This is a genomic window from Algoriphagus ratkowskyi (assembly GCF_002150505.1).
Classification (GTDB): Bacteria; Bacteroidota; Bacteroidia; order Cytophagales; family Cyclobacteriaceae; genus Algoriphagus; species Algoriphagus ratkowskyi.
In genome coordinates, this window is sequence record NZ_MSSV01000007.1 from 1 (window position 1) to 57,671 (window position 57,671).

Genomic DNA, 57,671 nt, shown 5'->3' on the forward strand with positions numbered 1-57,671 from the left:
AAAAGCGGATTTACATTCTACATTAGAATTCTATGTATACTAAAACTTTAAGTTCCCTTTTCATTTTTGTAATATTCACATTCTCTTCAGGGAGGTTGCTTGCTAAAAATAAGCAATTTGCAGACAGTTGAGAGTATGTAGGCATAGCAGTAGAAGAACCTGGATTTACCATATGGGGTACATCTCCAGTGATGGATGACACCACTATATGGACCACTTGTAATTTTTTTTAGTTGTTAAGCCCTATTTTTTAGGAATTGATTAGTGCGCTTGCACTATTTTATATATTTTGGAGAGATTTAATTCATGAATGGACTTGTTTACTTACAGCCAGTAATTCAGCTTCTGATATGATCCCCCAACTTGAACCAGACTCGAGGTTGGGAATAAAATTAATTATAGGTATAGTAATTGGGTATAGAAATTAAAAAAGAGGGGTATTAACCCCTTTCTTATCGTTTCAGCTATATCTTGACGACAGATTCTTTTTTTCAATTCTATAAGTATAAAAAATGGAAAAAAATCCAAAAATTAAGACAAAGGAAAAAATCTTGTTAACTGCCATAGAGCAGTACAACAAAATTGGTGTACAGGGAATTACGAGTCGGCATATTGCCAGTGAAATAGGGATCAGCCATGGTAATCTCGACTATCATTATAAAACCAAGGAGGATATTATTTTGGCAATTTATGATAAGATGAGAGAGGAAATGTCTGACTATTTTGTCGCAAGAAAAGAAAACATATCCCCTATTGAGCATGTACACCTGTTATTGCTGCAATTGGAAGAATTTCAATATCGCTATCGTTTCATGAACTTGGACGTACTGGAAATCACCAGAGCATACCCTAAAATCTCAGCGCTTTTGCAGAAAACATCAGAATTTAGAAAGTTACAGATGGATTCTCTTTTTCAAGAGTTTCGCAAGGAAGGATATATGATACCTGTTGAACCTGAGATCCTTGAACAGACTCAGCATATCATACGCATTACGATCACTTTTTGGCTTTCTCAAAGAGAAGTCCTTGGTACTGAAAAATTTACAGAAAAAGGATCAATGGTTAGAAGTATATGGGCAGTTATTAGACCATATCTGACAGAAACAGGAAAGAAAGAACAAGGAAAAACTATAGCTAAATACGGATATATAAAACAAGAATCTACCAATGAATTATAAAATAAAATATTTTGGGCTTGGACTTATCCTACTATATGTCAGCACATTCCAACAAACTTTTGCACAAAACAAGCCTAGCAAGCCTAACGTCTTATTCATTTTTGCAGATGATCAGCGTGCGGATGCTTTGGGAGTTTCCGGCAATCCTTACATACAAACTCCGAACATTGACCAACTGGCAAGTGATGGAAGCCGCTTCGAAAACGCCTATGTAATGGGCGGAAATCATGGAGCAGTCTGCGCAGCAAGTCGCGCAATGTTGCTAAGTGGCAAAAGCTTATTTCATGTCTATGACAAACTGAAAGACGAGCGCACCATGCCAATGGACTTTGCACAGGCAGGTTATTCCACTTTTGGTACTGGCAAGTGGCATAATGAGAAAGAAGCTTTCGAAGCAAGTTTCCAGCAGGCTAAAAATGTCTACCTAGGTGGAATGGCAGATCACTACAGCGTGACGCTTCGTGATTATGACGAAAATGGAAAGCTCGGTGAGCCAAACAAAAAAGGTTACTCCACAGAAGTTTTCGCCGAAGGTGCGATTGAGTTTATAAAAAATCATGCAAAATCAGGAACTGACAAGCCTTTCTTCGCTTATGTAGCTTTCACGGCACCGCATGATCCATACTCTCCAGAGGCGAATTATATCAATCACTACCCAGATGGCTCTTTGCCTTTACCTGGGAATTACAAACCGGTTCATCCTTTTGCATTTGATGACTTGATGGTCCGCGATGAATTACTTACTGACTGGCCAAGAAAGCCAGAAGTAATCCAGATGATTCTTTCTGATTACTATGCGCTGGTGACTCACTTGGATACACAGATCGGTAAAATCATTCAGACACTTAAAGACAATGGTCAGTATGAAAATACGATTATCGTTTATGCTGCTGACAATGGCCTAGCAGCTGGAAGTCATGGCTTACTTGGAAAGCAAAGTCTTTACGAGCACAGCACCAATGTCCCTATGATCATCAAAGGCCCTGGAGTTCCGAAGAACGAGACTTTTGATGCGATGGTGTATCTCTATGATCTTTACCCAACCCTATCCGAATTGGCAGGTTTACCGAAGCCCACTCAGGTGGATGGAAAGAGCTTGGCTCCTATTCTTTCTGGAAAAAGCACTGATGTTAGAAGCAGCTTGTTTACTGCTTATCGCTATACTGTGCGGGCAGTAAGAACGCCGGAATGGAAGTTGATCAGATACCCAGAACGTGATTACACACAGTTGTTCAACTTGAAAAATGATCCATTGGAATTGAATAATCTTGCAGAAAACAAGACTTATTCCTCCACTAAAGATGATATGATGAAGATGTTACTAGACTGGCAAAAAGCCTCTGGTGACACTGCAGCTTTGACTACTAAGGTGATCAAACCACTTGAATATGATCCGGCAAAACTTACTAGAAAACCAGATCAATGGCAGCCAGAATATACATTGAAGCGGTATTTTGAAGGAATTGAGAAGTAGTATCATTTAATGAGAAAAACACACGGCAACAAAAAAGGGCTCCAAAATTTTGGAGCCCTTTTCTATTAATATTAATCTAAATCTTCTTAATATCCAGGATTTTGAGGAGTAAGGTTAGGATTATTCTGCATTTCAGGCAGAGGATACGGCATCAAATAATGCTTGGCCTGAAGTGTCTGATTTGAACTAGGATTAATATGCCCTACAAATTGATCAAATCCGTTAGTGGATTCATTATACACTTTGCGCAAGCGAAGCATATCAAACCAGATAATCTGCTCATAGCTGAGCTCATGCCATCTCTCTCTTAAGACTGCATCTCTAAATGAATTAGCATTAAACTCACCCATACTTAAAGTGGTTAATCCAGCGCGATTACGAATTCTTTTCAAACTTTCTACCGCCAGTGCATTTGGGCCGCCTACCTCATTCTGCGCTTCAGCATACATCAACAAAACTTCTGCAAATCTGATCAACGGCACATTCAAATTATTAGCCTTATTGCCTGGCTTATCTTTAGATCCTAGCGCAAGCTGATTGAAATGCTTGAAGATATATGGTGCTCCCAAATCAAACTTTGCACCACTACCATTTGTATAGTATGAAGTGTAGAAATATCCCACTTGATCAACAGCACGAAGATCTCCGGGCTCGTAAGATTTGTAAAATTCTTCCGTAGGAACAGTACTACCGGTTCCTGAAGGACCAGCAAATGTAACTGGCTTAAAGTTCGGGAACATATCGTTCATCGGATTACCCGCTACGATGACATTGTACTGAAGCATGAAAATATGCTCTAATTTGTTGTCATTAGTTTCGTCATGAATTGCTCCGTAGGTAGGAAATAAATTCAGCGTGAGTGGATTGCTGTTCCCATAATCAATAACTTCCTTCGATTTGTCAGCAGCCAATTGATAATGAGAAACTCCTTTGCTAAGTGGAAATCCCGCCATGGTCAAATACACCTTGGCAAGCATCGATTTTGTAGCAGCTAAAGACGCTCTTCCAGTAGTAGTCATCCAAGGTAACCCAGCAGTTTCTGCAGCTTTCAAATCTTCCAGAATCAATGCATATACCTCTTCTTGGGAGGCTGGAGAAGGTTTAAAGTTTTCCGAACCAGCAGTCTGAGGAAGTAAAATCAATGGCACATCTCCCCAAAGTCTCACTAGGTAGAAATAAGACCAAGCCCTTAGAAATCTAGCTTCTCCTAATACCCTAGTCTTTTGGGCTGCATCCATAGGAGAAATTGCTGGCACCTTATCTAACACCAAATTGGCTTGTGCAATTACTTTATACAAACCATTCCACCAATTGATCACATGCTGAGTACGTCCATCGTAGATAAGCCCGTACAAGTTATTCAGATCGGAATTTTGCGCAGTCTCTGTAGTAGAAGTTCCAGTAGGTGCTTCTAGCAGTTGCCATGTTGCCGAAAAGATACCTGCTCCTCCTCCAATAAATCTAGTATCTGCATAGACCGCCGCTAGTGCCGCTTCTGCGTGATCAGGAATGGTGTAAAAACTTTCAGGAGTTAAATTGGAAGGATCTTCCTCCTCCAAGAAGCTTGAACATCCCACAATTCCTGCCATCATTGCTCCAAATAGGAACAACATGCCTGCTTTGTTATATATGTTATTTTTCATTAGTTATATCGCTATAAGTTGACAAAGAATTAAAGTGTTACCTGAATACCAAACATGAAAATTGTCGGTCTAGGATAACTGTGCCAGTTCATACCTTGAGAGAATACATTGTCTCCATTGCCACCTCTTATAGGAGTGGTCTCTGGATCACCATTGACATCATCACCTACCAAAAGGAAGAAGTTTTGAGCAGAAGCATAAGCTCTCAATTTGCTCAATTTGATAGAGTTAGCCATAGTTGTAGGGAAATTATAACCTAGTAATAAGTTACGTCCACGCAAGAACGAACCATCTTTTACCCAGTGTGAATCCACATTAGTCACATATCCAGCACGTGTATCACGAATCTCTGCAATCATCGTGTTTTGATTAGTTGGAGTCCAAGCGTTCAGCACTGAAGTGTAGCTATTAGCCAAAGCTTGACGATCTTCACTTGGATGTAGCGTCATGTTTAGGATATCATTTCCAACACTATACTGAAGTTCGATTGTTAGATCAAAATTGTATAGTCTGAAGGAGTTGGAAATAGCTCCCCAGAAATCTGGACTACCATTACCTATGATCATTCTATCGGAATCATTGATCGCTTTGTCACCATTGACATCCAAATATTTGATGTCGCCAGGAAGAATAGTCAGTCCATTTCTATAACTCACAAATTCTGCAGCCTCAGCTCTCTCCGCTTCACTCCAAGTACCTAATCGAGTCAAACCCCAGAATGAACCAACGGGCTCTCCTACTCTGATAATGTTTGTTTGGTTAGTGAAGTTTGGCCCACCAACTCCGAATATATCCGCAGGAGTAGCTAGTGAAAGAACCTTGTTTCTGTTTAGTGAAAGGTTAAATGAAGAATTCCAGCTGAAATTCTCTTTTTCATAATTCACTGAGTTCAGTGTGAATTCAATTCCCTTGTTTTCCATCGATCCTACATTACTTCGAATAGTGGCATATCCACTTGTGCGCGGTACCGGTGAATCCAAAAGCATATCAGTAGTCTTTCTGTAATAAAGATCAACTTCTACATTCAATCGGTTATTGAACATACCCAACTCAAATCCAATGTCAGTCTGAGCAGTTTTCTCCCATTTCAAGTCAGGATTTGCAAGTCTATTCAAACCAGTTCCTCCAAATTGAGTTTCATTAAAAATTGCTGAATAATTAGAGCTCAAAAGAGAAAGTGAAGAATAAGGAGGAATCTCAGAGTTACCAGTCAAGCCGTAACTTGCTCTAACTTTAAGGTTTGAGATAGTTGAATTCCCTTTCAGGAACTCCTCCTCAGATACTCTCCATGCCAATGCTGCAGAAGGGAAAAATGCATACTTATTATTGTCACCGAATTTGGAAGATCCATCTGCTCGGCCAGTTGCCGTAAACAAATATTTATCATCCAAGATGTAGTTTAATCTGAAGAAGTAAGAATTCAACGCTTCACGAGAAGCACTTGAACCAACTCGTGGAAGTTGACTTCCCGCTCCAAGATTATTGTACAAGAAGTAATCGGTGGAGAAATTCTGGATACTTGCACTCATTCCCGTGAAATTGCTTTCTTGCCATGAAATTCCAAGAAGTCCAGTAAAAGCATGTCTTTCTGCAAATACTTTGTTATAGGTCAAGTAGTTTTCAAGAGACCAGAAAGTGTCTTTTCTCAAACTTTTAGATGCTGTTCCACTTTGTCCAATTGCCAAAGTTCTAGTCTCAGATTGATCATTTTCCTGTGTAAGAATATTTACACCAAGAGCTGTTCTCATCTGAAGATCATCAGAAAATTTGATGTTGCTATAAGCTGTACCTAAAGTTGTTTGAGTATTAAGGATATATTTTCTTCCAAATAATCTATGAGCAGAGCTCATAGTACCTTCTGCAAATGGATAATCCCGATTATTGGCAAATGTTCCATCTTCATACTTAACAGGCAAAAATGGGAAATCTTCTACCATCTGTCTAGCTACTGCATCACTTACATCGACTAGATTTTCAGTCTGGCTGTTATAACTCAGACTACCGCCTACTGTCAACCAACTTTTGATTTTATCCTCAAGAGTAAACCTGGTTGAATATCTTTTCTGATAGGAATATTTTACCAAGCCCTGATCATCTCTGTAACCTAACGATAGGGAATAAGTAGTACGCTCATTGCCACCTGAAAAACCCAATTGATGATTTTGAGACAACTTATTCTGGGTAGTTTCATCAAGCCAATTAGTATCAAAAAGCGGATTACCTTGACTATCAAAAATTCGAGGATCTGTTCTACGCAAAGCTGGATTTAGATAAGCCCATTTGCCATCTGCCCATCCTTGTGGATCATACTTTGCCATATTTGCCCATGCCAAATCTTCAGTAGCTAGGTATTGCTTAGCATTTAATACTTCTGGTCTATTTGGACCAATAACAGGTACACTTAAATCCACATTGTATGTAACTGTTCCTTCTCCCGATCTACCCTTTTTTGTAGTGACGAGGATAACTCCATTAGCACCCCTAGATCCGTAAATCGCAGTTGATGACGCATCCTTTAGTACTTCTACAGAAACAATATCGTTTGGATTGATGTAGTCAATAGCACTACTCTGTTGACTAAGTGTACCAACTGGCATCTGAACTCCATCAATTACATACAATGGATTATTTGAAGAGTTAATTGAGCTGAATCCTCTGATTCTCACTGTAGTTCTCCCTCCTGGACGTCCTGAGTTATTATTGACCTGAACTCCAGATACTCTACCTGCCAGAGCTTGGTTTAACGAAGATGCTGGACGCTCTCTCAGCGCTTCTGCACCTACCGAACCTACAGAGCCCGTCAAGTCGCTTCTTTTGGTTGTACCGTAACCGATTACTATTACTTCTTCAAGCGCTGTAGCATCAGGTCGCAGTGTGACATTAATTACAGTCTGGGTTCCTACAGCAATTCGCTGCGGCTCATATCCAATGTAAGAGAAGATCAAATCAGCAGTTTCAGAAACTGTAATAGAATAATTTCCATCTATATCTGTGACTGTTCCAGCGGTCGTTCCCGCTACAGATATTGTGGCGCCAGGTAGTGGTAATCCGGTTTCATCCAGAACTTTTCCTGTAACTGTCACATCTGCCTGAAGTGAGCTGATTAGAGGAGCTGAGGTAACACTTGCAAAAACGGAAGAGCTACACACCAACTGAAATATGAATCCATAAAGGATCATTTTTGACACTCGAAAGAGTCGTCTTTGTAAATATATTTTCATGTTATGAGAGGTTTATTGGTATTGAAAACTTTAAGAAATCCTGTAAAAAGTTCTCGTTTAACAGGTGTCAGGCATTATGCAGCGAGGAATCTCCTGAGATTTCAACTGCTCCTTACAAAGGTTTTTCTTTCATTATCATAGGCTATTGGATTAAAATAAAAATTACCACCTCTTTTAAACTAAAGAAATTTCACAATCATCACATTCTGTATAAACCATTTAAAATCAAAATTTAACCGAACAAGAATATCAATCTCTTTAAACTGAAAATCATTAATTTACACCTAAAACTCTTCAAAATATTTGGTAAAGCATAAACCTAAAAATCACCCTCTCCAAATAATTGTGCTATATAAACAAAAACATATTTTATATAAAATAATAAAGCTCAATCACACACAATTCAATAAGGAAAGCTCCCATTACTCTATATAAAAATTAAATGAAAATCAGTATTATCCCTAGTTAACCTTAAAAATCAGTTGAAGTAATAAGGCAAGACACCTTTTAAACGAACTAATTTCAAAATACAAATTTTTACTTTCTCACTCAACTACCCCAAATTAGTGATTTTATTGCGTTTTTAAGTTTAGTTATTTAAAAATAATACAAAACTTAATTTTGTGTTAATCATCAATTAGCTAATACAAACAAGCTTTTTCCACAAATAACTACCACAATTGTTGTTGGCATGGTTCTCTCAAATAGGCATTCTATTTTCGCTTCCAGCGAGCATGACTATGGTTGCTTAAGGCTAAAATATTACGGTGACTCACCATAAAATCGTCCGATTTACTAATCAGGCTGTTCGATTTTGAAACTAGAATACTTCGCCGAGGCTCCCAAAGCTACATTTAGAGACGATTTTGCGTATGGAATAAGAATTGAGAACACTTAAGAAAAATACTAACTATGATAAGTTTTCTGATTTGGTGTATTCTCTTTGTACTATGCTGGCCATTGGCAATTTTAGGATTACTTCTCTACCCAATCTTCTGGCTGGTTTTACTACCTTTTAGACTATTAGGCTTTGCGATTGATATTTCTTTCGATTTTATCCGCAACCTCTTCATGCTGCCATTCATCCTTGCCGGAAGAAGGTAAAACAGCCAAATTTAAAATTTATGTCTTCAAACATAATAGGTCTAAGCCAGGAGAATTAAAATAAATATTTGTGATTATCCGCAATGATGCCAGTTGCCTTAGATTCTTTGTTTATCTGGTCGGAAGACCGATGACCGAAGACCGAAGTGACCTCAATTATAAATTTGAACAAATTCTAGATTGCTTTTCCCTCTTTACTGGTAGAAAAGCGGATATACATATAAATATTTAATCAATTCTATGACTTAGACCAGACTACCAATTTTTCACATCTGTACTGAGTTTCTTCAAATGACATCGGTGCAATTATTGCTAAACGTAAAATATCTGACACTTATTTCTGATGAAATTCCATCACTAGTTTCATGATTTTATGATAAATTTCTGTGTTCTCATAAACACCTCTAAAATCTCCAGAATGCGCACCATAAGCGAATACTGGCACCATAATCCCCGTATGATCATCACTATGGTAAGCTAGTTCTACAGTGCTAGTAGCTATATCTCCCTGTGGAATAGATACTCCACCCGTCTCATGATCTGCAGTGATAATTAATAATGTATTCGGATTTACATCCACATATGCTATAATCTTCCCTATGACTTCGTCAAAATCCAACATCTCTGAAACTATTGTAGATGTACTATTGGAATGCCCGCCAGAATCAATATTTGCAGCTTCTATCATTAGGAAGAAAGGTGTTTTTTTCCTTTCAAAAAAGTCAAGCGCAAATGCTGAACTATTCAATAAATAAGCTCCTCTACCTTCCAATTTTTTAGGTAGAGATCCTTTTGCTGCAAAATAACCAAGTCTCTCAGCGTCAGTTTCGTCTAAGCTTTCTACCAATTTAAAACCTGCATTTTTAGATGGTCGTAATGGGAAGCAAAATTATCACCACCTCCACCGATAAATAAGTCCAACTTGCTTTTGGACAAATAGGCTGCTAGATCATCAGAATCATCACGCTCCGGATGATGTGCATAGAAAGATGCCGGCGTAGCTCCCGTGAGTTGGTCGGTAGTGATTATCCCAGTTGAGAAACCGTAATCTGCTAGTATTTCCGTCATATTAGCCAAGGATTTTCCATCAGGATCCTCACCTATCGCTCGATTATTAGCTTTCGCACCAGTAGCAAATGCAGTAGCCCCTGCAGCAGAGTCTGTAGTAAAATCATCTGCAGCCTGAGTTTTGATCAAGCCAATATTCCTCAATTGAGTAAGGTTGAGCTCATTTCCGTTTGAAAATAAACCTGCAGATATCTGAGCCAACCCATTCCCGTCGCCGATCATCAAAATCACATTTTGTACAGGAATATCTGCTCCATCCAATTCAAAATTTGGACGATAAATTTCATGCATGGAAGTATTCTCATAGATATTGTGATCTAACTTTTTGAGATAATCGGCAGCTTGTATGGGATGATCAGTGTTGATGTAGTCCTCACCCATTTCATAGAAAGCTTTCCAAGCAGATTTGCTATCTGGCGATCCCCAAAAACGAACGGGCTTTTCAAAACTATGAACTAGGTCAATGAAGTTTTGAACCTTTTCGCGCTGCTCTTCCACCATTCTGCCTTTCCCGTTCCAAATAGAAAATTGACGAAAGCTCAAGCTAACCATCCCTATTTTGTCCCAAGGTAAATCAGCCGTCAACTCTGTGCTCTGATAGTCAAATAACATCCATTCGGGATATTTTCTATAATCTTCTGGCTTAGGTCTATTGCCTGAAATAATCAATTTCAGCCCTTCTGGATTTTTCGCAGTATAAAGCAGGTGCTTGTAATTCTGCATACTCTCTTCCAGAACTTTCAGCGTTGCGTACGCTTCAGTCTTCAGATCTACCAACAAATGGAAATTAAACGAAGTAATCAATCCATTTCCAATTCCCTGAGCAATCGGTTCCATATACAAACTCTCAAAAGTACGGTCAGAGTTTATACTTGCAGCTTCATGAGCTGCCATCAATTTCCCATCTCTCAATATCACATCGACTTCAATAGATGATGCACCCGCAGAATATGCTGTCCAAAAAGGCACTGTTTGTAGGTAATCGTTGTGCGAATGAATTTGAAATTGTGCTGAATTCTGAGCCGAAACATGAATTACAACTAGAAGGCTAAAAGCCAAAAAGATAGATAGGATTTTATGCATTCCTAAAAATAGGATTTTCATCACTATTTAACTGTTTCTGTAAGCTCAAAAAACTACTACTTAACATTTTCTTAAAGCTATTTATTAACTTATCTAAAACTCAGTCTTGACTATCTCACATAGAAAACTGATTTCTAACGGATTAATGTGTATAAAACCTTACTGAGCTGTTATTAAATCATAACATAAAAATTCAAAACGTTTTGCTAAATTCCGCTCTAAAAAAATGAATATTGGTAGCAGTAATAAAAATTATGAAATACAACTCCAGCCTCCTGCTTATTGCATTCTGTTTAATTACCTCACTGACGGTTTCTGCACAGAATCTCAAGCTTAACCAGACTCAGGTCATAGGAAGCCATAATAGCTACAAAAGTCAAATCGCTCCAGAATTATTGGCATTCTTGACCAAAGTAAACCCTGCTGCTGCGCAAAGTTTAGAGTACTCCCACATTCCGCTGGAATCACAACTTGATCTAGGTTTAAGAAATCTTGAATTAGATGTATTCCATGATCCTGAAGGAGGTAGATACTCCGATCCAAAAGGTTTGCAAATCATCAAAAGTGCTGGAGGAAACATTCCTGATTATGATCCCAGCTCGGCACTGTCAAAGCCTGGGTTGAAACTTTTTCATGTACAGGATCTAGATTTTCAATCTCACTACCTACTTTTTGCTGATGCTTTGAAAGCGCTCAAAATTTGGAGTGAGAATCATCCTGACCATTCACCTGTTTTTATTTTGATCAATGCGAAAGATGGGAATGTACCAGGCACCAGACCAACTTTACCCTTCACAGCATCCGCTCTTGATAGTATTGACCTAGAAATCAGGACGTATTTGGGAATAGACCATTTGATTACCCCTGATTTGGTGAAGGGAAAATTTTCCAATCTGGAATCTGCTGTGCTAGCTGGAAATTGGCCAAAGCTGGATGATGTAAGAGGGAAATTCCTCTTTGTCTTGGATGAAAATGAAGAGAAAACTGACCTATACCTTTCTGCTAAGCCTGAACTCAAAAATGCCGTGCTCTTCGTCAATAAAAAAGAAGGCAATTCTACAGCTGGGTTTAGGATAATTAATAATCCAGCAAAGGATGAAGAATATATCAGAGAGCTGGTTAAAAAAGGATACATGATCCGGACACGGGCAGATTCTGACACCAAGGAAGCGAGGACGAACGATTACTCCACTTTCGAAAGTGCCAAGGCTTCAGGAGCCCAAGTGATTTCTACCGATTACTACCTTACATCTACCTTTTTCAAGTCGGATTACAAAGTAATTTTCGAAGGAAACCAGTACGAAAGACCCAACTTTGTTTTGGTTAAAAACTAAAAATTAAGAATTGATTTTGGATAGAAAGTGGAAAAAACTAATCTCTTTCAATCATTACCTTTTGTCGAATTTCACGATGGTAATTCTGATCAAATGAAATCACTCTTTGGATCAAAAAAATCGCAACTCGAACGAGTTCTTTCTGCAGAGACCAGCAGACTTTACTCTGAAGCAGGTTTTAAAATTCATTTCGCCGGAGATAAAAAAATTAAGCCGATGAGAAATTCTCATCGGCTTTATTTTTACTATTGATTTACTGGGTATTAATAGCCTTGATTTTGTACCAAAAACCCTGGTTCACTTGAGGATCCGTCAATTGCCTTTTGAGGAATCGGGAACAATCTCTTAAATACATCAGTGTCGGTTTTCTCTGTCCAGCTATCCTCATACTTACCAAATCGTATCTGATAATTTCTTCTGAAACCTTCCCAATACAATTCAAAGCCAGTTTCACGAAATAGGATATCCATATTGATTGCAGTCAAGGCTGCAGGTGTTTGGGCTGGACGTGCATTTCTGGAAGTTCTTAAGGCATTGATATCTGCCAAAGCCCCAGCATTATCTCCTTTTCTCAATTTAGCCTCAGCGCTCATTAAATAAATCTCACCTAGACGAACCAACACTATATCCACGCTGCTGTAGCTACAGCAGTTAGGAGCGGTATGGCTAAACTGATATTTTGAGAATCGGTATCCTGCATTATGTAAGCTTCCTTCATTTGTGAAATCCACTTTTAGCGTATGATCCACATAGCGAATATTTGCACCACTACTCCTTTTGTTGATTACAGGATATATCCTAACCTTCCCATCATCGCCAGTCAAAATCTTTCCACCGCCGTCTTTTCTAGGGCCCCAAATTATATTGCGAAGTATTCCTCGGTCTATTTCAAACTCAGTGGCGGCGACAGTGTAATAATGATTCGCATCATTGGTTGGGTTCACGCCAGTAAGGTTCTGAAGATTTGCAGGTATAATCGTATTTCTTTTAAAGAAACGGGCATCAGCTACAGCTGGATCTACACTCCCATAAGCATCCACCCAAGTCTTGAAGAAATCAGGTGTGACTGCCACTGCATCCGTACCACGGGTATTAGGGAATTCCGGTCTCGGGATTAAATCTCCAGATATCGGCCAGTAGGCCCATCTACTGTGTTCAGTCTCAAGAACCCCCCTTTGATCAAGTGAAAATATAACCTCAGGATTTGTGTGGTTATCATCACTGAACAAGTCAAAATACTCAGCCGATAGAGAAGATTTTCCACCAATAATTTCACTTGTATAACGTATTACTTTATCCATATCGGCTGTTGCGAAGTTAGGTGTTCCATATGGATCGCGATAAACTGCCGCATTTAGATATAATCGAGCCAACAAAGCTTTCACAGCATCTTTATTTAATCTACCTGGACCTTTGTTGTTGCTGATTAAATCTACAACTGACAAAAGTTCACTTTCAATATGAGAGATCGCTTCTTGGCCTCTAAGAATTACTGATAAATTGTCAGAACTTGTTTTTTTGAAAATTAGGCCCCAATTATCAAGAGCAATCATATTGAGGTATGCCTTCATCGCTACCATCTCATAAAGTGGATCCTGTGCGCTGACATTCCCATTATCAACTTCTAGACGCAAGCTTTCTTCAGCCAGTACGGCTCTTGACAAAGTCAGAGTAATAAATGTCCAGGTGTCACCTACCAAGCCATTGCTTGGCGTCATAAGATGCTGATGAACAGAAATAAACTTACCGCCATCAAACCAATCAGTTCCTCCACGATAAGGAAGAATACCTTCATCGGAGGCGACTTCTTGAAGTCCAAAATTAACGGTATGTAGCCAAACCTGGCGGAGCATGCCATAGACAGGAGCTAAGGATCCGCTCACAACTTCAGCTTGACCAGTTCCTGTCAGTGATTCATCCAGAATATCTTCATCTAGTGTGCTACAACCTAGAAATGCGAATAAGAACGCAACGACCGGGAGCAGTATGTGAAATCTTGTATTTTTCATTTTAGTATGAGTTCTATATGATTTAACAATCATTTATATCTTATTAGAATATTAGATTAAGGCTTAGAGAAAAGGTTCTAGCTCTTGGATAGGTAAAGCGATCAATGCCAAAAGTTTGAATTCCTGCTGAAGTAGATCCAGTATTGACTTCCGGATCAAATCCAGAATAATCTGTGATGACGAAAAGGTTTTGACCTGTCAATGCAAATCGAATATTCTGAAACACTTTACTCAATCCCACCATCTCAGTATTCAGATTATAAGCCAGCGTAGCATTATTTAATCTGAAGAAAGATCCATCTTCCAAGAAGCGAGTGGATACGGTATTGGAATTGTTAAATGACTCCTCAGGAAATTCAGCTGCAAATTCAGTTGTGTTATTTGATCTGGATAATTGCGCTTTGGTAAACAAAGACATTGCTGTATGATTGTAAATCATACTTCCAGAAGTACCATTGAAGTTCATCCCAAGATCAAAAGCTTTGTATCTAAAATTCATTTGAAAACCATAGATGAATTTAGGAATTGCACTACCTACCACACTACGGTCGTTGTCCAATACTGCTCCATCTCCATTAATGTCCTTAAATTTGTTCAGGCCATTTTCACCTATTCCATCAAACTGAAGCATGTAAAAAGCTCCGATAGGTTCATTATTGATATACCCATTTATAGTGGCACCAGTTTGACCAGCACCTTGAGCAGCTCCAGTAGTCAATACCGAGTAAGGTGAATCTTTCACTTCGTTCTTAATGAAAGTAATATTACCACCAAGGCTGTAAGAGAAGTCACGCTGCTCATCACTGGTATAATTCAATCCCAACTCTACACCAGAGTTATAGATTTTCATATCTGCAATATTGTTCCAGTAAGTAGATGTTGGTTGTACAGGATCGGCAGGTACTACTTCTAGCAAAATATTTGAAGACACTTTTTTGAAATAATCCAATGTACCTGTCAATCGATAATCTAAAATTGCGAAATCAATCCCCAAATCTATTTGAGTAGACACTTCCCATTGCAAATTTGGATTTGCTAAACGTGTGAAGACAATCCCATATGGGTAACCGTCCAATGAATTTGCATCCGTATTGATTGGATAGGTGTTAAGGCTACCAGATCCTGTAGCCAATCTATCCTCTGAATAACTCGCTTTGGTGATCTTGGAAGGAATCTCTTGGTTACCAGTCTTACCCCAACTTGCACGTAACTTTAGGTTATCAATACCTGAGTTAGCCATAAATTCCTCCTTACTAATATTCCAGCCTAAGGCAAAAGAGGGAAAGTATCCGTACTTGTTATTGTCTCCAAACTTGGAAGATCCATCCGCACGAAATGTAGCTGTGAACAGGTATTTATCATCGTAAACGTAATTCAATCGACCAAAGTAGGACTGTAACTCGTTCCTCACTGCAGATGAATTTACTGTACTTGGATATTCATTAGTACTATTATGATCTTGGTATCTAGGTTCGATGTTATTATCTGCAAATCCTCTGTATGAAGTGATTCTCGTCTCATCCAAAAATGTCTGATAAGAATGCCCACCTAATACTGTTACGTTATGCTTGTAATTATTCCAGTTGTATGAAAGTGTATTCTCTATCAATTTATTGGAATTTGAACTTATAGCGACGTCTAACGAACCATCAGAAATATTGGACTCATTGATCACCGCTGTGTAAGGCTTGTACTGCTGGTATCGATCAGTGCTGGAGTAATCCACACCTAGGTTAGCCTTATAGACAAGACCATCCACAATTTCAATAGAGGGTGATATGGTAGTTAAAATTCGATTATTGGCAGCATTGTCACTATATAAATCATAACGTGCAATAGGGTTCAATGCATTGGTATTTAAAGGTGTAGGCAATCCGTCTGTGTAGGGAGCCACTGTAGGATTCAAACTAAGCATATCACTGATAGTAGACGTGATGCTAGGTCGCAAATTTTCAGTGTGGGAGGCAGTCACATTATAATCCACATTTAACCTTCCGTTCCATGCTTTTTGATTCATATTCAGTTTCCCTGAATATCGCTTTAAGTTGCTATTCTTTAATATTCCTTCCTGATCCTGAAATCCCACAGATGCGAAATATGAAAAATTCTCCTTGTTTGCACCGCTCATTGAGAAGCTGAGATCATTAGATACACCAGTCTGAGATAATTCATCCTGCCAGTTCGTATTAGCACCAAAGTCATCCAAAGCCCCACCCGCAGCAACTACTTGTCTTCGAAACTCATCTGCACCAAATACATTTATTTTATTAGCCATAGATGATAAAGCAGTGGAAGCAGAAAAATTCATCTGAGATGCTCCTGCTTTTCCCTTTTTAGTGGTGATTACTACCACACCATTGGATGCTCTAGAACCATAAAGTGCTGTAGCACTCGCATCCTTTAGCACATCCATACTTTCTATATCATTGGGATTAAGAAAATTTAGCGGGTTAGAAGCAACACCTGTAGAGGAATTGTCTAGTAAAAACCCATCTACTACATAAAGAGGCTGAGTTCCAGATCGTAAACTACCAATACCCCTGATAATCACATTTTGGGTAGCACCAGGCTCACCACTGGTTGATGATATGTTTACGCCGGCCATTTTCCCTTGCAAAAGATCAACTGGATTGGTAATCACTCCCTGATTAAAATCCTTTCTTTTCACAGAACCAATAGCTCCGGTGACATCTGACCTCTTTTGAGTACCATAACCAACGACTACTAATTCATCCAACTGCGTAGCATCAGGCTCTAATCGCACAGCTATCTCTGATCTTCCGTTCAAAGAAATCTCTTGTAGCGTGTATCCCAAATAAGAAATTTGAAGAACAGCATCTTCTCCTACTTCTATAGTAAACTTTCCATCCAAATCTGTTACCGTACCTTCCGTGGTTCCTTTTATTCGAACAGTAGCACCAGGTAGCGGAGCACCTGTTTCATCCGTGATTCTTCCAGTGATCAGTTGTTCCGAAGATGATAGATCTGAAAATGGACGGTCCAACTTAAAAGCTGTCTCCCATTCTATTCCTTTAGCGATTAGATGGTGTGAGCTGGTACTGAGTCCAGCCCATGTAATCATACATGCAGACGCATAGATGATCTTGGATAACCGTAATTTTAAATGCATAAAATTTAGTGTTTTATTATTGAAAATTATTCGATAGCATAATTCAGAGAGTCTGTTGAAGTAGACATATTCTAATTTTGGCACAAATGTAAAATGAATAAAACCTACTGCTGTGACGCAATCTTTAGCATTACATTATCAATGTAAACACAAAACAATAAACTTCACCCTAATTGTCTTTTGTATTATAACAGTAGCTAAATCATTCGGCAAAAAGCACTCTTTAATTAAGCTATTAAAACTTACTCAATTATCATTCAGCTACTTGTAAAAAATAAATTTAGCATCTCTACCCAGATTTTTCTGCTAGAAATTCACGTTGGAAATTAATTCAACGAATATATTTCTTCTAAAGAATCACTTTAAAATTAATAAAACAGCAATAAAATAAAGCTTTTAATGGGCATTTGGTAACAATAAAATAAAAATCAATATAGATTGGTATATATTTTTCTTATAATATGATTTGTTTATATCCGCAATTCTACCAGTAAGCAGACTAAAGCAATACAAAATAAGCTCAACTCTAAATTTTAGGCCACTTCGGCCTGCCTACCGTAAGGGAGGTCACCTGTCTTCGGTCTTCCCTACCTACCGGCTAGGCAGGCAGCCGGATGAGCAAAGTATTAATGGCTGCTGGCAAGAATGCGGATAATCATAATATGATTTATTCGTTTGCAATAAAACCAGTACGCTCTTTTCCATTGCTAAACTGGCGAGAAGATCACCTAATAGCTGTTAACGGGTTACGAATTACTGGGAAATGCTAGTATATACCTTGCTTTAAGTGCATATCTTCCCTTTCTCTTAACGCATTTTAGACAGGTGGCTGATCTCGACAACCTAATGCCATTTAGCTAATGAGATGCTTTACTGGCAAAAAAAACACCTACTAATTTAGCACCATGATTATTGATAATGCTGCATAATTCTCCTAGTAATTATTGTGACGATTGGCTTATTTATAAAGTCTAGGTAACGTCTTGAATTTTTCTCTATTACTAAACTCCTCCCATTAAGATCTTTCTCTTACAACTACTAGCTTTGTAAGTCTAGCTGAAAAAATGCTTAGAATTTATTTCTTTCTATAAAAAATATATCAGAGATTTAAATTTCTTAGAATACTCCTCAACCTTGGTCCAGTCTTCATTCAGAGCACTTTTACTACTACTTATGCTCTTAGGTATAAGCGAGAATCTTTATGCCCAAAATGAAAATGATACCTCTAAAGTATCCATAACCAAAAAAGCGCTGGTTAAAGGAATGGATTTGATTACCAGAACTAATAGAGACACCGTTCTAGTAGAAAAAGCAGAAGAAAAGTTCCTGCCTTATGAAGGAATGATCATTCGAAATATCACAGTTGAAACTATTGGCTTCGAATTCTCCATTTATGGCAAACAGAAACCGATAGTTCAAAAGGTTGGGAAAATTGCTAATAAGCTTCATACCAATACGAGAGAAAAAACGATTCGGCAACATCTTTTTATCAAAGAAAACAAGCCTTTAAATCCCTATAAATTAGGTGACAATGAGCGATTTCTTAGAGATCAAGCTTTTATTTTGGAAAGCAGGATTTTAGCCACACAGGTAGAAGGCACGGATTCGGTAGATATTACGGTCATCACTCGTGATATTTTTAGTATAGGTGGATCTGTGGGAGGAAGCATCCCTACTGCGCCACTTTTCAAAGTTTATGATGCCAATGTAGATGGAAGGGCACAAGGTTTCGAATTTGACATTCTATATGACCTTGACCGAAACCCGAAGACAGGCGTAGGAATGGCTTATTCTAAAAGTAGTTTAATGGGAAGTTTAGCTGATTTTATGGTTTACTATACGCAGCTGAATTCAGGGGTAAGTCAAGGAGAGGAAATCGAGTATTCTACAGGAATCATGCTGGAAAGACCATTAGTCTCTCCCTATTCCAAAATGGCGGGTGGTGCCAGCTGGAGCCAGAATTGGTCAAGAAACGTAAGGTCAAAACCTGATTCCTCCTTTCTCGATTACAAATACAATATCATGGATGTTTGGACTGGCTACAATTTCGGTTCAGAGAAAACCTTCAAGGATAGGCGAAGAGAATTTCTTGCTGTGCGTCTCTTTGATGGAGATTTCGTGAATCAGCCCGAACAGGAGGAAGTGATGGATGAGCGTAAATATCATGACAGTAAGGGAATTTTAGCAGAGTTCAGCCTTTATCAACAAGACTTCTTTAAAACTCAATATGTCTATGGTTTTGGACGGACGGAGGACATACCTTTTGGTTACTATCTTTCCACTACTGTGGGATACATTAACACCATATCAATCTCAAGGCCTTACGCAGGAATTAATTTCAACTATAAAGGCGCTTCAAAAAGCGGAAGCTTCTACGAATTGACCCTGAATGCAGCTAGTTATTTCCGCAGTGGTAATTGGGAAGATGGCGTACTACAAGCAGGGGGCACATTCTATACTCAAGCGTTCTCAATAGGCAAATACAAGATCAGAAATTCCGCTTCTGCATTCTACACAAAATTGTTTGACAGAGTAGCCAATGACTGGTTGATAATCCGTGGCAATACTATTCCCGGATTGCGCGTAGAAGAAGTGGACGCTACCAAAAGATACTCTTTAGGATTTGAATCGAGCCTTTTTACTCCCTGGTCCTTGGCAGGATTTAGAGTAGCTCCGTTCACTTCCTTTTATTGGGCGAAATTAAAATGCCCTAGCTGCGAAAATCAATACCAAAACTTCACAGGTATCAGTCTTGGGATACGCGTTCGAAATGAAAACCTCATCTTCGGAACGATGGAAATAAAAGGAACTTATATCCCTACAGATGACGAAGGAAAGTCAAAATTCGCCTTTAGCTTCAGGAAAAATCTGATATTCAGAAAATCAGATATCTATGTATCTGCACCAGATTTGATCAATTACAATTGATTGCATCAACTCATTCATAGCTAACCCAGCATCTTGACGGCCTAACTATTTCTTCTATAGAAAAGAGCGTGAAAGGGCGTATATTCTAATTTCAGGAAATGTCGATTTATTAGAGAATACACCTTATACAAACTCATATAGTTTGGCAAACGGTAGTAATTCATTAGTTTTTAATAAATTACTCTTACTTATTCCAAATCCTTAGAATTCACATCATTTCCTAAACATGGCATTTAAAACCAATCTGATTCTTTTCATTTTATTAGTTAACTATTCATTTTCCATGGCTCAGCACAACGCTAATTACGACGAAAGCAAGGTTCCTGATATCACACTTCCAGATCCTTTTGTAAGTCTGAGGGGCAAGCTAATCATTACGCAACAGGATTGGGAGGAGATTCGAAGACCTGAGATTCTGGATCTTTTCAGAGAATATGTCTATGGTAATGTACCAACTGATTTTGATCAGATTTCATTTTCAGAAGTTCAGGAAAGCCAAAACCCCTACGATGATAAGGCCATATTAAAAGAGGTAAATATTTCTGTTTCGAGAAAAGGAAAATCGCACACGATGCGACTAAATGTATTTCTTCCCAAAGTAGGAAAAGGTCCATTCCCAATTTTCTTGCTTGTCAATCACCGAGCCGAAAATGAAGAGGTAGGCCTAGTAGAGGAAGGTTATTGGCCAGTTTCAGAGTTGATCGATCGTGGTTATGCTATTGCCTCCTTTCATGGTGAAACTGTTGCTCCAGATGATGCCGAAAGATTCTCAGAAGGAATTCTAACTTCAATTTATCCCGAAGAGCTAGGCATGGCAGATGGCATGAGGACTTTCGGAGCATGGGCTTGGGCAGCGATGAGAGCAATGGATTATTTTGAGCAAGACCCACTATATAACACCAGAAAATCCGCCCTAATCGGCCACTCTAGATCTGGGAAAACTGCCCTTTGGGCTGGCGCAAATGACCCACGCTGGTCTGTAGTTTATTCAAACGAATCAGGCTGTGGCGGCGCTGCCATCTCCAGAAGAAAATACGGAGAAACTGTAGCTGTAATCAACAGCAGTTTTCCTCATTGGTTTGCAGAAAATTTTAAAGCATACAACGGTCAAGAGGAAACTCTACCTGTCGACCAGCACATGCTAGCCGCACTTATTGCGCCACGTGCATTGTATATCGCAAGCGCTAGAGGAGATCAATGGGCAGACCCAAAAGGCGAGTATATATCCATGCAATTGGGATCTCGGGTATATTCTGAAATCTATCAGCAGGAAGTAACTTTCCCTCTAGCTTTCGAAGAAATCGCTTCCCCTGTAATTCAATCTTTTGCCGGCTATCATATTCGTGACGGCAAGCATAATTTAACCTGGGAGGATTGGAAAAATTTTATAGATTTTGCTGAAATTCAGTGGAATCAAATCAGGTAAGCACCAGATACCATCCCTTTTTCTAAATAGCAACTAATCAAATCAAACCCATAATTAGTCCATGCAAACCTTACTTTTCATCCTCTCTTTCTTCAGCTTTTTCTCAAATCCAGAAAAACCAAATGTGAAAATCTTAAGTTCAGGCTTCATCTATGAGAAACTACCCACCCCAGAATGTCATGCCTCTACGCTAGTGGAGACTGAAAATGGAATTTTGGCATCTTGGTTTGGTGGCACCTACGAAAGGCATCCCGATGTGAACATTTATACCGCAAGGCTCACCAATGGGAAGTGGTCAACGCCAGAAGTTGTTGCTGACGGAATTGAAAACAAGGACTTCAGAAATCCAACCTGGAACCCTGTTCTCTACCGCAATTCGGATGAGCTTCTTACACTTTACTACAAAGAAGGCCCTAACCCAAAAGAATGGTGGGGACTGTATAAAACCTCAGATGACGAGGGAAAAACATGGTCTAAAGCCATTCAAATCCCACCTGGAATGCTCGGTCCTGTGAAAAACAAAACGGTAAAATTATCAGACGGCACACTGCTGCATCCAAGTAGTTTTGAGACCAATGGAGTATGGAGCATGCACGTGGAAACTACCACTGCTGACAACCAAAAATGGCAAAAGATAGAAATCGACAACGGAGATTTTCATGCCATTCAGCCAACAGTATTATTCTATCCTAATGGAAAACTTCAGATGCTTGCCAGAACTCAAGAGGGAGTAATCGGCACCACTTGGTCCTTAGACAATGGAAAATCTTGGTCCACCGTGGAATCCACAGGATTGGTTCACAATAACTCGGGGATAGATGGGGTGACTTTAAAAAGTGGAATTCAGTTACTGCTTTGTAATCCGATCAAAAAAGGGAGAAACAAACTCTCCCTCATGATGTCTATGGACGGAGTAAACTGGGAAGAAATATACGTGCTGGAAGATCAGCCAAAAGGCGAATTCAGCTACCCGGCAATCATCCAGGCAAAGGATGGTACTGTACACCTGACTTACACTTACAATCGTGAGAAGGTGAAATACGTTTCGCTTGCTTTAGAATAAGCATTTATCAATCCATGCCTACACAAAAACGAGCGATTTGAATTTCAGATCGCTCGTTTTCTTTTTGTCTAATTGTCATTAACAATAGCAGGTTAGAGCAATTACATCGAGATAATCACAAGAGTATTCCTTAACACTAATTCGAAGGCCCTTAAGAATAAAGAAATACCTAGGTTCTTGACTCAACGATTGGAGTTCCCGAAACCTCGTGATTCATAAATCAAATATCCCACATCAACTCACATCTCCTTCATCTCACTCACCACCTTCGTGATAGTTTGCTTCGCATCTCCAAAAAGCATTAGGCAATTTGGATAGCCAAAGAGCTCATTCTCCACACCTGCATAACCTTTACCCATACTACGCTTGCAGACGATGACTGTTCTGGCTTTGTCAGCATTCAATATCGGCATTCCGTAGATCGGGCTTTGTGGATTATTTCTGGCTGCTGGGTTTACCACGTCATTTGCTCCTACGATCAGCACCAAGTCCGTACTTGGAAATTCATCGTTGATAGATTCCATTTCAATCAGTTTATCATAGGAGATATTGGCTTCCGCCAAAAGCACGTTCATGTGTCCTGGCATTCTACCAGCCACTGGGTGAATGGCAAATTTGAAGTCTATGTTTCGCTTTTCACATTGCTCCATCAGTTCACGAATCACGTGCTGTGCCTGCGCTACTGCCATGCCATATCCTGGAACTACGATCACCGAAGAAACTCCGTCAAACAGCATTGCTGTTTCCTCCACACCTATTTCTTTCACCGTGATAGTTGGCCCATCACCCTGAACCTCGTTAACCGTCTGACCAAAACCTCCTAGAAGTACATTGACCAAGGATCGGTTCATCGCCTTACACATGATCTGTGTGAGGATAATTCCAGATGCTCCTACCAGAGAACCAGCGACGATAAGCACATTATTATTAAGGATAAAACCCGTAGCGCAAGCCGCCATTCCTGAATAGGAATTCAATAAGGAAATCACAACGGGCATATCTGCTCCTCCTATTGGAATCACAGTCAACACACCCAAAACCAATGCAATTACAATAAGAATGACAATTAGCATGGGATCAGTCTGATCCATAACTGTAAAAACAGCTGCTGTCAAAAAGCCTATGAATAACATTAAATTGATCGGATGCTGACCTTTGAATGTGATAGGCGATCCTGAGATATTTCCATTCAATTTCAAATAGGCGACCAAAGATCCTGTGAACGTAAGTCCCCCAATAAATACAGATACAATTATACTAATAATGGTAACTAGCTCTATAGATTCCATATTAACATCGGTCCTCAGGAAATAATCAGAGAGTGCAACTGAAAAGGAAGCTAATCCTCCAAAACCATTGAAAATCGCTACCATCTCTGGCATCTTGGTCATCTCTACTTTATTGGCATAATAAAGACCAATCGCAGATCCCACAACCATGCAACCAATTATTTCTACAAAAGATATTGCTTCTATTTGTACCAAAGTGGCCACGATGGCGATTAACATCCCCAAAGCAGAAAGTTGGTTACCCTGCCGCGCTGACTTGGTTTTGTTCATCAACTTCATCCCCATCACAAACATGATGGAGGCGACTAAATAAGCTAATTCTATGGCTATACTCATTTCTTCTTAAACATTTTAAGCATACGATCTGTGACAGTGTAGCCACCGACTACGTTGATGGTGGCAAGCACCAAGGCAACCATTCCCAGCCATTTGCTGAGTGTAGTATAACCCATCTCGTTGCAGGCTAAAAGGGCGCCCACTATGGTAATTCCTGAGATCGCATTGGAACCAGACATCAACGGTGTATGCAAGGTTGGGGGAACTTTGGCGATTAGCTCAAATCCTAGGAAACTTGCCAGGACAAGTATATAAATCAGAATAATTAATGCTTCTGAGCTCATAATTTGATATAGTTAAATCCTACTTATTTAAAATTTTATTGGTGAATTCGTGAACCACTTGACCTTCGTAAGTGATCAAAACTCCTTTAGTAATCTCCTCCTCGCGGTCAAGATTGAAGCCGTCTTTGGTAGCCAAATGCATTAGCAATGTGCTGATATTGGTGGCATATAATTGACTGGCATTGGTTGAGAGCAATGAGGGCAAGTTGGACTCACCTATGATGGTCACGCCATACTTTTTTACAATTTTATCCTTCTCGGAGATCTCACAGTTTCCGCCGGACTCCACCGCCATATCTACGATTACAGAACCTTTCTTCATGGTTTTTACCATTTCTTCAGTCACAAGAATTGGAGATTTTTTACCCATCACAAGCGCCGTGGTAATTACCAGGTCTGCATCTTTGATCTTACTTTGAATGAGTTCTTTTTGCTTTTGCAAAAATTCCGCAGATACCTCAGCAGCATATCCACCCTCCACTTTCACTTCTTCGGCGCCTTCTACTGTCAAAAAACGTCCTCCCAAAGACTCGACTTGCTCTTTAGTTTCGGGACGAACATCAGATACTTCCACGACAGCACCCAATCTTTTGGCGGTAGCTACCGCTTGCAAACCAGCAACTCCAGCCCCGAAAATCAGAACTTTTGCCGGGGTGATTGTACCAGAAGCTGTCATCATCAGAGGAAAAATCTTCTCCAAATAATTTGAACCTAGAATTACCGATTTATAACCAGCGAGATTGGCCTGAGAACTCAAGCAATCCATCTTCTGAGCTCTGGAGATTCGCGGTACAGCATCCATGGAAAAGGATGTAATAGATTTCCTGTTCAGTTCGGCTAAGATTTCCGGGTAGTTGTATGCATACATTATAGACATGCATGCGCCCCCATCTTTCATCTGAGCTACCTCTTCTTTCGAAAAAAGATTGACTTTAAGCAAAACATCAGAAGTAAAAACCGCTTGTGCATTACTTACCGTTGCACCTGCTGCAGCATAATCTTCATCAGAAAAATTTGACCCTAGACCAGCATCTTGCTCCACTGTGACAGAAAACTCTTTCTTAATTAATTGTTTGATGACATCAGGACTGAGTGCTACTCGCTTTTCACCCGCCTTCGTCTCTTTTAAAACTCCTATTTTCATTTCAGGTTAGTTAGATTCGTTATTTCAAATCTTTTACGTTTCAATATATTCAAAGAAAGTAGGAAATTATTAAATGGGCCACCTGCTTTATCCTGATTTCTTACTATTTAATGATATTTTCTTTCGACAATAAACGTAATCTTAAAATAAAACTTAAACCAAAAAAACCACAATCCCTCGTTACATTTTTAATATTCACCCAGTTTCACACCTAGCTCCCCAAGCATTACTGAATTTTTTTCATCATAAGTCGGAAATCCCACCCTTCAATTATACAAACTCGATTTATAAGGAATTTTTCTGCCTTACCATTGATCCTATGATATCCGTGTTTTAAAAAGATTTAGGATTCTTCCAAAAAAATAATTCCCTATTTTAGAATACTTATTTGACCTAAAACTAATAACCTCATGCACAAACCCAAGAAAAATTCTGAAGGACAAACCCGTCGGGATTTCATTAAAAATGCTGCAATTGCCTCCTCTTTTATGATTGTTCCCCGCCATGTGCTGGGTGGAGTAGGATTTATTGCTCCAAGTGATCAATTGAATTTAGCGGCAATCGGAGCCGGCGGAAAAGGTGCCAGTGACATCAGAAATGCTTCTGTAAACGGAAGAGAGCGAGTAGCAGCACTATGTGATGTTGATTTTTCGGGATCTGCCAAAGCTTCGGTAGAGCGATTCCCTGATGCAAAGCGGTATGCTGATTTCCGTGAAATGCTGGATAAAGAAAAAGACATCGACGCGGTGACGATCTCTACTCCAGATCACGTACACGGCCCTGCAGCCAAATATGCAATGGAGCGTGGCAAGCATGTATATGTGCAAAAACCAATGACCCACAACATTAAGGAAGCTAGAATGCTGACTGAAATGGCAAGAAGTCAGAAGGTAGTAACCCAAATGGGTAATCAAGGCGGATCAAATGACCTATTGAAGCTCGTACAAAAATGGGTGGACGAAGATAAAATCGGTAAAATTGCCAAAGTAGAAGTTTGGACAAATAGACCAGTATGGCCTCAAGGCGGTGCTTTTCCTAAGCCAAACCCTAGCGCAAAACCTGATGCATTGAACTGGGATCTATGGCTAGGTCCATCTCCTGAGATTCCTTACACACCTGAACTTCATCCATTCAGCTGGAGAGGCTGGTGGAATTATGGCACCGGCGCATTGGGCGATGTGGGATGTCACCTAATCGATATTCCTTTCAGAACCTTAGGCCTACATTATCCGACCGATGCAGAATGCAGCGTAGGTTCGGTTTATAGTGGCATGTGGACTGCAGACTATAATCCTGAGGGCTGCCCTGCTTCATCATTCATTTCTTTGAATTTTGCAGAAACAGCGAAAAGCAAATCCCCAGTAAACATGACCTGGATGGATGGCGGAATACGTCCTGCTCACCCGGATATTATCCCAGCAGATCATGACATCGGAGGTGGCGGAAGCGCAAATGGAGTTTTGATCATAGGTGAAAAAGGGATTATATCTACTAATATCAATGATAGTTCTCCACTGATGCCAAAATTGTACTTAAATGACGGTACTCAGGAATTTGGACCACAAACTGAAGAAAATCTTGAGCCAGAATATGGACACCAGAGAAAATGGGTAGATGCTTGTAAAGCAGGATTTGGTAGTGCCGAGCACAAAGGCCTGACATCCTCTTTTGACTATGCAGGACCGATGACTGAAACTGTTTTAATGGGCAATCTAGCCATCCGTAGTTATATGCTTCGTAGAGAAAATGCTAAAGGTCAGCCAGAATTCTACGGACGTAAAAAATTACTTTGGGATGGAGATAAACTTCTAATCACTAACTTTGAGGAAGCCAACCAATTCGTTGGAAGAACGTACAGACAAGGATGGGAGATGTAATTCATCACCAAAAATAAATCATACGAAACCCGTTCAAATTGATTTTGAACGGGTTTCGATATTTTAACATAGTAGTATACATTTGTCAATTCAAGAAATCTTCAAAACTCATCACCTTAATTCACCCTTGTTTGGAGTAGATTTATGGCAGTTAATGAGTCTAAAAAGAATGTTTTTAAGTGTAAAAGCGAAAAATATTTTTGAAGGAGGTAATAAAATATAGGATAATATCCATAAATACTTTGCTTAGTTTTTTTTTAAACGACAAGCATTCTTAGATTGGCAGGAATTAAATAATTAAAAATGGCACAAATGATTAAAAAGGGTAAAGAACTAATTCGCATCTGCCCTACCAACAAGCTTAAAATTGAATTTTCTGTCGATGAGGGCGAAACTTGGAGTCTACGTTATATGGGCAATCCCGCCAGTCCAGGGGAATTTAATGAACTAGCTGACGGCGGCAAAGAATTATTAGGAGAAGGACCTAAAGGAAACTTTTACTCCAAGAATAAAGGTAAATCCTGGCATAAGCGATAGTAATTGCACAAGCCGTCAATGAATCTGATTTGCATAATTTACTAGTTTGTCCCTCGATGAGCTAATAATTATGACAAACTGATTCTATGTCCTGCTTAACACTTTGCGACTATTGACTGGATTGGATTCAAAAAACCTATTCAAGGTTTATTCGATTATCAGTTCTAGGGCTAAATGATGGTACATCAATGTTCCGATCATTTAGCCCTTTTCCATTAAATATGGATTGTATTAAAGTGATTTCTTGATACCTTAAACCTTAACAAATTCTTTAAGTCTAACTAGAAATTCCTTAAGCCATGCTGAAAAAAATCGGATTAGTAATTTTAGTCATCCTACTTGCCATACAGTTTATCCCTTATGAGAAGAATGAAGGCAAACCTGCGGAACACCCGATTTCTGGGAGCTACGATATCCCTGACAATGTCAATAAGTTACTCATCAATGCCTGTAACAACTGCCATACAAATACCTCCGAATACCCTTGGTATGCTAGCATTGAGCCAGTTGGATATTGGCTGAATGATCATATACAGGAAGGAAAAGGTCATTTGAATTTTGACGAATTTACCAATCGACCACTAGCATGGCAGTATCACAAGTGGGAAGAAACTGTAGAAATGGTGGAAGAAAAAGAAATGCCTTTGAAATCCTACACAAATTTCGGACTTCACCCTGAAGCAAACATTACCGACGCCGATCGAGAAGTGATTATCAGCTGGGCAAAAGATCAAATGGCTTATTTGAAAGCTACATACCCTGCCGATAGTTTGGTCAGAAAACAAAGAACACCTCCTCCCTCAGAATAAATTATCACGTCATTATAGTAGAAAGCGTAGCATTGATATAATGCCTATTTCCTATTTTTAGCATATGAGTAAAATCCAAGACAACGAAGTACGATGGGGAATTCTCGGCGTGGGAAATGTCTGCGAAGTCAAATCCGCACCAGCCATGAATCTCGTTCCAAATAGCAAAATAGTGGCAGTAATGCGTCGCTCGGAAGAAAAAGTAAAAGACTATGCCGAACGACACAGTATCTCCAAGTGGTACACTTCTGCCAGTGATCTGATCAATGATGCAGAGGTGAACGCAATCTACATTGCCACTCCTCCAAATGCTCATCTGGAATTGGCAAAACTTGCTGCCGCTGCAGGCAAACCTGTCTATGTGGAGAAACCTATGGCACGAACTCATGCAGAATGCCTGGAGATGATCGAGGTTTGCGAAAAAGCGAATGTCTCTCTTTATGTCGCTTATTATAGAAGAGAATTACCGCACTTCCGCAAAATCAAAGAGCTAATGGATGCTGGGATTCTGGGAGAAATCAGAACGGTCCACATCAATTTAAAACAAAAACTAGATGCCACTTTAATCACAAAAGTGGAAACCAATTGGCGGGTAGATCCTGAGCTGGCTGGTGGCGGATATTTCTTTGACTTGGCTTCACACCAATTAGATTTGATGGACTTTTTCTTTGGGAAAATCACACATGCTAATGGATTTGCTTCCAATCAGGCCAAAAGCTACGAAGCCGAGGATATTGTTTCTGGAAGTTTCGTCTTCAACAGTGGAGTTCTGGGCTCAGGCAACTGGTGCTTCACGACTTCTGCAAATGCAGAAGTAGATGAAACCATCATCTACGGCAGTAAGGGAACGATTCGATTCGAGACTTTTGGTAAAGGTGAATTCACTCTTAATACAGATGAAAAAGGAACTCAGGACTTCTCCTTTGAACTGCCAAAGCATATTCAACAACCTCTTATCAAAACCATCGTCGGTGATCTTCTTGGAACCGAAACCTGCAAAAGCACGGGCATCAGCGGAGCAAGAGCCAATTGGGTAATGGATCAATTGGTGAAGGAAAGAGTCTAATCGGTTTTTTTAACCACAAAGGCCTCAGAGAAGGACGCAAAGAGTGAAGATAATCTTGACGAAATACAACCTTATCAAACATTTATCTTAATAATATTTTAGAACAAAATCGTACTAGTGTCCCATCGGGACAACTCGTTTTTTAGTTTTGATATTCACCGTTCTCTCACGTTCCAGAGTAACGTATGGTGTCTTTCAAACTGAATATATAGCATGAATTCAAGAATTTCAAATCGAAAAAACATGGAATATAAGCCGTCAGTACAGACACGCAAGCGATGAAAATTCACCATTACTAATAGGGCTGAAGGACCGCTATACCAAAGCCCAGCTCGATAGGGCTGGGTTATAAAAATGGAAGTCATTAGCAAAAGCTCTGAAAGAGCGAAATATCCTCTGCCCCTCTATTTCCATCTCAAAAAACCAAAATATACCTGGATAGTAATCCATTCCTAACACCGCGAGACAGCATTACAAATTATTTTTCTCTAGCTTATTTCAGCCTCCTCCGAATTTTCTTACCCGCACCTTAGTTAACCCTTTCATGCGGCGCTTTGCTGCTTTTCAACTAACCATTTTTAATTCAACCAAGCAATGGACTTAAAATTAGAAGACAAAAAAGCATTCATCTCTGGATCCACAGCAGGAATTGGTTTTGCTATCGCAAAGAGATTCTTGTTAGAAGGAGCCACTGTAATCATAAACGGCAGATCACTGGAAGGCATAGACAAAGCCATTGCAGATTTGAAAGCTGAAACAGGATCTGATAAAGTCACTGGTATTGCGGCTGATTTCTCCAAAGTAGAAGAGGTAGACAACTTATTGAAAGCTCTTCCTGAAGTAGATATTTTGATCAACAACGCTGGCATTTTTGAGCCAAAAGCTTTTGTAGATATTCCTGACGAAGATTGGTTTAGATTCTTCGAAATGAATGTAATGAGCGGAATTCGCCTTTCCAGGCAATATTTCCCAAAAATGCTCGCTAAAAACTGGGGGAGAATCATCTTCATATCCAGCGAATCAGGTGTATTCATCCCTGATGAGATGATCCATTACGGTATGACCAAAACTGCTCAACTTGCTGTGGCTCGAGGTTTGGCCGAACTCACCAAAGGCACGAATGTCACGGTCAACTCTATTTTACCTGGGCCAACCAAATCAAAAGGTGTAGGCAAATTCATTGAAGACATGTCCGATTCCAGCGGTAAGTCTGTAGAAAAAGTAGAAGAAGCATTCTTCCAAGACATGAGACCCACTTCTCTAATTCAACGATTTGCAGCTGTAGAAGAAGTGGCTGATACGGTTGTCTACTACTCAAGCCCATTGGCTTCAGCTACCAATGGCGCGGCGATCCGAGTAGAAGGTGGACTAGTAAAGTCAATTATTTAAATAAGTTTTGCCTGATCAGTAATATTATTGTTTATTGATCAGGCAAAACCTCTAGTTAAATAAACTCATGCTAAAGAGTATATTAGGAAGGCCATGGCTTTCTGCTCCAGTATTACTTCATAGAAAAAGTCACCAACTCTATTCTTTAATACTCCTCTTTTTGATTTTTAGCTTCAATGCTTTTGCGCAGCAAAGTAAAAATGACTGGTTACTTTTTGATAAATCATATCCAGCAGAATTAATCAAAACCTCAGAAAATGAGCTTACGATAAGCAATGGCCTCGTGCAGCGCAGTTTCTACCTCGCTCCCAACCTAGTTTGCTACGACTTTAAAAACCTCATGAATGGCGAGCAGTTGCTACGTTCTGTGTTGCCGGAAGCGGAAGTTACTATAGCTGGAAAAGAATATGCTGTAGGTGGGAAACTTGAGCTTCCTGAAAAAGGATATTTCTTAAAAGAATGGCTGAAGGATCTGGAGAAAGGCGAAAACAACTTTCAATATCAGAGCTATAAGGTCTCCGAAATCACCCCGCACTTCCCTACCAAGATTGCTTATTGGACAGGTAAACCCTTGCCTGCAAAAGGTATAAAAATCTCATTTACTTATGCTCATCCTGAATTGACAGGCCTAACTCTGGATATTCATTATGAGATTTTCGACAACCTTCCTCTTATCTCCAAGTACCTAACAATGGAAACTCAGGGCAATAACTCCTATCAAATCGATCAGGTAAAGCATGAATTACTTGCCGTCGTTGAAGAAGAATCTGCCGTTGTAGGAGCTACTGAAAAGATGAAAAAGCAGCATCAATTGTATGTAGAGAACAATTTTGCATTCAATAACTCTATGCAAGCTGAACTGAGCAATCAGGCTTCCCATTGGAAAATGGACTCTAGCTACACCTCACAAGTGAACTACAATTACGAAACTCCTGCTATTTTGGAAATTTATCCGGAGAAAGGAATTGGGATTTCACTTGAACCGGGTGATCATTTTGAGTCTATTCGAAGCTATGAATTGGTGCTCGATTCTTACGATCGGGAGAGAAATGGATTGGCAAGAAAGAAGATGTATCGCACCATTGCGCCATGGGTTCTTCAGAATCCTATCTTCATGCATTTGGTGAGCAAAAATGATGAGCAAGTCAAAACGGCAATTGAGCAATGCGTAGCCACAGGTTACGAAGCCTTGATCCTGAGCTTTGGCAGCCATATCAATATGGAGGATGATTCTCCGGAGAATATCGCCCGTTGGAAATCTCTGGCGGACTATGCGCATGAGCGTGGTATTAAAATCGGTGGATATTCTCTCTTTAGCTCTCGCAGTATTAATGCTGAAACAGATGTCATCAGCCCGATTACTGGCAAACCAGGAGGAGCGTTCTTCGGAAATGCACCTTGTCTAGCCAGCGAATGGGGTTTGGATTACCTCCAAAAACTCAAAAGCTTTTACACAGAAACTGGGTTTGATATATTTGAGAACGACGGCCCATATCCAGGTGATGTCTGCGCCTCCACTTCTCACCCCGGACATCATGGTTTAGAAGATTCTCAGTGGGTACAGATCAATCTTCAAAAGGGACTTTACCAGTGGATGAATGGCGAAGGGATTTACATCAATGCGCCTGACTGGTACTTTTTGGACGGTTCACACAAAATCGCCTTAGGCTATCGTGAAGTCAACTTCTCACTTTCGCGTGAGCAACAAAAAATTCTCAATCGTCAAAATATCTATGATGCCACTTGGGAGAAAACTCCTTCCATGGGTTGGGGATTTGTACCACTGACAGTCTATCAAGGCGGTGGAGCGGATGCAGTGCTGGAACCACTTTCTGAGCATCTAACCGACTACAAGCAACTCATGATGCAATATTATGGAGCTGGCGTGCAAGCTTGCTATCGTGGCCCTAGATTGTATGACACCGAGGAGACCAAGCAAGTAGTGATCGATGTGATCGACTGGTACAAGGAATATCGTGATATCCTAAACGCAGACATCGTCCGACTGAGAAGAGCTGATGGTAGAGACTGGGATGGCTGGATGCACGTGGACCCAAAAGGAAAAGAAAAAGGTTTGGCTATGCTTTTCAACCCAACTTCAGAACCTATCAAGAAATCTATCAATGTGCCACTTTACTACTCTGGCCTAGCTCAAACAGCCAAAATCCAAATTGAAGATGGAGCAGCAAAGAGCTACCAACTCAATCGAGACTATTCTGTTGACATTCAAATAGAAATTCCTGCAGGCGGATATACTTGGTTTGTGGTGGAATGAAAAATCTACCTCAAAGAATCACAGAGTTTTACGCTGAGAGCACTAAGTTGTCCTGCTTCTCCAGAAGCAGGATCCGCTGTTCAGCTATTTGACTTCTAAACATCTCTGTGCAGAATTTGCAATCCTGAAACTAAATCTTAGGATTTATAATCCGAATACTCGCATAGTTAAGTTTAATATAGGATTATATCTCCTTTTCCAAATGTGCCATTCGTGAAGACACGAACGGCGGCGATAGTTGTTCAGGGTTTGTAATCCTGAACAGCTAGCGCTGGGCTTATAACCCTTCTGCTAAAATCGCTGAGTATAAAGTAGGATTAAAAATCCTTTGATATTCTTCGGAATTTAGAAGAGCAGGAGTTTCGCCCTTTCAGGGCTTCTTTCAAATCTTCATGTGCTTTACCCCCGGCTTTGCCGAGGGTTATGAATTGTTTCAATCCTTCGGATCTTCACAGAGGAAACATGGCTGTTCAGGATTACAAATCCTGAACAACTATCGCTGGGTTTGTAACCCTTTTACTCACATTACTGAGTTTAACCTAGCATTAAAAATTCTATGATATTTCTTCGAATTTCAAATTTCGAAGAGCAGGTTCTCCAGAAGAAGGACTTTGACTGCTCCTATTTTCATAAATGCCCCATCGGGGCAAACTATGGGTAGCTTTTGTTATGTACGAAATTTTGCTGTGCCGTTAGGTACAGCGCTAATTTCATCAATTACCATAGAGTCGTACCTAAAGGCACATCAGGTTTTCTATTATAAATCTTTCTACCCATAGTTTGTCTCCGCCTCAGCGGACAGGCACTAAAGGGGCAGCTTGAGAATACGCGTCTATTTGCGTCCCGATAGCTCGGGATTCATCGCAAATCTGCGGGAAACAAACCCATTCATCAAATCACCCTAGAACAGGATAGGTTTACCCGACAAAACCACTATTTTTCAATTGTAAGATCAGTAGGCTGCTAATACTCAGCAAGTACTTAATCGTTTGCTTTACTTAGAACACACTTGAAAAATCAATCTCAAAAATCTTCGTTCCTCCCATTACCCCTCTTTCTACTTGGAGCGGCATTACTTTTCATCAATTACTCAGCATTTGCACAGACTGAAGTTGTAGAAGAACCTGCTTTTTGGCTCTGGCAATTCCTAGGTCGACTTCATCCCCTGATCGTCCATTTTCCTATTGCTTTGATAGTAGTGGCGGCATTGATGGAGCTGTTTACTTGGAGGAAGTTCAAATCCAAGATCAGGCCTGGAATAATGATTTTGGCAACTATCGGTGCGGCAAGCGCAATTATCGCAGCTCCGATGGGCTGGCTCTTAGCTACGAATGAAGGCACTTCTGGCGAACTTCTGGATTTGCATCAATGGATAGGAATTGGAACCGCCGTTTTGAGTTTGATCACCTTATTCTTCCTCTCCAAAATCCCGCGCAGACCATCTCGATCTCAGATAAAAGTTTTCAGGTTTTCACTATTCCTAACTGCCATCTGCGTATCTGTTGCAGGACATTTTGGAGGATCACTTACGCACGGGGAAGATTTCCTCACGGAAGTTTTACCACGTGAGGCCGATGAATCGGAAATTGAAAAAACGCCGATAAATCTAGCTTCCTACAGCGCAGAACTCAGTCCAGAAAAAGAGATGAAACTGATCGGGGAAGTTCGGATGGTCTTGGCGCACAATTGCTACAAATGCCATAGCGGAGCAAAGATGGAAGGGGAATTACGATTGGATGAAAAAGAGTTTCTCTTTGCAGGAGGCGAAAATGGTCAGATTCTAATCCCCGGAAATCCCGGTGAAAGTGAGATTATCCGCAGAATTAACCTGCGCAAAAACCATGATGATGTAATGCCTTCCAAAGGCAAACTACTCAGCAAAGACGAACGAGATTTGATCGCGCTTTGGATCTCCAAAGGCGCTCCTTGGCCAGATGGCGCTGCTCAACAATCCGTATATCGAGTTGCTGAACTTGCACCTCGAAACCCTACACTTCCTGCCTACAAAGCCGGTTTGGACAATCCCATCGATCTCTGGGTGGATGAATACTTCCAGGAAAACAAGCTGGAGTGGAAGGGACTTGTGGACGACAAAACCTATCTCCGCAGGATCTACTTAGATATCACGGGAATGATTCCGAGTCCACAGGAATTGGATGAATTCAGAAAAGACACACGTCCTGACAAGCGAAGCATCTGGCTTCAGGATCTATTGAAGCAATCGGATGATTATGCCACGCATTGGCTCACTTTCTGGAATGACGCCTTGCGAAATGACTACACCGGCACAGGCTACATCACCAAAGGCCGATACAATATCACGGACTGGCTTTACACTTCGCTAAGAGACAATAAAGCATACGATCAGTTCGTCAGGGAATTGCTCAATCCCACCGAAAAGTCCAAGGGTTTCATAGAGGGAATCAAATGGCGTGGAACAGTCAATGCCAGTCAGCGAACAGAAATGCAGGCTGCGCAAAATGTGGGACAGGTGATTTTAGGTTTGAACCTAAAATGTGCCTCCTGTCACGATAGTTTTATCTCGGACTGGAAACTCGAAGAGTCTTACGCTTTCGCCAATATTTTCGCAGACTCTACCCTCGAGGTCAGTCGCTGTGAAGTGCCTACGGGGAAAATGGCTAAGACAGCAATCCTTTGGGAGGAATTGGGGGATATAGATAGTGCTGCTACCAAAGCTGAAAAGCTCCGACAGCTCGCAGATCGATTGGTGCAGCCAGCGAATGGCAGAATGTACCGCACGATTGTGAATCGGGTTTGGAAGCAGCTAATGGGTAGAGGAATCGTGGAACCAGTAGATGAGATGGACAATGAGCCCTGGAGCCAGGATTTACTGGATTGGCTAGCTTCAGATTTCGTGGAAAATGGCTATGATTTGAAGGAGTTGATATACCAGATCGCAAGTTCAAAGGTTTATCAATCCCAATCCATAGGCTACGAAACCTATGATGCAGTCATGGCTGATGATTACAAATTCAACGGAATGGTGCGTAGGAGAATGACAGCGGAACAGTTTTCTGATGCCGTTAGTAAAATCGTCTATCCACTTTTCGCAGATGATGCCATTAAGTACAATCCTTTTGAATTGCAGAAACCCGAGCATGTCACACCGAGCTTTGCGAGAGCATCCTTGGTGGCAAATAATCCTTTCCTCACGGCTTTGGGCAGACCAAATCGTGAGATTGTGGCTACAAGCCGAGAAGTTCAGGGGAGTTTATTACAGGCACTTGAACTTACAAACGGAGAACGATTGAATACTGCTTTGCAGAAAGGAGCGGAAAAATGGAAATCTCAACTCAGCGATCCTGTTCAGATCACGGAGGAATTATACCTAAAAGCGCTGAACCGAAAACCCAATGAGAAAGAACTGGCCATCGCAAAAGCTGCTCTAGGCGCAAAACCAGATGCTTCCAAAATCCAGGATTTATTCTGGGCGGTAATTCTGCTGCCCGAGTTTCAGATGATTGAGTAAAAAAGACGGGAGACAGAAGACAGGAGACGGGAGTATCGTCATTGCTAGGAGGCACTGCCTGTCCCGATTTATCGGAAATGAAGCAATCTGTAAGTCAGATGACGAGTGCTTGATCTCAGTCGTCAGTCACAGTGATCAGAGAAAAGAGTTAAGTTTTCAAAGGAAATGAATGAAGTGCAACTGAGGCTACTCCCCCTTTTCAAAGGGGGCAAGGGGGATTTTAAAAAAAATAGACCGAAGACGGGAGATTCGGACACGCTAAAATTGAACAGCACCTAAGTAGTTTATGATAAAATATCTTCTTTATTGAAACATAAAAGTCTAAAACATCATATAGAATGCTCCACACTAAGATTAAGGCTACTTCGGTCTTCCGTCTCCAGTCTTCGGTCTGCTAAAACAAAGAAAAAGAGGTTGCTGGCATTAGTGCAAACAAAAAGAGAAACAACATGAAAACACCACTTAACCGTCGAGACTTTATCAAAAAAACCTCTGCTGCTGCCATGGCTACTATGGGCATGGCAGCTCCATTGGCGGGCTTGTTGTCTTCCTGCGGAGTGGACAAAATCCCGGCAACGGCAGACTCGGTTATCTTGCTTTTCATGGCCGGTGGAATGGCGCATACCGAAACCTTCGATCCAAAGAAATACACCCCATTTCGCAAGGGAATGGAATCCAAAGAAGTGCTCAGTACCTTCCCTTCCATCCCGACAGCATTGGATGGAATCCACTTTTCCGAAGGGCTGGAATCCATGGCAAAAATCATGGACAAGGGAACGCTGATCCGCTCTTACGTGGCGGCAGATCTGGGACACATTCTGCACACACGTCATCAATATCACTTTCACACCTGCTACGAACCTCCACAATCTGTGGTCGTACCGCATTTGGGCTCTTGGATCTCCAAGGAACTTGGCCCTCTGAATCCAGTGATTCCTTCCTTCATAAATATAGGACAGCGATTTTCTGTAGGTGAAGGTGAGGAACTGAAGGCTTTTCACAGTGCTGGTTTTCTGGGTTCTGAGCATGGCCCATTTTTGATTCCAGATCCTTCTGCGGGCTTGGATAGCGTGCGCCCTCCTATCGGTATGTCCACGAGTAGATTTGAGTCGAGAAATCAACTCTACGAAAACCTGCTTTCTGCGGGTGAGATGGGCGAGTACGGTTCGGACTATCAAAAGGAATCCCTCAAGCGCTCGATGGAGCAAGCCTATATCCTGCTGAATTCCCCAGAAGCAAAGGCTTTTGATCTAAGCCTCGAACCCAAAGAAAGCTATGACAAATACAACAATGGTAAGTTTGGTTTGGGATGCCTGCTGGCAAAAAGACTGGTGGATCAGGGCGCTCGATATATCACCGTCACTTCCGAGTATGAGCCATTCTTCGGCTGGGATACGCATGACAATGGACACACCCGTCTGAAGGACATGAAGAAAATGATCGACTCTCCTATCGCCCAACTTATCTCTGATCTGGATGAAAGTGGAAAACTGGACAGAACCCTAGTCATCGTAGCGTCTGAGTTTAGCCGGGATATGCTGACAGAAGGAAGGCCAGGGCTAAAAGTGCTGGATCAGGTGGATGTACCGGACATCATAGAAGACATGAAAAACTACGGCATGCACCGACATTTCACCGATGGATGTTCCATGCTGATGTTTGGCGGTGGGATCAAACGCGGACATGTCTTTGGCAAAACTGCCGATGAACGACCTTGCAAAAGCATAGAAAACCCAATCAAAATCGACAGCATTCACCAGACGGTTTATCATGCCTTAGGCATCGCTCCAGAGACAAACTACGAGATCGAACAGCGCCCATTCTATACCACGCCTGACGGACATGGGAAGGTTGCTTTTGATTTATTACAAAAAGGCTAAACCCTTCACACAAAGTTTTTTAGACTAGTTTCTTCTATTTTTTTAACTAAAGGTTGTGGGTGAAGAAAAGGAGATGTATTTTGAAGAGCTTTTTGAAAGGGGTGAAAGGCAGATTTTTGAAAAAAAATCACCCCTGTCACTAAATTTTCACAATTACTAAATATCACCTTTAACTAAGTTTATCCGCCTAAATCAGGAAAATACTCCCAATAAAAAATGGAAAATCAAGAAGAGTCAGGCTTAGAAAAGATTACAGACACAATAGGTGAATTAGTAACTGGAATTCCTGCTCCTATTAGAAAGAACTTTTTTAAAGCATTTGCTCAATTATGTACAGCAGCAGTTGACGTACCTGTAGCTAAGCTAGAAGGAAAAGCAGCAGAAATAAGAGCTGAATCAAGAGCAAGAATTCAAATTTTAAACAAAGAAGGGGAGCAAATTTCTGAGCAACTAAAAGTCCCTAAAGAGTATGTAGATAGAGCTTCCCAAAAATTTGCCTCTAAAGTCATCAAGGAACAGCTCAATTTGGATGAGATTGGCATGCAGGCTGCAAACAATCTTAAAAATGAAAAATACAAAGAAAATAAAGAGGAAAATGTAAAAGAAATAGATGACGATTGGCTTAATGAGTTTGAAAACTCAGCAAAATTGAAGTCCTCTAACGAGATGAAAATGATTTTTGGGAAAATACTATCTGGAGAAATAAAAAATCCTGGGTCTTTTTCTGTTAGAACTATCCAACTTCTTTCCCAATTAGATAATCAAGCAGCAATATTATTTCAAAAGTTATGTTCGCAATCTATATCTATGCTTATAGGAGGATCACATCTTATAGATGCTCGAGTTGCTTCTCTTGATGGAAATCCTTCCTCAAATTCTTTAAGGACATATGGCTTATCTTTTGATAATTTAAACGTACTTCTTGAGTATGGTCTAATTATTTCGGATTACAATTCTTGGCTGAATTACTCTCCTTGCATTATAAATGAAAATATGAGTGTTTCAGCAGCTATATGTTTTGGTAAGTATCGGTACGGTCTGATGCCAACTGATAGAGAAAAGTATGATAAAAATGTAAAACTTAATGGTGTAGCATTAACCAAAGCAGGCAAAGAGCTCTTAACTATCATACCATTAAAAGAAGAGGATTCTTCTAAATACAAATCCGCATTTGAAGAATTTTTAGCAAAAAAGCATCTCAAGCTAATTCAAATAGGAAAATAGAATCCTCATAAATTAAAAATAGCTTAACTCATGATACTAAACTGAGTATTTAATAGGCATCTATCAAAGTATAAATCTCGACAATTAATCTTACCAAAACTTTTGAAAACAATTTAATATAGAAATATTTATAATGAGATTTACGCAAAGACTTGGCTTAAGCCCAATTATAACAGAATTGGAAAAAATAGGAATGAGTCCAGAACTTAGAAATTCTCTTTGGACAATTGTTCTAGAAACCATTCTTACCTTAAGGAGTAATGAAATTGGCTACGACTATTATGGCCAAAGAGAGTCTTACTCAAAATTAGCAGAATATTTTAGAGACTTATGGATTCATTTTTTCAAATTACCAATTGATAATTTATCAGTAAACCATGGCTGCATTCATGGAAATTCACCTTTCCAACATGTTAGAAACTGGTTCTTTAAAGCAACTTGGGGAGAAGTGTTTGATTTTATAGAGTTCTCTTCCGAATACCACGAATCATTTCCAGAAATTTGCAACAGTTTTTTAAAAAAAGAAATGTCTGCTTATAGGTTTGTAAATGGAGTTCTAGTAGAAATAAACTCAAAAGAAGAAGCAATTGAGATACATAATGCTATAAAGAATGCAGACAAGTTTAAACCCGTAAAAACACATATTCAAACCGCACTTGAACTCTTGTCAGACAGGAAAAAACCGGATTTCAGAAACTCTGTTAAGGAATCCATATCTGCAGTGGAGTCGTTAGCTAAAATAATTATTAAAGACGATAAAACCACATTGGGGCAAGCTCTAAAGGAGATTGAAAGGAAACATCAAATCCCAAACAGTTTAAAATCTGCATTTAGTGCGTTGTATGGCTACACATCAGATGAAGGTGGAATTCGACATAGTCTACTTGAAAAAAATGTTACAGTAGAAATGGAGGAAGCAAGGTTTATGTTAATTGCGTGCTCAGCGTTTGTAAATTACTTAATTAGCAAGATATAAACAGCCTTAAACAGCGCTTACTCCACATTGTCTGTAGACCAGGCCTTATCTGCACAGTCCTTGGGAGTAACCAGTCCTAAGTATCCATTTTTCAATTGAAACACTCCTCTACGAAGTATACTTAGGATTTGGATTATCTTGATTAGTTTCTGCATCCAACTTGGTTCGCTAATTCCCCCATCCTAAATCTGCAAACTGTTGGTGGCAACCTTAAAACGACACCATTAAAAGACAATGAAATGCCAAGAATTAAAATTGACAATAAAATAGTAATCAGTTATGATTACGATGCAAGGAATAAGTATTGGGGTGCTTTATCAAAATATTTAATCAAAAAACACGGTAACGGACATTTTACAGACCAACAAAAGATCGAAGAAATTCTAATTGACGGATTTGATTTCCTAGTTGATAACTTTAAACAGCTTATCTCAACTGAAAAAAAAATTTCCTTTTTCCTATATACGCATTGGCTTCACGAACAATCAATACAGATATATGTTAAAACACTTGTAGGCTTTAAACTTGAAAAAATAAGTGAAAGCGAGTTTGCTATGTATCGTAGAGTTTTAAAATTAGTTCTTGAGCAAGGATGCGATATTGATTTAGAATGGGATAGCTTATCAACTGGTAAAGAAGTTCTTGTAATGGATGATAAAATTCAAGAACTACTCTATTTGGGAACTTGGATGTATGAATTTGCAGACAAGATAGCATTTCAAAAAATGATTGAAGAATGTCACCAAATTTATTTTGACGAAGAAGGTTTACTAGTAATTGATTGGCAGTATCATTATGGGCAAACATATAATGAACTGTTTCCTATGCTTGCTGAAGATTACAAAAAAGGCACTTTTGATGAACAAGCGGTTTTTGAATTAAGAGCCAAAATTGAAGAGTGTTTTAAAATTGAATATGATTTCGCAAGCGGAGTTATTTTTGAAATTCAGAAACACCACAATCCCAAATCCCCCTATTTACAAACAATAGAGCCAGATGTATTACCATTAAATCTTATCCAAAATTATGGCATTAATAAAGAAATAGCAGAAATTTTTTACGCAGGCCTTACAATTTCAAGAAATAACAAGTTGACTGTTGAAGAGGCTATCCGTAAACCGCATTCAACCAAAAGATATATATTTAGACCAATTTTAGTTTACAAAATTGAGGGCATTAACCGAGCATTAGTTGGTAAAGAGAAGTTTGCAGAAAGTATAATGGTTTTATCCACTAATGCTATTCATTGGAATGCTATGCTTGACGAATGGCTTGCATTGGAATGCATCCAAACATTCATAAATAAGAAAGGCAATGAACACGATAAGATTCTTGAAGACAAAACAGAAGAAATTATTAAAGAAAAAGGCTTTCTATATTGTCGAAATGTGAAATCGTTTAAACAGGCGTCAAAGAAGAATAATGTTAATATTGATAATGCAATTGCGGGAGAAATTGACTTGATAGTTGTTAATTCGAATCAAAAGATTATTTATGTTGCCGATGCAAAATATAATAGAGCAAGATATGAAGCGGTAGGCTATAGAATGGACTATTCACAATTTATAAACGTAGAAAAGCCTGCCAAATCGTACGAAACGAAACTTAATAAAAAGACTGACTGGATTCGCAATAATTTAGACACCCTAAAACAACATTTAAGTATAGTTTTCAACAAACCTAATGTTGATTTAAGCGGCTATAAAGTTGTAGGAATTTTTATTATAAATACTCCTACATTTTATATGTTTAATGGCAATTTTAAGGCGATTACATTAAAACAATTTGGGGATTTTATCGAAGGAAAATATGAATACCCAGACTTATTTATCTTGGATGAAGAAGAATCAATGATGATGGTCAAGCATCCATACTTCAGAAAACCTTTATTATTGACTGATGAAGATGGTAATAATTAGAAAAAAGATAGATTAGCCCCACTCACTCTGAGCGTAGACTATGCGTTGCGCTAGGCGTAGTCCCCCACTGAGCGTAGTCTAGGCGTTGAGGTTGCTAGGTGTAGTCCATTTCTGATTCTTGACTAAACCTCAGTAACCGTTGAGGTAAAAAAAGAGAACCTCAGGTATATCCCGAGGTACTTGATTCGTCAAAATTTCCTATACTTTACTTTCAGGCTTAATCATTCAATATAAGCTTTAGTGCATAGCCTTTTAATTGAAATTCCGATAATGTTGTTTGTGCTGTGAAAGTGACTTTTGCGAAGGGTAACAAATCCTTCTTTTCAATTGGTCCCAGCGATTGTCCGAAAAGCAAAATCACCACCTCCAGCCTATTTGTTGGTTTGTGAAGATTAACGAATTAACCAACTATTACAGTTAGCACATTGCCCAATCTGTAGGACAGCCCTTAAAATATTCGGTTTCTGAGGCGACGTTCGGAACGTTAAGAAATTTGGCTAGCTCTCGAGGTACGAGAGAGATCCGCCAAATTTTAGTGGAGAACGAGTCTCAGAAATCAAATCGGGAATTAATAGATCATGATTATCCGCAATGAGGTCAGAAACAATATTTTCTTTGCTCACTTGGACGGAAGACAGAAGACAGGTGACCGAAGCTGCCTCAATGTTAGTGTTAACCAAAGCTGGGAAAACTTTTGTCTCATTATTGGTGGAAAAGCGTGTATACCTACAAAAAATCATTTTAGCAGAGCCATCACTGATTTGAAGAATCATTTAGGGAAAAGGCTTTTGGTTACTTTTGGCCTTCAAAAGTAACAAAGAAAGTCCTCTCCGAGTGAAGTGGAATAAGTGTTGAGATCAAAAGGTGTAGTTCCATATAGTTGTCGGTAGTTATTTACACCTTCTTGCCCAAGTCAAGTATAAATTGAAAAAAAATAAGGGTGAAGTTGAAAACTTCACCCAGTCTAAGCCACCAGCGCTCTACTAATACGCTACAGTTTTCACCCTAGATAGAAAATCAATCATCCCTCTACGACCTATACTCAGGATTTGGATGATCTTTATTCGATTTGGCATCCCATTCAGTTCGCTGATTTCCATAGGCAGGAATACCACCTTGGTCTTTCAGCATTTTTGCCAAGTGCATCAAGTTCCAGGTCATGAAGGTTGTATTTCTATTGGTGAATTCATTCTCAGGTCCACCAGAATTTTTATCCATATATGAAGGCCCTGGACCCGCCTCTCCTATCCAACCTGCATCTGCCTGTGGTGGAATAGAATAGCCCAAATGCTGCAAGGAATAGAGGACATTCATTGCACAATGCTTAATTCCATCCTCATTTCCTGTCACTAAACATCCGCCAACACGTCCATAATAGGCATATTGACCTTGCTTATTCACTTCACCAGAAAGGCCATACAAGCGTTCGATAGCCATCGTTGCGATGGAAGATTTGTCGCCTAGCCAGATTGGTGTGCAGAGCACGAGAATATCTGCATCCATCACTTTCTTCTGAATCGCAGGCCACTCATCTATTTCCCAGCCATGTTCTGTCATATCGGGATATACTCCAAAAGCGATCTGATGATCTACTGGCCGAATTACTTCCACCGAAACACCATTAGCTTCCATGATGGCCTGACTCATGCTGATCAAACCCGAGGTATGAGATTTCTCAGGTGATTTCTTTAAGGTGCAATTGAGAAAAACGGCTTTTAATCCGGAGAAATCATATGGGTTTTCGTCGTTAAGCTTCTGCTGAAATGAGTTGAGTATCATGGATAATTTGTTTGAGTTGTTGGTTTATTATAATTCGTTTTTGGTTGTTGGTTAGAAAAACGAATAAGGATTTAAACTACGAAAATCACATCATTTAAAGTGTCTTTATAAAGACAGACATCAATTTATCGGATAGTATCCCAGTTAATAACTAATTTGAGCCTATCCTGTTCGATTAAATAGTTAATCAATTCCCGCTATGATTGAAAACGCCAACATCTGGTACCTTGATAATTTCAGTATGATGAATGTGCTGAAGCCTCATGAGCTTATGGATTTAGAGAAGATGACAGTCATGGCTGATGTGGCGAAGAATCAGGCTGTATATTTTCCGCAGGATGAAGCGAGAACTATTTATTTTTTGAAAAAGGGCAAGGTCAAAATCTCAAAGGTTTCCGATACAGGGAAAGAAATGATCCTGAGTATTCTAGGACCAAGGGAAATATTTGGAGAGCTAGTTTTGGCAGGTGATAACTTAAGAGAAGATTTGGCTATAGCTACAGAGGATGTGGTCATTTGCAAAGTCAATCAAGAGCGTTTCAAAGAGCTGATGGCTAAAAATCCCGATTTAAATTTCGCCATCACCAAGTTCATCGGTCTTCGAATCAAGAAAATACAAACCCGCCTGGAGAACTTGATTTTTAAGACTTCAGAACAAAGAATTACTTGGTTTATCAAGGACTTTACTACTGAATTTGGAAGGCAAATCGCCGGATTTCCAAATCAGTGGCATGTGGATATGAAGCTCACCCATAAGGAAATTGGCAAGCTCACTGCAACAAGCAGGCAGATGGTCACCACAGTTCTTAGCAACTTAGAAACAAAAGGAATCATCAAATACGATAGGAATAGAATCTACATTCTGGATATAAATCAGATTAATTGATAGTTGATCTTTAACTATAACCTAGGCAAGAAGGTGCTAGACCTTACATTTACCTATGCAAAAGTTTTGAAAGCTCAATAGAAATTGGCGGTGTGCACCAGACCATGTATCAAACTTTGGGTTTCACTCCAACTACATAAAATAGCAGCCTCCATTCTACACTACTCCTGACACACCTAGAACAACTGTAATAAAGTTGTGTTAGAATGGTGTAAACTAGAGTGTTAGCTTGTTTATATCATCAATATATTGAAGCACAGCTAAATGACTGGAGATCAACGTAGTTTTATGCGGTCAAACCTAAATATTTCTTTATTAATTATTTGAGTTAGTTAAAACTACTCAATTGGTTCAATTGTGAATAGCAAACGCCTATACATGAACCTGAAACACTTAATTACCAGGTAGTTTAATGCCTTATTTACAATATCGAATCCCTTAGTAATGATTCAAAAAATTAGTACACTTTAATATTTTTCTTCATCGTAATGATATAATTTTTCTAATAAGGATTTAGGAATATATAGGCTATATACAGGCAATTAATTAGACATTACCGATAAGGCATATAAATATATTTAGCCTTTTAAAAAATGTTATATTATTATTATTTTATTATTAAAATAATCTGAGTTTTCTTTTGGAAGATGAAAAAAATCACATAGTTTTATTCATATTTAGAACTGAAATATCAATCCTTAAAAAAAGGATTTTTTAATGAGAAAAACCACTTTTTAAGCAAAAACATTTTTCTTAAAAATAAGATTTAGTTTATATCTCGTTTTATCCTTAATATTTTTAAAATGCAAAAAATAGTAGACAAAGTATCATTTTCCGTCTTGATTCCAGACGGAGATACGCCGAACACACTGTCAATCGTTAGATGTTTAGGAGAAATAAAGAAAATTAAAATCTTTGTTTTATCCAAGGATAAGAATCATCCTGTCCGTTATTCACGACACATCACAAAATTCCTACACTATCCCAATGTAGAAACTGAAGAAGGGAAACTAAAGGCTATTATTGAGGCAATAGAAGAAACAAACGCAGACATTTTATTGCCAATTGACATAGAATTTATTCGTCTAGCTGCAGCGAATAAGGATATTCTCTCAAAACTGATCGCTGTTGCCCCTATCCCGGAAATTGAAGCTTTTGATACAGCCAATGATAAGTGGCTTCTCTCAAAATGGCTTAAAGTAAACGACCTCCCTCAGCCCGAAACAATACTTTTTAAATCAACCGATAATTTAGATGATATTATATCAACGCTCACTTTTCCAATAATTTTAAAGCCAATTATTGGATGCGGAGGGAGAGGTATACAGATAATTAAAAATATACAAGAACTATATAACTGGAATAATAAATTTAAAAATTCTGAAGATCACGTTATTCAATCTTATATAAATGGTTATGATATTGATTGTAGTGTTATAAGTATTGATGGAAAAATTATAATTCATACAATTCAGAAAAGTATCAAGTATGTAATTGATGACCCTTGGGCATATGCAATGGAATTTGCTGATAATGAAGCAGTTTACGAAATTGTAAAAGAAATTGTTGAAAAATTCAATTGGACTGGGGTCAATAATATAGCTTTAAGGTATGATGAAAATACCCAAGACTTTAAAGTCATTGAAATGAATCCACGGTATTGGGCAAGTGTTCTTGCTACATTATTTACAGGCGTAAATTTCCCATATACTTCTTGCCTGTTAGCATTAAAAAAAGAAGTTCCTAAAACGAGTGCTTCAAATAAAATTGTAATAAGAAGTGGCGATGCCTTAAAAATGATGATGAAGCGGTTCACAAAGCAAAACTACTTACATTATAATAACACGTATTTAGAATTAACTATAAAAGATCCAATACCTACAATAGCAAAGATATTTAGATAATTAAATAATATGATTATCCGAAATCATGTAAGTTTTGAAAGCATGACTAGCGATTATACTTTCCGATAGCTATCTGGAGAAGGTGACCGAAGTAGCCTCATTACAAGTGTTTACCATAGAATATATTGCTTTTAATGTTTTACTGGTGTAAAAGTGGATATACTTAATAGATAAAAAATAAACTAATAAATATATCATTATCATGTAAGGATATAAGTCTATTTCATAATGATGAGAGGAGATTGTCTCAGCAGCAGATAGTTTAAAAGGCTAGTCGATTTTTCGGCTAGCCTTTCTTGTTTACTTTATATTTATATTTTAAGATTTTTAAAAACACGGCTGTAGATAAACCACAATCCCAACCAATTGATGTTTTTCTCACCCATAAGGAATTAGGAGAGCTTAATGCCACAAGGAAGCTGAATGTCACAGCAGTTCTCAGCAATTTGGAAAACAATTGGAATCATCAAATGCGAAAGAAATAGAATCTATATTCTGGATAAGAGGCTGATCAAATGATGGGTACGTGGTGGATTTGGCAAAATTTTAGGTATTATTAATTAATCTTCAATCAATTGAACACGCCACAAACATTCGAACAATTCTATCTCAAAATCAAGGGAAATAGATGGTATTGGCTATTTTCAATCTTTTGTCGATTGGTATTAGCCTATGCTTTTATAGTTGCGGGAATGGTGAAAATTTTAGGTGAAAGATTTGCAAGTGGCTTATCAGACATTCATCCAATGGGAGCTTATTTGGAAGCATTACATCGCACAGGCTATTATTATACATTTATAGGAATTGCTCAGGTAGTTGCCGCTGTTTTGTTGCTAATACCTAGAACTGTGGCTTTAGGAGCGGTGTTATATTTTCCAATTATTATAAATATTTGGTTACTCTCATATGCAGTTCGTTTTGAAGGGTCGATTGTAACATCACCTTTGATGGTTTTGGCCAACCTATATCTTCTTATATGGAATTATGATAGGATTAGATATCTATTGCCTCTAAAACAATTCTCCGACCTTGGTATTGTACAAAAGCCAACGAAATACAGTACAAAATTTCCATTTTTGTTTTTCTCTGGAGTACTTATTACTGTGGTGCTTACGATTTCATTTGCACGATTTGGATATGACGTCATGCCAAGAAATTCTCTGTCAGACTGTAACAAGCAATTTGAGAACACTAGAAATGAAGCTGTTGGATTTGAGTTTTGTCGGTGCATTCATAATGATGGCCAATTATTAGACGAATGCTTGAAAGAGTTTGAAATATCAATAGAAAAATAAAAAAATTAGGCCCTCTGAACAAGTCGGCCTTGAGTAATAAGCCCGCAGACTGTCCCGCACAGCGGGAGTACGACTCTCACACCACCCTCTTTCCAACTTTCAAATAGAACCCATGAGCGTATTCCAGACTTTTTATCTTTAGTCAGGCAAGCCGAGTAAAACAGCTGCAAAAATCTAATAATATCTTTTTAGGAGTTATCATAGAAAGTTAGTCTCAGGGCAGAGCCTAGCCTTAATTCCTTGCTGGAGACAGCCAAATCCTTTTAATCACCCACTTTTTTCATAGCCATGCTGACTGTAAGTCCATGAATTAAAATTGACAAGGCTACAGTTAATGACACAATAGACCAGAGCTCATCCTGGTACTCAAAACTGATTTCTTGGAATGCAAAAGCCAGATAGAAAATTGAACCCAAACCCCTGATACCAAAAAAACTGATTGTCAATTTTTCCCTTTTTGAAATATCCGTACCCAGCAGACTCAAATAGCCAACTACCGGGCGAATGACAAGAAGTAATAACAACACAAAAAATACCATATTCCAAGTTAAGTTTTCTAGAACACCCAGTGAGATAGCCCCTCCAAAAAGCATCAATAAAAGAACTACAAAAATCCTCTCTACTTGATCCGTAAATGAGTGCATGGACTCGTGGTACTCATGGTTCTTCTCATAGTTACGAAGCGTCAGCGCGGAAACGAATACAGCTATAAACCCATATCCATGTATCATTTCAGTAAGTCCATATACCAACAAAGTCATCGATAGCGCAACGAACCCATCTAATTTCTCTAAAAACTTATACTTTTTAGAGAAATCGAAAATCAAATAACCTGCGGCCTTGCCTAATAAAAACCCTGCTATTAATCCTGCTACTATTTTGTAAATGAAATGGAACGTTAACCAACTCCACAGTGTATCATCAATCCCAGCACTGATCGCAGCAACAGTTATTGCTAGCCAGGTAAATGGGAACGCTAACCCATCATTGATTCCAGCCTCTGCGGTTAAGGCAAATTTTGTTTCTGAATCCTTCTTTTCGTTAGGAGGACTAACTTGGACATCTGAGGCTAGCACTGGATCGGTAGGCGCTAATACTGCGGCCAATAATAGAGCTGCAGCCAAGTTCAGGCCCAACATAAAATAACCCAACAATGCAGAAACTACTATTCCTAGCAGCATGCCTATGAATACCAAACGCAATGGTAAGCTCCAATTTTTTAAAGAAAAGGTACGTTTAATCTTTAAGCCCGCTCCCATTAATGAAATGATAACAATCAGTTCTGTTAGGTGAAGTACGACAGATTCATTTTCTTGAGGGAGTGGACTGGGCAGGTGATCGGGAAATAGCCAATACAGCAAAACTCCCGCAGCCATATAGAATACAGAATAGGATACTCCAAGTTTCTTAGATAGAAAAGGCATCCAGGCCATGGAAAATGTTACTAGCCCAATTATGAAGAGTACTACAATAAATGAATTCATCAATTTTAGTTAATCAATTTCATAGGACCCAAATTTATAATTAGGATCAATATGCTACTAGAATATATTTCCCTTAGATAGCATCAGACAATGTTTAAAGATCATATTCAGATATGCGGTATTTGCATAAAGGAGACTGAGTATTAATCTAATTGCTTTTGAAATACTTTTTTAAAAAAGATGTACAACTGACACATTTCTTAAAAAGCATGCTGATCATGAATGTATTTTTTTTAATCTACTTCCCCAATCGGCCTTTCCAGAAAGAATTAGTAAGATCAACTCTTGTGACAAATTATCTGCCAGACCTAAATACAATTATTTGGAAAGATGTTAGTCCTGCTAGGATAATTACTGGGTCAACTAATCCTTAAAACGTAGCTAAATATCCGCAAACGATATTTTTATGCTAAAAAAAAATTTAGTTTTTTCCTCTTTATTAAAGAGTTGGAAAAACTTATATCCTTTGAGTTGTAAGATGTTACTCCAGCTAGCTAATTTGTTTACACGCTCATTTATGAAATTTTTTTTTTAAGCTAGAAAACATTCTTTACCAGATTTTATTCTGCCGAACTTTCTATTCATCACTATTTCCCGTATTTTGAATTCACCATTTTTCACTTTATTAAAAATCAAAACCTAATGACCGACCGACGCCACTTTATCAAATCTACTGGAATCATCGCTGGCGGACTTTGGCTTGCACCTTCTCTACTAAAAGCCAAACAAGGCATCGCTGCAAGTGACCGGGTTAGGGTAGCACTCATAGGTTGCAATAATATGGGATTTGGAATTCTTCGTCATCATCTCGCATTGCCGGAAGTCGATTGTGTAGCTCTCTGTGATGTAGACCAAAATGTGCTTGATCGGAGAATCGAGGAAGTAGAATCTGCGACCGGTAAAAAACCGAATCGATATACGGACTTCAGAATCTTGTTGGAACGCAACGATGTGGATGCGGTAATAATCGGCACGCCCGATCATTGGCATTGCCTGATCACTGTAGCTGCATGTCAAGCTGGGAAGGATGTTTATGTAGAAAAACCGATGGCGAATACAATAGGCGAATGTGAGTTAATGGTGGATGCGACAAATCAGTACCATCGAATCATGCAGGTGGGTCAACAACAACGCTCAGGACGCGCGTTTATCGAGGCCCGCGATTTGGTAAAAGGTGGATACATAGGTAAAATTAGAAAGGTAAATATCTGGTCAAACTTCAATTACGGACTTGGCAATTTTATTCAACCAACGACTCCAATTCCTGCAGGAGTAGATTATAATTTTTGGCTTGGACCTGCACCTGACAAAGACTTTAACCCAAATCGTTTTCATGGAAGCTGGAGGCATTTCTGGGATTATGGCGGAGGGCTGATGTCTGACTGGGGCGTGCACTTGTTGGATATGGCGATCTGGGCGGAAGCTACACCTGCAGTCCCTTCTCGAGTTTTGACTTATGCAGCTAATGTAGATTTGGCAAACCGGGATCGAGACACCTTTGATACGATGAATGTCCTCTATCCTAAAAAAGACTTTTTGATCAATTATGATATGAATGGCGGACTACAAACCGGGCCATATGGCAAACCTTATGGAATAGGATATGTTGGCGAAAAAGGTACGCTAGTAGTGAATCGCAGTGGATATGAAATCTATCCGGAATGGGATCCAGAGGCGAAAGCCCCAAAAATAGAAGCTAAAAAACTGGAAGGAATGACTGACAGCCACAATCTCCACGTTGCCAATTTTGTAGAATGCATCAAAACAAGAAATCAACCTATTTGTCCTCCAGAGGCTGGTAGAATTGCAGCAATGCATGCCCACATCCCAAATATCGCAGCAAGAATTGGAGCTGAGGAATTGATTTGGAATGAGGAGAAAAGAGAGTTCACCGGGAATGCTGCTGCCAATGAGTTGATATGGCCCAGCTACAGATCATCCTGGATATTGCCAAAAATAAGTACTTAAAAACAAAACCTCATGGAGTAAAACATTACTTTTTGATCTAAAGATTGAGAGATGATTGTAGCATTGTAAACGATAAAGGTGACTCGAAAATAGCTTTAAAAGAAGCAGCTTTAATTAAGAAAATACACATACGCTTCTTTTCCAGTAGCAACTAAATACCTAAACAACTTTGAAAGACTTGTAGAGATGCCTAAAGAATTCAATTTGGTTAGTCGCAAGATTCGGTACAGTTAAAATTTTTTACTGCAGTTGTAAAAAACTTTTTCAAGAAAACCTCCACAATCATCTCTGATTTTTTATCTTAAAACATAAAAACCATATCAAAAATATTTTTTAGCCTAAAATAACTTAATTAATATTTTTATATATGTTGCCATTTCTTAAGACAATCTTAAGAAATCATCTGAATTTCAGGGAACTGTTGATCTATTTTTTTACGTAAAAGGACCTGTCAGCTAATTCATTTCAATGAACATGAGAAACTTGGCCTGATTTTGGTTTTAGTATGCATGCATCCTTTTAATAGGTAATTGCATCTATAAAGAAGAAGATTATTAAGCCAACAAGAATGTCAAACCAATTATTTAACTTCTAAACCCACTATACATGAAAACTCTACAAGTACCGCGATGGATGAGAAACTTGATGATGGGCATCATCGCTTTAATTTGGATTATGCCTGCTGAAGCTAAAGCAAATAAACCTGCAGGAGTTTCCTTTCAAGTATTCTATGATGAATTGATGCCTTATGGTGATTGGGTGAAAGATGGGCGATATGGCTATGTATGGTTGCCTTCTGTTTATGACGATTTCCATCCTTATGGCACCAACGGGCACTGGGTAATGACTGGTTATGGCAATACCTGGGTTTCAGATTACGACTGGGGATGGGCGACTTTCCACTACGGACGATGGTACTACGACGACAACTACCGCAGCTGGGCGTGGATCCCTGATTATAACTGGGGACCTGCTTGGGTGGACTGGAGATCAGGTGGTGGATACTATGGCTGGGCACCGATGGGACCTGGTTTCTCCATTAACTTTAGAGTAAACATTCCTGCAAACTATTGGGTGTTTGTCCCTCAACGAAGATTTGGCTACGCAAATGCTTACAATTACTATGTGCCTTATGGACGAAGAGTAAACATCTATAATAATACGACCATTATTCACAATACCATAGTTTACAACAACAACCACTACTACGGTGGACCATCACAAAAAGAGGTGGAACGAGTGACGAAACGATCCTACCCTGAACGTAGAGTAGAAAGCAGTAATTCCGCAGGTCGAACTGTTGCTTCGAGAAATTCTGTAAGTGCTTATAGACCTGATTTGCAAAGTGCAAATGGAACTACTATTGCTGCCAGACCATCTAGAACACTATCATCCGGAGATGCTAGAACGCAACCTGCTGCAAGGCCTTCTAGCCAGACTAGTAGATCAGAAGCAGTATCTGGCCGATCAGCCAGCACTTCCGCAGGTACATCACGATCTCAAGAAAGTAGTGGAGCAAGTCTTAGTCGCTCTGAGTCCTCAGGTGTAAGATCTACCTCCCCTACTTCTAACCGTGGCGAATTTGAGACTGCACCATATTCGGGCACTCAAACTAGAACCTCCACACCAACTCGTGAGAGTCAAGGAGACTATACCAACTCTAGGAGTTATGAGACCAGAACTTCTGCTCCAACAGTAAGAACAGAAAGTAGCAGACAGCCTGAGACAAGATCAACTCAAACAAGAACTCAGTCTGCTCCGGTAATGAGATCAACTGAAAATAGAACAGCGCCAAGTACTTCTACAAGAACACAGCCGGCGACTTCTAGAACGCAGTCCACAAGTCCAACGACTTGGAGTACCCCAAGTTCTCAGACTAGATCTATACCAGCGACTAGTCGGTCTACTCCACAGGTTGGAAGTTCTACTAGTTCTAGAACAGCACCCGCTTCGACTTCTCGAACTTCTTCTGGTACTACAAGAACAAGTTCTAGTACATCAAGAGGAAACAATTAATTCAAAACAGCACCTACTTAAAAGGATAGCCACACGGCTATCCTTTTTTTTATTTGTCGCGAAAAACACAATGTTTAGCACAGCAAGCACAGAGTATGTTATTCTGCTTCTCCAGTAGTGGGATTTATTTTTCATCAAAAAAGCAGTAGCCTAACCATGCTAATTGAATTTAATCGATATCATCCCTCTGGGAATTAATCAACTTATCGGGATACGATTTCAATAATCTTATCAACCTTTCAGACTTGGAAATCCTAAAGGGATAATGGCCAATAAAAGAAAAAGAGATTACTTATAAAGGAATCCTGAAGGGTTTTATCATTTTACCAGATCAATTAAAAGCTGCATATAATGTTCTCCTATTTCTACAGACGATAATCATATTTTTCACCTGCCCAATTGAATCAACTCCTTCCTATCTTATGTAACAAAGTATCTCTCCAACCAGCTTAGACTGCTAGTTAAAGCGAGATATTAAGGCTAATCCGCCAAATAAAATTTCGAATTGCGCTTTTTGTCTATCTTTGCAACCTGTTTTCATCATGAGCGACTTCTCTCGCTAAACCTATTTACACATTGAAACAATATTTCAACCTATTCGACTTCAGCCAAAAAGTTGATTACAAAACGGAAGTTCTCTCTGGTCTTACAGTAGCCATGGCACTTATTCCAGAGGCTGTAGCTTTTGCATTGATCGCTGGACTTTCGCCGCTCACTGGCTTATATGCTGCATTTATGATGGGGCTTGTTACCTCCATTCTGGGAGGCCGTCCAGGAATGATCTCTGGAGCTACAGGTGCTGTAGCGGTGGTGATCGTAACTTTAGCTGCGACTCACGGCGTAGAATATGTCTTCGCTGCGGTTGTTTTGGCGGGTATACTGCAAGTCTCAGCTGGAGCCTTGAAGCTTGGTAAATTAATGCGCCTAGTTCCTCATCCAGTAATCTTTGGATTTGTTAATGGCCTAGCCATCATCATTTTTATGTCTCAATTAGATCAATTCAAAGGTGGTGATGGAAGCTGGTTGTCTGGCTCTACATTATATATATTGCTTGGACTAGTTTTCCTGACCATGTTGATCATTTGGGGTTTACCAAAGTTAACTAAAGCAGTTCCAGCATCGTTGACGGCAATCTTGGTTGTATTTGGATTGGTTACTGTTTTAAATATTGACACCAAAACTGTTGGTGATATTGCAGCCATCAAAGGTGGCTTCCCTCCTTTTCACCTTCCTGCTGTTCCCTTCACATTTGAGACCTTTCAGATTATTTTCCCTTATGCTGCGATTGTAGCCGGTGTTGGTTTGATTGAAAGTTTATTGACGCTAAACATAATAGACGAAATCACTGAGACAAGAGGTCGCGGAAACAAGGAAGCTGTTGCACAAGGTATTGCCAACATGCTTTCTGGAGTGTTTTCAGGAATGGGTGGTTGCGCCATGATTGGCCAGAGTTTGATTAATATCTCATCTGGAGCAAGAGCGAGACTTTCCGGAATTGTAGCGTCCGTCATGCTTTTAGTATTCATCATGTTTGGATCTAGCTTAATAGAGCAAGTTCCAATGGCAGCATTGACAGGCCTGATGATCATGGTTTCTATAGGCACCTTTGAATGGGCAAGCCTTCGAACATTTACCAAAATGCCAAAATCGGACGTTTTCTTGATGGTCTTGGTAACCTTGATTACTGCCTTCTTGCACAACTTGGCCTTGGCTGTTTTAGTAGGTGTAATTCTAGCAGCATTATTTTTCGCTTGGGACAATGCTAAAAGAATCCGTGCTCGAAAGAATATCGATGCGAATGGAGTAAAGCATTACGAGATGTTTGGCCCCCTGTTCTTCGGTTCTATTGCAGCATTCAATGAGAAATTTGATGTACTCAATGATCCAGCTGAAGTGATCATAGATTTCCAAGAAAGTCGTGTAGTGGATATGTCCGCCATTGAAGCTCTAAACAAATTGACTGAGCGCTATCATAAAGTAGGTAAAAAAGTACATTTGAAGCATCTGAGCCCTGATTGCAAAAAGCTACTAGCGAATGCTGATGAGCTGATCGATGTCAATGTGATCGAGGATCCTACCTATAAGTTGGTCGTAGATTAAGGTTTCTTTAACTGCGAAGGGCACAAAGGAAGCGCCGAGAGCATAAGTAGTTTATGCGACTTAGTTGGACAAGCACACAAAAAAAAAGGGAAGTCGACTGGCTTCCCTTTTTTTAATGCATCACGTCTGAAAGCGTTTAAGCCTCTTATGAGATGGGTTACAAAAGAACGTAATTTCAATCGCTTAGAAAGTTTGTAATCGTTCTTGTCAGACAAGCGGATTCACTATTCAATTGCAGCAAAAACCATTTGCCGGAACTTCCAAGCAGATTCATCCCCAGTTCCTCCCTGGGTTTGCTTCATTAATATCCCTATAGTATTGGTCACAGGATCTGCGAAATACTGGGTATTGAAATATCCACCCCAATCAAAGGTTCCTAAGCTTCCGATCCCACCTTGTGTTACTCCGTTTTCATCCACAAGTCCAAAGGCTAATCCATAATCTTTTCCACCATTACCTAATAAATCACCCACTTGATTACTCATAATAGTTTTGATCGTAGTAGAACTCAGAAATCTCGTTCCATTGTAAACTCCACCATTGAGATACATTTGCAGGAATTTGGCATAGTCCTCAGCAGTCGATGAAAGTCCTGCTCCACCAGAAAAGAAGGTTTTTGAGCCAGTTTTAGGGTAATCAGGATCATAGAAAGTCATAGGATAAGACTCCCATTGATTATTCATTTTTCGGTGTATTGTCACTAGTTTTTTACCCTGAGCTTCATTCAAATAGAATCCTGTATTTTTCATTCCCATTGGATCAAAAATCCTAGTTTGGAGAAATTCATCAAATGGCATCCCTGAGATCACTTCTATAAAGTAACCCAACACATCGAGACCTTCACTGTAGGTATATTTAGTGCCTGGCGCATGATGAAGTGGCAACTTTGCCAGTTTCTTAATGTTATCACTGATTTTCACAGGCTCGGTGGTAAATAAATCTACTATTCCAGCTTTAGCATAAATCATTTTCATCTGCTCATTGCCGTCGATCATCCCATATCCTATTCCAGAAGTGTGAGTAATCAGGTGCCTAATGGTGATTTGGCGTGGGGATTTTTCGGAAGAAAAAGAAGAGTCTGCA

36 protein-coding genes (1 of these 36 running past the window's edge) are annotated in these 57,671 nt (G+C 39.4%); 23 read left to right on the forward strand and 13 right to left on the reverse strand.

Annotated elements, in window-relative coordinates; genetic code table 11:
* Nucleotides 1-512: 512 nt before the first annotated feature.
* Both BVH02_RS08575 and BVH02_RS08580 read left to right on the forward strand, forming a co-directional pair.
* Nucleotides 513-1,178: a TetR/AcrR family transcriptional regulator gene (locus BVH02_RS08575; RefSeq protein ID WP_086501014.1), complete on the forward strand. Its 666-nt coding sequence runs from the start codon at nt 513-515 to the stop codon at nt 1,176-1,178.
* Nucleotides 1,168-2,652, forward strand: a complete 1,485-nt coding sequence (locus BVH02_RS08580; protein WP_086501015.1) for a sulfatase-like hydrolase/transferase — start codon at nt 1,168-1,170, stop codon at nt 2,650-2,652. Before BVH02_RS08575 ends, BVH02_RS08580 begins: the two co-directional genes overlap by 11 nt.
* An 86-nt stretch (nt 2,653-2,738) precedes the next feature.
* Here the strand turns inward: BVH02_RS08580 and BVH02_RS08585 are convergent, their stop codons facing one another.
* The 4 genes from BVH02_RS08585 to BVH02_RS21875 form a co-directional block, all read right to left on the reverse strand.
* Nucleotides 2,739-4,295: a RagB/SusD family nutrient uptake outer membrane protein gene (locus BVH02_RS08585; protein WP_086501016.1), complete on the reverse strand. Its 1,557-nt coding sequence runs from the start codon at nt 4,293-4,295 to the stop codon at nt 2,739-2,741.
* Between the two features lie 29 nt (nt 4,296-4,324).
* A complete protein-coding gene (locus tag BVH02_RS08590; protein ID WP_086501017.1) occupies nt 4,325-7,516 on the reverse strand; it encodes a SusC/RagA family TonB-linked outer membrane protein in 3,192 nt (1,063 codons plus the stop codon).
* 1,438 nt (nt 7,517-8,954) lie between these two features.
* A complete protein-coding gene (locus BVH02_RS21870; RefSeq protein WP_262481333.1) occupies nt 8,955-9,467 on the reverse strand; it encodes an alkaline phosphatase in 513 nt (170 codons plus the stop codon).
* Nucleotides 9,461-10,792 (reverse strand): alkaline phosphatase, encoded by a 1,332-nt coding sequence (locus tag BVH02_RS21875; protein ID WP_262481334.1) that lies wholly within the window; start codon nt 10,790-10,792, stop codon nt 9,461-9,463. Before BVH02_RS21875 ends, BVH02_RS21870 begins: the two co-directional genes overlap by 7 nt.
* Nucleotides 10,793-11,025: 233 nt before the next feature.
* On the opposite strand from BVH02_RS21875, the gene BVH02_RS08605 reads away from it, so the two are divergent.
* The gene (locus BVH02_RS08605; protein ID WP_086501281.1) at nt 11,026-12,105 is read left to right on the forward strand and encodes a phosphatidylinositol-specific phospholipase C1-like protein; all 1,080 of its coding nucleotides are present in this window, start codon (nt 11,026-11,028) and stop codon (nt 12,103-12,105) included.
* A 263-nt stretch (nt 12,106-12,368) separates the two neighbouring features.
* Here the strand turns inward: BVH02_RS08605 and BVH02_RS08615 are convergent, their stop codons facing one another.
* Both BVH02_RS08615 and BVH02_RS08620 read right to left on the reverse strand, forming a co-directional pair.
* Nucleotides 12,369-14,114 carry a RagB/SusD family nutrient uptake outer membrane protein gene (locus BVH02_RS08615; RefSeq protein ID WP_086501282.1) on the reverse strand — a complete coding sequence of 582 codons (1,746 nt, stop codon included), beginning with the start codon at nt 14,112-14,114 and terminating at the stop codon, nt 12,369-12,371.
* A 43-nt stretch (nt 14,115-14,157) separates the two neighbouring features.
* Nucleotides 14,158-17,244 carry a SusC/RagA family TonB-linked outer membrane protein gene (locus BVH02_RS08620; protein ID WP_086501020.1) on the reverse strand — a complete coding sequence of 1,029 codons (3,087 nt, stop codon included), beginning with the start codon at nt 17,242-17,244 and terminating at the stop codon, nt 14,158-14,160.
* A gap of 1,173 nt (nt 17,245-18,417) precedes the next feature.
* On the opposite strand from BVH02_RS08620, the gene BVH02_RS08625 reads away from it, so the two are divergent.
* The 3 genes from BVH02_RS08625 (at nt 18,418) to BVH02_RS08635 (ending at nt 22,661) form a co-directional block, all read left to right on the forward strand.
* Nucleotides 18,418-20,172: a hypothetical protein gene (locus BVH02_RS08625; RefSeq protein WP_086501022.1), complete on the forward strand. Its 1,755-nt coding sequence runs from the start codon at nt 18,418-18,420 to the stop codon at nt 20,170-20,172.
* A gap of 226 nt (nt 20,173-20,398) precedes the next feature.
* Nucleotides 20,399-21,598, forward strand: a complete 1,200-nt coding sequence (locus BVH02_RS08630) for a glucuronyl esterase domain-containing protein (RefSeq protein ID WP_086501023.1) — start codon at nt 20,399-20,401, stop codon at nt 21,596-21,598.
* A 61-nt stretch (nt 21,599-21,659) separates the two neighbouring features.
* Nucleotides 21,660-22,661, forward strand: a complete 1,002-nt coding sequence (locus BVH02_RS08635) for a sialidase family protein (RefSeq protein WP_086501024.1) — start codon at nt 21,660-21,662, stop codon at nt 22,659-22,661.
* 239 nt (nt 22,662-22,900) lie between these two features.
* Here the strand turns inward: BVH02_RS08635 and BVH02_RS08640 are convergent, their stop codons facing one another.
* From BVH02_RS08640 to BVH02_RS08650, 3 genes are read right to left on the reverse strand one after another with little or no spacing between them, the layout of a single operon-like run.
* Nucleotides 22,901-24,286 carry an NAD(P)(+) transhydrogenase (Re/Si-specific) subunit beta gene (locus BVH02_RS08640; RefSeq protein WP_086501026.1) on the reverse strand — a complete coding sequence of 462 codons (1,386 nt, stop codon included), beginning with the start codon at nt 24,284-24,286 and terminating at the stop codon, nt 22,901-22,903.
* Nucleotides 24,283-24,570 (reverse strand): NAD(P) transhydrogenase subunit alpha, encoded by a 288-nt coding sequence (locus tag BVH02_RS08645; RefSeq protein ID WP_086501027.1) that lies wholly within the window; start codon nt 24,568-24,570, stop codon nt 24,283-24,285. Before BVH02_RS08645 ends, BVH02_RS08640 begins: the two co-directional genes overlap by 4 nt.
* 19 nt (nt 24,571-24,589) lie before the next feature.
* A complete protein-coding gene (locus BVH02_RS08650) occupies nt 24,590-25,714 on the reverse strand; it encodes a Re/Si-specific NAD(P)(+) transhydrogenase subunit alpha (RefSeq protein WP_086501029.1) in 1,125 nt (374 codons plus the stop codon).
* 410 nt (nt 25,715-26,124) lie between these two features.
* On the opposite strand from BVH02_RS08650, the gene BVH02_RS08655 reads away from it, so the two are divergent.
* The 10 genes from BVH02_RS08655 (at nt 26,125) to BVH02_RS08700 (ending at nt 41,237) form a co-directional block, all read left to right on the forward strand.
* Nucleotides 26,125-27,591: a Gfo/Idh/MocA family protein gene (locus tag BVH02_RS08655; RefSeq protein WP_086501031.1), complete on the forward strand. Its 1,467-nt coding sequence runs from the start codon at nt 26,125-26,127 to the stop codon at nt 27,589-27,591.
* Between the two features lie 303 nt (nt 27,592-27,894).
* Nucleotides 27,895-28,128, forward strand: coding sequence for a hypothetical protein (locus BVH02_RS08660; protein WP_086501032.1), 234 nt, complete (start codon nt 27,895-27,897; stop codon nt 28,126-28,128).
* 299 nt (nt 28,129-28,427) lie between these two features.
* The gene (locus BVH02_RS08665) at nt 28,428-28,937 is read left to right on the forward strand and encodes a heme-binding domain-containing protein (protein WP_086501034.1); all 510 of its coding nucleotides are present in this window, start codon (nt 28,428-28,430) and stop codon (nt 28,935-28,937) included.
* A gap of 64 nt (nt 28,938-29,001) precedes the next feature.
* Nucleotides 29,002-30,003 (forward strand): Gfo/Idh/MocA family protein, encoded by a 1,002-nt coding sequence (locus BVH02_RS08670; RefSeq protein ID WP_086501035.1) that lies wholly within the window; start codon nt 29,002-29,004, stop codon nt 30,001-30,003.
* A 594-nt stretch (nt 30,004-30,597) separates the two neighbouring features.
* Nucleotides 30,598-31,392, forward strand: a complete 795-nt coding sequence (locus BVH02_RS08675; RefSeq protein ID WP_086501037.1) for an SDR family NAD(P)-dependent oxidoreductase — start codon at nt 30,598-30,600, stop codon at nt 31,390-31,392.
* 67 nt (nt 31,393-31,459) lie between these two features.
* Nucleotides 31,460-33,667, forward strand: a complete 2,208-nt coding sequence (locus BVH02_RS08680) for an alpha-amylase family protein (RefSeq protein ID WP_223271855.1) — start codon at nt 31,460-31,462, stop codon at nt 33,665-33,667.
* 1,081 nt (nt 33,668-34,748) lie between these two features.
* Entirely contained in the window at nt 34,749-37,157 is a 2,409-nt protein-coding gene (locus BVH02_RS08685) for a PSD1 and planctomycete cytochrome C domain-containing protein (RefSeq protein WP_086501284.1), read from the forward strand.
* Nucleotides 37,158-37,606: 449 nt separating this feature from the next.
* The gene (locus BVH02_RS08690; protein ID WP_086501038.1) at nt 37,607-39,037 is read left to right on the forward strand and encodes a DUF1501 domain-containing protein; all 1,431 of its coding nucleotides are present in this window, start codon (nt 37,607-37,609) and stop codon (nt 39,035-39,037) included.
* 216 nt (nt 39,038-39,253) lie between these two features.
* Nucleotides 39,254-40,261: a DUF2806 domain-containing protein gene (locus BVH02_RS08695; protein WP_086501039.1), complete on the forward strand. Its 1,008-nt coding sequence runs from the start codon at nt 39,254-39,256 to the stop codon at nt 40,259-40,261.
* Between the two features lie 133 nt (nt 40,262-40,394).
* Nucleotides 40,395-41,237, forward strand: coding sequence for an AbiJ-NTD4 domain-containing protein (locus BVH02_RS08700; protein ID WP_086501040.1), 843 nt, complete (start codon nt 40,395-40,397; stop codon nt 41,235-41,237).
* A gap of 17 nt (nt 41,238-41,254) precedes the next feature.
* On the opposite strand, the gene BVH02_RS21380 is transcribed toward BVH02_RS08700, so the two are convergent.
* A complete protein-coding gene (locus BVH02_RS21380) occupies nt 41,255-41,392 on the reverse strand; it encodes a hypothetical protein (RefSeq protein WP_158093872.1) in 138 nt (45 codons plus the stop codon).
* A gap of 84 nt (nt 41,393-41,476) precedes the next feature.
* On the opposite strand from BVH02_RS21380, the gene BVH02_RS08705 reads away from it, so the two are divergent.
* The gene (locus BVH02_RS08705) at nt 41,477-43,156 is read left to right on the forward strand and encodes a hypothetical protein (protein WP_086501042.1); all 1,680 of its coding nucleotides are present in this window, start codon (nt 41,477-41,479) and stop codon (nt 43,154-43,156) included.
* A gap of 1,029 nt (nt 43,157-44,185) precedes the next feature.
* On the opposite strand, the gene BVH02_RS08715 is transcribed toward BVH02_RS08705, so the two are convergent.
* Nucleotides 44,186-44,935: a flavodoxin family protein gene (locus BVH02_RS08715; protein WP_086501045.1), complete on the reverse strand. Its 750-nt coding sequence runs from the start codon at nt 44,933-44,935 to the stop codon at nt 44,186-44,188.
* Between the two features lie 199 nt (nt 44,936-45,134).
* Here BVH02_RS08715 and BVH02_RS08720 point away from each other — a divergent pair, with 199 nt between their 5' ends.
* The 3 genes from BVH02_RS08720 to BVH02_RS08735 all read left to right on the forward strand — a co-directional run bounded on the left by BVH02_RS08720 (nt 45,135) and on the right by BVH02_RS08735 (nt 49,020).
* Nucleotides 45,135-45,821 carry a Crp/Fnr family transcriptional regulator gene (locus tag BVH02_RS08720; protein ID WP_086501046.1) on the forward strand — a complete coding sequence of 229 codons (687 nt, stop codon included), beginning with the start codon at nt 45,135-45,137 and terminating at the stop codon, nt 45,819-45,821.
* 803 nt (nt 45,822-46,624) lie between these two features.
* Nucleotides 46,625-47,725, forward strand: coding sequence for an ATP-grasp domain-containing protein (locus BVH02_RS08725; protein ID WP_086501047.1), 1,101 nt, complete (start codon nt 46,625-46,627; stop codon nt 47,723-47,725).
* Between the two features lie 575 nt (nt 47,726-48,300).
* Nucleotides 48,301-49,020: a hypothetical protein gene (locus tag BVH02_RS08735; protein ID WP_086501050.1), complete on the forward strand. Its 720-nt coding sequence runs from the start codon at nt 48,301-48,303 to the stop codon at nt 49,018-49,020.
* A gap of 263 nt (nt 49,021-49,283) precedes the next feature.
* Here the strand turns inward: BVH02_RS08735 and BVH02_RS08740 are convergent, their stop codons facing one another.
* Entirely contained in the window at nt 49,284-50,504 is a 1,221-nt protein-coding gene (locus BVH02_RS08740) for a cation:proton antiporter (RefSeq protein ID WP_086501052.1), read from the reverse strand.
* Between the two features lie 642 nt (nt 50,505-51,146).
* On the opposite strand from BVH02_RS08740, the gene BVH02_RS08745 reads away from it, so the two are divergent.
* From BVH02_RS08745 to BVH02_RS08755, 3 genes are all read left to right on the forward strand, one after another.
* Nucleotides 51,147-52,472: a Gfo/Idh/MocA family protein gene (locus BVH02_RS08745; RefSeq protein WP_086501053.1), complete on the forward strand. Its 1,326-nt coding sequence runs from the start codon at nt 51,147-51,149 to the stop codon at nt 52,470-52,472.
* 606 nt (nt 52,473-53,078) lie between these two features.
* Nucleotides 53,079-54,488 (forward strand): DUF6600 domain-containing protein, encoded by a 1,410-nt coding sequence (locus tag BVH02_RS08750; RefSeq protein WP_086501055.1) that lies wholly within the window; start codon nt 53,079-53,081, stop codon nt 54,486-54,488.
* A gap of 576 nt (nt 54,489-55,064) precedes the next feature.
* Nucleotides 55,065-56,588 (forward strand): SulP family inorganic anion transporter, encoded by a 1,524-nt coding sequence (locus tag BVH02_RS08755; protein WP_086501056.1) that lies wholly within the window; start codon nt 55,065-55,067, stop codon nt 56,586-56,588.
* 224 nt (nt 56,589-56,812) lie between these two features.
* Here BVH02_RS08755 and BVH02_RS08760 read toward each other — a convergent pair whose 3' ends face one another.
* Nucleotides 56,813-57,671: the 3' portion of a serine hydrolase domain-containing protein gene (locus BVH02_RS08760; RefSeq protein ID WP_086501058.1), read on the reverse strand. It continues 434 nt past the right edge of the window; 859 of the gene's 1,293 nt are visible here — the last part of the coding sequence; the start codon falls outside the window, past its right edge; its stop codon occupies nt 56,813-56,815.

Coding starts and splice junctions, on each gene's coding strand:
- BVH02_RS08605 (WP_086501281.1), top strand. CDS start 11,026: ATGAAATACAACTCCAGCCTCCTGCTTATTGCATTCTGTTTAATTACC.
- BVH02_RS08615 (WP_086501282.1), bottom strand. CDS start 14,114: ATGAAAAATACAAGATTTCACATACTGCTCCCGGTCGTTGCGTTCTTA.
- BVH02_RS08635 (WP_086501024.1), top strand. CDS start 21,660: ATGCAAACCTTACTTTTCATCCTCTCTTTCTTCAGCTTTTTCTCAAAT.
- BVH02_RS08720 (WP_086501046.1), top strand. CDS start 45,135: ATGATTGAAAACGCCAACATCTGGTACCTTGATAATTTCAGTATGATG.
- BVH02_RS08715 (WP_086501045.1), bottom strand. CDS start 44,935: ATGATACTCAACTCATTTCAGCAGAAGCTTAACGACGAAAACCCATAT.
- BVH02_RS08645 (WP_086501027.1), bottom strand. CDS start 24,570: ATGAGCTCAGAAGCATTAATTATTCTGATTTATATACTTGTCCTGGCA.
- BVH02_RS08690 (WP_086501038.1), top strand. CDS start 37,607: ATGAAAACACCACTTAACCGTCGAGACTTTATCAAAAAAACCTCTGCT.
- BVH02_RS08700 (WP_086501040.1), top strand. CDS start 40,395: ATGAGATTTACGCAAAGACTTGGCTTAAGCCCAATTATAACAGAATTG.
- BVH02_RS08750 (WP_086501055.1), top strand. CDS start 53,079: ATGAAAACTCTACAAGTACCGCGATGGATGAGAAACTTGATGATGGGC.
- BVH02_RS08650 (WP_086501029.1), bottom strand. CDS start 25,714: ATGAAAATAGGAGTTTTAAAAGAGACGAAGGCGGGTGAAAAGCGAGTA.
- BVH02_RS08575 (WP_086501014.1), top strand. CDS start 513: ATGGAAAAAAATCCAAAAATTAAGACAAAGGAAAAAATCTTGTTAACT.
- BVH02_RS08640 (WP_086501026.1), bottom strand. CDS start 24,286: ATGAGTATAGCCATAGAATTAGCTTATTTAGTCGCCTCCATCATGTTT.
- BVH02_RS08680 (WP_223271855.1), top strand. CDS start 31,460: ATGCTAAAGAGTATATTAGGAAGGCCATGGCTTTCTGCTCCAGTATTA.
- BVH02_RS08625 (WP_086501022.1), top strand. CDS start 18,418: ATGCTCTTAGGTATAAGCGAGAATCTTTATGCCCAAAATGAAAATGAT.
- BVH02_RS21380 (WP_158093872.1), bottom strand. CDS start 41,392: ATGCAGAAACTAATCAAGATAATCCAAATCCTAAGTATACTTCGTAGA.
- BVH02_RS08670 (WP_086501035.1), top strand. CDS start 29,002: ATGAGTAAAATCCAAGACAACGAAGTACGATGGGGAATTCTCGGCGTG.
- BVH02_RS08725 (WP_086501047.1), top strand. CDS start 46,625: ATGCAAAAAATAGTAGACAAAGTATCATTTTCCGTCTTGATTCCAGAC.
- BVH02_RS08705 (WP_086501042.1), top strand. CDS start 41,477: ATGCCAAGAATTAAAATTGACAATAAAATAGTAATCAGTTATGATTAC.
- BVH02_RS08675 (WP_086501037.1), top strand. CDS start 30,598: ATGGACTTAAAATTAGAAGACAAAAAAGCATTCATCTCTGGATCCACA.
- BVH02_RS08740 (WP_086501052.1), bottom strand. CDS start 50,504: ATGAATTCATTTATTGTAGTACTCTTCATAATTGGGCTAGTAACATTT.
- BVH02_RS08655 (WP_086501031.1), top strand. CDS start 26,125: ATGCACAAACCCAAGAAAAATTCTGAAGGACAAACCCGTCGGGATTTC.
- BVH02_RS21875 (WP_262481334.1), bottom strand. CDS start 10,792: ATGAAAATCCTATTTTTAGGAATGCATAAAATCCTATCTATCTTTTTG.
- BVH02_RS08745 (WP_086501053.1), top strand. CDS start 51,147: ATGACCGACCGACGCCACTTTATCAAATCTACTGGAATCATCGCTGGC.
- BVH02_RS08620 (WP_086501020.1), bottom strand. CDS start 17,244: ATGCATTTAAAATTACGGTTATCCAAGATCATCTATGCGTCTGCATGT.
- BVH02_RS08660 (WP_086501032.1), top strand. CDS start 27,895: ATGGCACAAATGATTAAAAAGGGTAAAGAACTAATTCGCATCTGCCCT.
- BVH02_RS08695 (WP_086501039.1), top strand. CDS start 39,254: ATGGAAAATCAAGAAGAGTCAGGCTTAGAAAAGATTACAGACACAATA.
- BVH02_RS08590 (WP_086501017.1), bottom strand. CDS start 7,516: ATGAAAATATATTTACAAAGACGACTCTTTCGAGTGTCAAAAATGATC.
- BVH02_RS08665 (WP_086501034.1), top strand. CDS start 28,428: ATGCTGAAAAAAATCGGATTAGTAATTTTAGTCATCCTACTTGCCATA.
- BVH02_RS08585 (WP_086501016.1), bottom strand. CDS start 4,295: ATGAAAAATAACATATATAACAAAGCAGGCATGTTGTTCCTATTTGGA.
- BVH02_RS08580 (WP_086501015.1), top strand. CDS start 1,168: ATGAATTATAAAATAAAATATTTTGGGCTTGGACTTATCCTACTATAT.
- BVH02_RS08630 (WP_086501023.1), top strand. CDS start 20,399: ATGGCATTTAAAACCAATCTGATTCTTTTCATTTTATTAGTTAACTAT.